The sequence below is a fragment of the Janthinobacterium leeuwenhoeki genome (genome assembly GCF_051380795.1).
In the GTDB taxonomy this organism is placed as follows: Bacteria; Pseudomonadota; Gammaproteobacteria; order Burkholderiales; family Burkholderiaceae_D; genus Janthinobacterium.
Map to the genome: position 1 here is coordinate 224,904 of NZ_JBNYXT010000003.1, position 57,671 is coordinate 282,574.

47 protein-coding genes and 1 tRNA gene (2 of these 48 cut by a window edge) are annotated in these 57,671 nt (G+C 59.5%); 40 read left to right on the forward strand and 8 right to left on the reverse strand.

Annotation, left to right across the window (positions count from 1 at the left end):
• Window positions 1-881, reverse strand: the 5' portion of a protein-coding gene (locus ACQ4WS_RS04415; protein WP_436473993.1) for a hypothetical protein. The gene continues 244 nt to the left of window position 1, outside the view; 881 of the gene's 1,125 nt are visible here — the first part of the coding sequence; its start codon is at window positions 879-881; the stop codon falls past the left edge of the window.
• On the opposite strand from ACQ4WS_RS04415, the gene ACQ4WS_RS04420 reads away from it, so the two are divergent.
• The 18 genes from ACQ4WS_RS04420 to ACQ4WS_RS04505 all read left to right on the forward strand — a co-directional run bounded on the left by ACQ4WS_RS04420 (window position 863) and on the right by ACQ4WS_RS04505 (window position 21,158).
• Window positions 863-1,264, forward strand: a complete 402-nt coding sequence (locus ACQ4WS_RS04420; RefSeq protein WP_436473995.1) for a hypothetical protein — start codon at window positions 863-865, stop codon at window positions 1,262-1,264. The genes ACQ4WS_RS04415 and ACQ4WS_RS04420 overlap by 19 nt on opposite strands.
• A 444-nt stretch (window positions 1,265-1,708) precedes the next feature.
• A complete protein-coding gene (locus tag ACQ4WS_RS04425; protein WP_436473997.1) occupies window positions 1,709-3,181 on the forward strand; it encodes an MBOAT family O-acyltransferase in 1,473 nt (490 codons plus the stop codon).
• A gap of 35 nt (window positions 3,182-3,216) precedes the next feature.
• Window positions 3,217-4,227 (forward strand): hypothetical protein, encoded by a 1,011-nt coding sequence (locus tag ACQ4WS_RS04430; protein ID WP_436473998.1) that lies wholly within the window; start codon window positions 3,217-3,219, stop codon window positions 4,225-4,227.
• Between the two features lie 77 nt (window positions 4,228-4,304).
• Window positions 4,305-4,379, forward strand: a tRNA-Arg gene (locus ACQ4WS_RS04435).
• A gap of 172 nt (window positions 4,380-4,551) precedes the next feature.
• Window positions 4,552-6,444 carry an ATP-binding cassette domain-containing protein gene (locus tag ACQ4WS_RS04440; protein WP_101484347.1) on the forward strand — a complete coding sequence of 631 codons (1,893 nt, stop codon included), beginning with the start codon at window positions 4,552-4,554 and terminating at the stop codon, window positions 6,442-6,444.
• A 176-nt stretch (window positions 6,445-6,620) separates the two neighbouring features.
• On the forward strand, window positions 6,621-7,283 hold the full coding sequence (locus ACQ4WS_RS04445) for a CAAX prenyl protease-related protein (protein WP_436474000.1): 663 nt from the start codon (window positions 6,621-6,623) through the stop codon (window positions 7,281-7,283).
• Window positions 7,284-7,324: 41 nt separating this feature from the next.
• Window positions 7,325-8,593, forward strand: a complete 1,269-nt coding sequence (gene epsL / locus ACQ4WS_RS04450) for an XrtB/PEP-CTERM-associated polysaccharide biosynthesis outer membrane protein EpsL (RefSeq protein ID WP_436474002.1) — start codon at window positions 7,325-7,327, stop codon at window positions 8,591-8,593.
• Window positions 8,594-8,601: 8 nt separating this feature from the next.
• The gene (locus ACQ4WS_RS04455; protein ID WP_436474004.1) at window positions 8,602-9,984 is read left to right on the forward strand and encodes an undecaprenyl-phosphate glucose phosphotransferase; all 1,383 of its coding nucleotides are present in this window, start codon (window positions 8,602-8,604) and stop codon (window positions 9,982-9,984) included.
• A 555-nt stretch (window positions 9,985-10,539) separates the two neighbouring features.
• Window positions 10,540-11,553 carry an EpsD family peptidyl-prolyl cis-trans isomerase gene (locus ACQ4WS_RS04460; RefSeq protein ID WP_436474005.1) on the forward strand — a complete coding sequence of 338 codons (1,014 nt, stop codon included), beginning with the start codon at window positions 10,540-10,542 and terminating at the stop codon, window positions 11,551-11,553.
• A 44-nt stretch (window positions 11,554-11,597) separates the two neighbouring features.
• Window positions 11,598-12,386 (forward strand): polysaccharide export protein EpsE, encoded by a 789-nt coding sequence (gene epsE / locus ACQ4WS_RS04465; protein ID WP_436474007.1) that lies wholly within the window; start codon window positions 11,598-11,600, stop codon window positions 12,384-12,386.
• Between the two features lie 61 nt (window positions 12,387-12,447).
• Window positions 12,448-13,857, forward strand: coding sequence for a chain length determinant protein EpsF (gene epsF, locus ACQ4WS_RS04470; RefSeq protein WP_436474009.1), 1,410 nt, complete (start codon window positions 12,448-12,450; stop codon window positions 13,855-13,857).
• Between the two features lies 1 nt (window position 13,858).
• Window positions 13,859-14,746 carry a chain length determinant protein tyrosine kinase EpsG gene (epsG, locus tag ACQ4WS_RS04475; RefSeq protein WP_436474011.1) on the forward strand — a complete coding sequence of 296 codons (888 nt, stop codon included), beginning with the start codon at window positions 13,859-13,861 and terminating at the stop codon, window positions 14,744-14,746.
• Window positions 14,746-15,648: an exosortase B gene (gene xrtB / locus ACQ4WS_RS04480; RefSeq protein WP_436474013.1), complete on the forward strand. Its 903-nt coding sequence runs from the start codon at window positions 14,746-14,748 to the stop codon at window positions 15,646-15,648. The genes epsG and xrtB overlap by 1 nt, the downstream gene beginning before the upstream one ends.
• A 10-nt stretch (window positions 15,649-15,658) precedes the next feature.
• Entirely contained in the window at window positions 15,659-16,345 is a 687-nt protein-coding gene (gene epsI / locus ACQ4WS_RS04485) for an exosortase-associated protein EpsI, B-type (RefSeq protein ID WP_436474015.1), read from the forward strand.
• A gap of 102 nt (window positions 16,346-16,447) precedes the next feature.
• Window positions 16,448-18,004, forward strand: coding sequence for a hypothetical protein (locus ACQ4WS_RS04490; protein WP_436474016.1), 1,557 nt, complete (start codon window positions 16,448-16,450; stop codon window positions 18,002-18,004).
• A gap of 64 nt (window positions 18,005-18,068) precedes the next feature.
• On the forward strand, window positions 18,069-19,352 hold the full coding sequence (locus ACQ4WS_RS04495) for a lipopolysaccharide biosynthesis protein (protein ID WP_436474018.1): 1,284 nt from the start codon (window positions 18,069-18,071) through the stop codon (window positions 19,350-19,352).
• Complete coding sequence (locus tag ACQ4WS_RS04500; protein ID WP_436474020.1) at window positions 19,349-20,044, forward strand: glycosyltransferase family 32 protein; 696 nt, start codon at window positions 19,349-19,351, stop codon at window positions 20,042-20,044. Before ACQ4WS_RS04495 ends, ACQ4WS_RS04500 begins: the two co-directional genes overlap by 4 nt.
• On the forward strand, window positions 20,034-21,158 hold the full coding sequence (locus tag ACQ4WS_RS04505) for a glycosyltransferase (RefSeq protein WP_436474022.1): 1,125 nt from the start codon (window positions 20,034-20,036) through the stop codon (window positions 21,156-21,158). The genes ACQ4WS_RS04500 and ACQ4WS_RS04505 overlap by 11 nt, the downstream gene beginning before the upstream one ends.
• A 23-nt stretch (window positions 21,159-21,181) precedes the next feature.
• Here ACQ4WS_RS04505 and ACQ4WS_RS04510 read toward each other — a convergent pair whose 3' ends face one another.
• The 3 genes from ACQ4WS_RS04510 to ACQ4WS_RS04520 form a co-directional block, all read right to left on the reverse strand.
• Window positions 21,182-21,670 carry a serine O-acetyltransferase gene (locus ACQ4WS_RS04510; RefSeq protein WP_436474023.1) on the reverse strand — a complete coding sequence of 163 codons (489 nt, stop codon included), beginning with the start codon at window positions 21,668-21,670 and terminating at the stop codon, window positions 21,182-21,184.
• 48 nt (window positions 21,671-21,718) lie between these two features.
• Window positions 21,719-22,915 carry a glycosyltransferase gene (locus ACQ4WS_RS04515; RefSeq protein ID WP_436474025.1) on the reverse strand — a complete coding sequence of 399 codons (1,197 nt, stop codon included), beginning with the start codon at window positions 22,913-22,915 and terminating at the stop codon, window positions 21,719-21,721.
• A 143-nt stretch (window positions 22,916-23,058) separates the two neighbouring features.
• Window positions 23,059-25,293: a heparinase II/III domain-containing protein gene (locus ACQ4WS_RS04520; protein WP_436474027.1), complete on the reverse strand. Its 2,235-nt coding sequence runs from the start codon at window positions 25,291-25,293 to the stop codon at window positions 23,059-23,061.
• 500 nt (window positions 25,294-25,793) lie between these two features.
• On the opposite strand from ACQ4WS_RS04520, the gene ACQ4WS_RS04525 reads away from it, so the two are divergent.
• The 10 genes from ACQ4WS_RS04525 (at window position 25,794) to ACQ4WS_RS04570 (ending at window position 38,533) form a co-directional block, all read left to right on the forward strand.
• Window positions 25,794-26,816 (forward strand): glycosyltransferase, encoded by a 1,023-nt coding sequence (locus ACQ4WS_RS04525; protein ID WP_436474029.1) that lies wholly within the window; start codon window positions 25,794-25,796, stop codon window positions 26,814-26,816.
• 20 nt (window positions 26,817-26,836) lie between these two features.
• The gene (gene asnB, locus ACQ4WS_RS04530; protein ID WP_436474031.1) at window positions 26,837-28,705 is read left to right on the forward strand and encodes an asparagine synthase (glutamine-hydrolyzing); all 1,869 of its coding nucleotides are present in this window, start codon (window positions 26,837-26,839) and stop codon (window positions 28,703-28,705) included.
• A 7-nt stretch (window positions 28,706-28,712) separates the two neighbouring features.
• A complete protein-coding gene (locus ACQ4WS_RS04535) occupies window positions 28,713-30,728 on the forward strand; it encodes a heparinase II/III family protein (RefSeq protein ID WP_436474033.1) in 2,016 nt (671 codons plus the stop codon).
• Window positions 30,725-32,035 (forward strand): nucleotide sugar dehydrogenase, encoded by a 1,311-nt coding sequence (locus ACQ4WS_RS04540; protein WP_436474034.1) that lies wholly within the window; start codon window positions 30,725-30,727, stop codon window positions 32,033-32,035. Before ACQ4WS_RS04535 ends, ACQ4WS_RS04540 begins: the two co-directional genes overlap by 4 nt.
• Window positions 32,016-33,278, forward strand: a complete 1,263-nt coding sequence (locus tag ACQ4WS_RS04545; RefSeq protein ID WP_436474035.1) for a glycosyltransferase family 4 protein — start codon at window positions 32,016-32,018, stop codon at window positions 33,276-33,278. Before ACQ4WS_RS04540 ends, ACQ4WS_RS04545 begins: the two co-directional genes overlap by 20 nt.
• A 50-nt stretch (window positions 33,279-33,328) precedes the next feature.
• Window positions 33,329-34,483, forward strand: coding sequence for a nucleotidyltransferase family protein (locus ACQ4WS_RS04550; RefSeq protein ID WP_436474037.1), 1,155 nt, complete (start codon window positions 33,329-33,331; stop codon window positions 34,481-34,483).
• Between the two features lie 20 nt (window positions 34,484-34,503).
• Entirely contained in the window at window positions 34,504-35,958 is a 1,455-nt protein-coding gene (locus tag ACQ4WS_RS04555) for a mannose-1-phosphate guanylyltransferase/mannose-6-phosphate isomerase (protein ID WP_436474039.1), read from the forward strand.
• 183 nt (window positions 35,959-36,141) lie between these two features.
• Window positions 36,142-36,699: an FxDxF family PEP-CTERM protein gene (locus ACQ4WS_RS04560; RefSeq protein ID WP_436474041.1), complete on the forward strand. Its 558-nt coding sequence runs from the start codon at window positions 36,142-36,144 to the stop codon at window positions 36,697-36,699.
• A gap of 84 nt (window positions 36,700-36,783) precedes the next feature.
• Complete coding sequence (locus ACQ4WS_RS04565) at window positions 36,784-37,362, forward strand: FxDxF family PEP-CTERM protein (protein ID WP_436474043.1); 579 nt, start codon at window positions 36,784-36,786, stop codon at window positions 37,360-37,362.
• A 148-nt stretch (window positions 37,363-37,510) separates the two neighbouring features.
• The gene (locus ACQ4WS_RS04570) at window positions 37,511-38,533 is read left to right on the forward strand and encodes a TIGR03790 family protein (protein WP_436474045.1); all 1,023 of its coding nucleotides are present in this window, start codon (window positions 37,511-37,513) and stop codon (window positions 38,531-38,533) included.
• An 88-nt stretch (window positions 38,534-38,621) separates the two neighbouring features.
• Here ACQ4WS_RS04570 and ACQ4WS_RS04575 read toward each other — a convergent pair whose 3' ends face one another.
• Window positions 38,622-39,371: a PEP-CTERM sorting domain-containing protein gene (locus tag ACQ4WS_RS04575; protein WP_436474046.1), complete on the reverse strand. Its 750-nt coding sequence runs from the start codon at window positions 39,369-39,371 to the stop codon at window positions 38,622-38,624.
• Between the two features lie 480 nt (window positions 39,372-39,851).
• On the opposite strand from ACQ4WS_RS04575, the gene ACQ4WS_RS04580 reads away from it, so the two are divergent.
• The 4 genes from ACQ4WS_RS04580 to ACQ4WS_RS04595 all read left to right on the forward strand — a co-directional run bounded on the left by ACQ4WS_RS04580 (window position 39,852) and on the right by ACQ4WS_RS04595 (window position 45,065).
• Window positions 39,852-42,845, forward strand: a complete 2,994-nt coding sequence (locus ACQ4WS_RS04580) for an ExeM/NucH family extracellular endonuclease (protein ID WP_436474048.1) — start codon at window positions 39,852-39,854, stop codon at window positions 42,843-42,845.
• Window positions 42,846-42,855: 10 nt separating this feature from the next.
• On the forward strand, window positions 42,856-43,494 hold the full coding sequence (locus tag ACQ4WS_RS04585; protein WP_436474050.1) for an NF038129 family PEP-CTERM protein: 639 nt from the start codon (window positions 42,856-42,858) through the stop codon (window positions 43,492-43,494).
• 183 nt (window positions 43,495-43,677) lie between these two features.
• Window positions 43,678-44,397 (forward strand): winged helix-turn-helix domain-containing protein, encoded by a 720-nt coding sequence (locus ACQ4WS_RS04590; protein ID WP_436474052.1) that lies wholly within the window; start codon window positions 43,678-43,680, stop codon window positions 44,395-44,397.
• Window positions 44,394-45,065 (forward strand): LuxR C-terminal-related transcriptional regulator, encoded by a 672-nt coding sequence (locus ACQ4WS_RS04595; RefSeq protein ID WP_436474053.1) that lies wholly within the window; start codon window positions 44,394-44,396, stop codon window positions 45,063-45,065. Before ACQ4WS_RS04590 ends, ACQ4WS_RS04595 begins: the two co-directional genes overlap by 4 nt.
• On the opposite strand, the gene ACQ4WS_RS04600 is transcribed toward ACQ4WS_RS04595, so the two are convergent.
• The 3 genes from ACQ4WS_RS04600 to ACQ4WS_RS04610 all read right to left on the reverse strand — a co-directional run bounded on the left by ACQ4WS_RS04600 (window position 45,062) and on the right by ACQ4WS_RS04610 (window position 49,528).
• Window positions 45,062-45,469 (reverse strand): protease inhibitor I9 family protein, encoded by a 408-nt coding sequence (locus ACQ4WS_RS04600; protein ID WP_436474054.1) that lies wholly within the window; start codon window positions 45,467-45,469, stop codon window positions 45,062-45,064. The two genes, ACQ4WS_RS04595 and ACQ4WS_RS04600, sit on opposite strands and share 4 nt — an antisense overlap.
• A gap of 104 nt (window positions 45,470-45,573) precedes the next feature.
• Entirely contained in the window at window positions 45,574-48,726 is a 3,153-nt protein-coding gene (locus ACQ4WS_RS04605; RefSeq protein ID WP_436474056.1) for a S8 family peptidase, read from the reverse strand.
• Window positions 48,727-48,769: 43 nt separating this feature from the next.
• Complete coding sequence (locus ACQ4WS_RS04610) at window positions 48,770-49,528, reverse strand: NF038120 family PEP-CTERM protein (RefSeq protein WP_436474058.1); 759 nt, start codon at window positions 49,526-49,528, stop codon at window positions 48,770-48,772.
• Window positions 49,529-49,991: 463 nt separating this feature from the next.
• Between ACQ4WS_RS04610 and gspG the strand changes: the two genes are divergently transcribed.
• The 8 genes in view from gspG to ACQ4WS_RS04650 are tightly spaced (at most 36 nt apart) and all read left to right on the forward strand, a layout consistent with a single transcriptional unit that may run on beyond the window.
• On the forward strand, window positions 49,992-50,435 hold the full coding sequence (gene gspG / locus ACQ4WS_RS04615) for a type II secretion system major pseudopilin GspG (protein ID WP_436474059.1): 444 nt from the start codon (window positions 49,992-49,994) through the stop codon (window positions 50,433-50,435).
• Between the two features lie 36 nt (window positions 50,436-50,471).
• Entirely contained in the window at window positions 50,472-51,677 is a 1,206-nt protein-coding gene (locus ACQ4WS_RS04620) for a type II secretion system F family protein (protein WP_436474061.1), read from the forward strand.
• Complete coding sequence (locus tag ACQ4WS_RS04625) at window positions 51,674-53,380, forward strand: GspE/PulE family protein (RefSeq protein WP_436474063.1); 1,707 nt, start codon at window positions 51,674-51,676, stop codon at window positions 53,378-53,380. The genes ACQ4WS_RS04620 and ACQ4WS_RS04625 overlap by 4 nt, the downstream gene beginning before the upstream one ends.
• Complete coding sequence (locus ACQ4WS_RS04630; protein WP_436474065.1) at window positions 53,373-54,191, forward strand: hypothetical protein; 819 nt, start codon at window positions 53,373-53,375, stop codon at window positions 54,189-54,191. The genes ACQ4WS_RS04625 and ACQ4WS_RS04630 overlap by 8 nt, the downstream gene beginning before the upstream one ends.
• On the forward strand, window positions 54,188-54,736 hold the full coding sequence (locus ACQ4WS_RS04635) for a hypothetical protein (protein ID WP_436474066.1): 549 nt from the start codon (window positions 54,188-54,190) through the stop codon (window positions 54,734-54,736). Before ACQ4WS_RS04630 ends, ACQ4WS_RS04635 begins: the two co-directional genes overlap by 4 nt.
• Window positions 54,733-55,305 (forward strand): hypothetical protein, encoded by a 573-nt coding sequence (locus ACQ4WS_RS04640; protein WP_436474068.1) that lies wholly within the window; start codon window positions 54,733-54,735, stop codon window positions 55,303-55,305. Before ACQ4WS_RS04635 ends, ACQ4WS_RS04640 begins: the two co-directional genes overlap by 4 nt.
• Window positions 55,302-55,823, forward strand: coding sequence for a hypothetical protein (locus ACQ4WS_RS04645; protein WP_436474069.1), 522 nt, complete (start codon window positions 55,302-55,304; stop codon window positions 55,821-55,823). Before ACQ4WS_RS04640 ends, ACQ4WS_RS04645 begins: the two co-directional genes overlap by 4 nt.
• Window positions 55,823-57,671, forward strand: partial view of a secretin GspD/PilQ domain-containing protein gene (locus ACQ4WS_RS04650; RefSeq protein WP_436474097.1) — the 5' portion only. It continues 188 nt past the right edge of the window; the window shows 1,849 of its 2,037 coding nt (coding positions 1-1,849); it begins with the start codon at window positions 55,823-55,825; its stop codon lies beyond the right edge, outside the window. The genes ACQ4WS_RS04645 and ACQ4WS_RS04650 overlap by 1 nt, the downstream gene beginning before the upstream one ends.

Consider the following 57,671-nt stretch of genomic DNA (forward strand, 5'->3'; position numbering starts at 1 on the left):
CTATTCAGGTCGAACATTGCGGTGCCGTCCCATAATACCGCATGCTCGCCGCCAATCTCATTCCAGGCCTTGCCTACCACCAGGCCGCTGGCATTGATGCCGGTGGCCATTGAATTGTTCCATGCGCCCGTAAATAATTCCGAAGCAACATTGCCATTCCAGATGGTGGCGCGCGACGCCAGCTCTCCGGTGGTACTGGAATAACCTACGGTTTGCCCAGCATTATTGATGGCATATGCCCAGCTGAAATTGCCGCCCAATGTCCCCAGGTCCACGGCTTGATTGCCATCCCAGCGCGTGGCGTGCATGTCTTCCATAGCCGTGCCTGCAGCACCGACTATCGTGCCACCATCATTTATCGCATGGGCATAGCTGGAGAAGCCTCCTAGGGTTCCCAGGTCGGTGACCGTTGTGCCGTTCCAGCGCGTTGCGTGCTCAGCCCCACCAACGATGCCTGCGGCGCCTACCCGGATGCCACCGTTGTTGACTCCCATGGCGTAACTTGCCTTGCCACCTAGTCCGGGTAATGCCGTTGCCTGATTCCCACTCCAGCTGGCTGCCCGAAGCTGATCGCCACCGCCCACCGCCGATGAGCCGACGACCTCATTCTGGCTATTGATGGCATTGGCCCGGCTATATATGCCGCCCGTCGTGCCCAGGTCCACGATACCGTTCGCACTCCACAGGGTTGCGCGGTCGATGCCAGCCACATTTGCTGAAGTGCCGACAATTTGCCCGGCAGCGTTGATGGCTGCGGCGCTACTTAGTCCGCCACCCAGCGTGCCCAGATTCCGATAAGAGTAGGAAGGTGCTGCAGACACAGTACCCGCCAATAAGCAGCCTATGGCGAACACGTAGATTCGTGGCATTGCAAAGCACATTTTTATTTCCTCATAACGAAAAACACATATCGCACCAACAAAGTCGCACAAGCAATGCCGGTGACGCGGTGGAGCCTGCCACGGCTATTCACCAGTCCGATGAAGCTCTGCAAAAAGCTGGGCTGGCCACGATGCCTGATAAACCATGTGGCGACAGCCAGCACTGCAGTCAGGGCGCTGTCAGGGTGCACCACCCTGACAGTCGCCAGATTGTGCGCCTGCAGCAGGCATGTAGTGATTGTAAATTACTGGTTGTAAAATTCTATTGTATTTTACACCTCTTTTTTTGTTTTTTTGATATTTTCGAGACGGCAGTCAAAAAACAACAACTCTGGCGCCATCAAGTTGCCCGTATCGCAATAATGCGCACGCTATCCGCGTGACGAAGTCCTTCCCTTCCTGGTTAGTGGCGCGGAAATCAGAAGTGTGGCGATGAATGGAGCATAGTTTGCTCAGCCTCTGCCGTGCGGTCGATCGCACCGTCAAGGGATTGAGAATATCGCATGGCTGTTAAGTACATGACATGTAGGATAGGGGCGCATGCAAATAAGGCATGCAAAAATATTATCCATTATGTTATATTTGGCAATTGGAAATTATGTCGGTTTGCAAATGTCGATTGTAACTGTACCGGATGCTATGCCAGTGCCCTGTTCACGGATGTAGGCAATGACATGGCTACCTGGCGGTTTTACTGGGCTTTATTTTGGCAGGGTCCGGGCCTTGCGCACGCAGCATATCGCCGGTAGGAGCGCTGGTCCGCCGAGTGCTAGCGCAAGCCGATAGTCATCTCCCGTAAATCACTCCACCACTTGTAGGACGACGCGGTGCTATTCAATTCATTTGCTTTCTTTTTGATCTTTTTGCCATTGGCGCTACTTGGCTATTTTGTCCTGTCAAAGTATTCTCTGCGTGTTTCGATCATCTTCTTACTGCTGGCTTCGCTCGCATTTTATTGCTATTGGGATATTCGGTTTTTACCGTTGCTGGCCTTGTCAATCTGCGTCAACTTTGCAGTGGGACGCGGGATTTCGCTGCGTTATGAGCGGGGACACCGGCGCTCGGCAAAGGCATGGCTGGTCGCTGGACTTGTTTTCAATCTTTCCTTGCTGATCTTCTTCAAGTATTTTGATTTCCTGATAGAAAATATAGCAGCCCTGACCGGGGCGCCGCTGGTGCCGATCGGCATTGTTTTGCCAATCGGGATTTCGTTCTTCACGTTTACGCAGATCGCATATCTGGTCGATTGCTATGCGGGCAAGGTCAAGGACTATCAGCCGGAAAGCTATGGACTGTTCGTCACGTATTTCCCCCACCTGATCGCCGGTCCCATCCTGCATCACAAAGACATGATGCCGCAGTTTTCGCAGCCGGAGTCGCATGTGTTGCGGCGTGGGCGCATCGTCGTCGGTCTGACGTTTTTCACTATCGGCCTGTTCAAAAAGGTGATATTGGCTGACGGCGTGGCACGCTATGTCGCTCCCGTGTTCGACGCGCATCACCAGCATCTGAGCATGCTGGAGGCCTGGGCTGGAGCCCTGGCGTACACTTTCCAGTTGTACTTCGACTTTTCCGCCTATTCGGACATGGCATACGGTCTGTCCTATATGTTTGGGATTGTCCTGCCTATCAACTTCAATTCGCCTTACAAGGCCGCCTCCATTATTGATTTCTGGCGCCGCTGGCATATCACGCTATCAACCTTCCTGCGCGACTATCTGTACATCCCTCTTGGGGGGAATCGCCAGGGCGCATTCCAGCGCTACCGCAATCTGTTCGTGACCATGTTGCTGGGTGGCTTGTGGCATGGCGCCAACTGGACCTTTCTCGTATGGGGCATGCTGCATGGCCTGTATCTGATTATTAATCATGCGCTGCGCCATGTTCTTGGCGGACGCAGCAGTTTACCGATACGCGTTGCTGGCAGCGTCGCCACATTCCTGGCGGTCGTTCTGGCGTGGGTATTTTTTCGTGCCAGTTCGATCGACGTGGCGCTGGATGTGCTGCAAGCCATGGCAGGTGGCACCTTGACCCCATCGATGCAAGGAGCAATGCTTGGAAGCGACAGAATCATGGCGCTGCAAAGCTGCCTGTGGTGGTTGCTGGCGTGCGCGGCCATTGCCTTCTGCATGCCGAATGCCTATGACTTGCTGGGCAGGGGGCTGTTGCGGGTACGGGAGCAACGGCTGTCTGGCCAGGGCGGCAATATTGCCTTGGGTGCGTTATTCGTCCTCTGCATGCTGTTGCTGGCGATTAGCGAAACACGTGGCATTTCCGAATTTCTTTATTTTAATTTCTAAACTATATGCGTTCTTCATTTGCCATAGGCTTGGGCATGCTGGTCACGGTTCTGGTGCTCGAAGCCATCCTGCAATGCCTGCCGGTATCGTCCGGCTTGCGGCTGGAAAATAGCGATCCTCAAGTGCCGTTTCGCCGCTATCTGGCGCACGAGTCCTACGTGTATTCGCATGGATGGGCGCTGACCAATGCACGCAAGGGCATCATCAATGCCCAAGGCGCCTCGAATTCGCGCGACTTCAAGGATGGCGCCGCCGTGCTGGTGCTCGGTGACAGTTTTGTCGAAAGCCTGATGCTTGATTATCCCGATACCATGCAGGGGCAACTGGAGCAGGCGCTTGGTGGTGGGGTATATGCCGCAGGTAATTCCGGCAATGGCCTCGCAGATACGCTGGTCATGGCACGCTATTATGTGCCGCGCGTGCATCCACGTACCGTAGTGCTGTTTGTGGACGGCAGTAATCTTTCTACTCTGCTTGAGCCTGCCAAGCGCGGTCATAATCAGATTGAGCCCGGCCCAGATGGCCTGCACCTGGTGCACACGCCTTACGTGGAGCCCGGCATCAAGCGGCTGGTGTCCTATTCTGCATTGGTGCGGTATTGTTATTACAACCTGAAATTGCCCGATTGGCTGTCGTCTGCCTTGCGCCGCAAGGGGCCGCCGCCAGCAGCGGCGAAGGACATAGCGGCGCAAGGCGCGGTGCTCGATTACTATTTGACGCAATTGCGTGCCATCGAAGACGGTTCCGAGGTGCAATTTCTGTTTGTTGTCGATGGCGAGCGTGACTTGCTTTACAACGCGCGCAAGGGCGTGCCATCATGGGAGGGAGGCGACCGGGCGTTGTTCTTCGCGCGCTTGAAACAGCACGGTTTTGCTGCAATCGACATGCAGCCCGTGTTCGCGCAACATTGGGCGGCGCGGCGCGAGCAAATGGACTTCGCTCCCATGGACATGCACTGGAACAAGGTGTCGCATGCGCTGGCAGCCCAACAGATCGTATCGCGGCTCCAGGTGCGGTCCGCCGTCCCTGTGGCGCAGGCGAAATAGCATGCCTGCCAATGGCACGCTGTCCGTTTGTCAGGCTGTCAATGGCGGGCGCTTGCCTGTATAATGCCGCTGCGCGTGTCGCCATCGTACAATGGATAGTACAAGGTCCTCCTAAGACTTAAATGCAGGTTCGATTCCTGCTGGCGACACCACGTTTCCACGCAACGCGCGTCGGCAGCCTGTGATCATCCAGGCGGTAGTTACTGGTCGATGGCGATTGAAGTCCGAGTTATCGGTACAATGCGTGCTTCATTCATCTAATCGGCGGCTGTTTTGCACACCACGCGGTGTGCGCGAGACGGCGCCCGAGCACTCTTACTCATTATGGCTGTCATTTCTCTTTCATCGGCGCAACTTGCGTTCGGTCACGTCGCGCTGCTCGATCACGCGGAATTTTCACTGGAAACCACGGAGCGGGTCGGCTTGATCGGCCGCAACGGCACGGGTAAATCCTCGCTGTTGAAGGTTATTTCGGGCAAGTTCAAGCTCGATGACGGCTTGTTGGTGATGCAGCAAGGCATCAAGATCGCGTATGTGGAGCAGGAACCGCAATTCGACCCGGACATGTCCGTGTTCGACGCCGTCGCCTCCGGCATGGGTGAATCGCAGGCGTGGCTGAAGGAATACGATGCGTTGACGGGCCAGTTTGGCCAGGGCAATGACGACGAATTGATGGAACGCATGCACGACATCCAGGTCAAACTCGATGCGGCCGATGCGTGGAGCTTGCCCAACAAGGTGGAAACCGTGCTTGACCGTCTGAACCTGACGGGCGACATGCTGATGAAAACCCTGTCCGGCGGGATGCAAAAGCGCGTGGCGCTGGCGCGCGCGCTGGTGTCGGCGCCCGACGTGCTGTTGCTCGATGAGCCGACCAACCATCTGGACTTCAGCTCCATCCTGTGGCTGGAAGGTTTGCTGCGCGACTTCAAGGGTAGCGTACTGTTCATTACTCATGACCGCTCCTTCCTTGACAACGTCGCTACGCGCATCATCGAGCTCGACCGCGGTCGTTTGCTGTCGTATCCTGGCAACTTCACGGCTTACCAGACCCGCAAGGCGGAGCAGCTGGAAATCGAAGAAGTGGAAAACGCCAAGTTCGACAAATTCCTGGCGCAGGAAGAAGTGTGGATACGCAAGGGCGTCAAGGCGCGCCGGGTGCGCGACGAAGGCCGGGTGCGCCGCCTGGAAGCGCTGCGCCTGACGCGCAATGCGCGCCGCGACCAGCAGGGACAAGTCAAGCTGGACGTGTCGGCCGGCGAACGCTCGGGCAAGATCGTGGCGGACCTGGAGAACGTCTCGAAGATTTACGGCGACAAGGTCATCGTCAAGGATTTCAGCGCCACCATCTTGCGTGGCGACAAGGTCGGCCTTATCGGCGCCAACGGCGCCGGCAAGACCACCTTGCTGAAGATGATCCTGGGCCAGGAAGAGTCGGACACGGGCACCATCCGCCTGGGTACCAAGCTGCAAGTGGCGTATTTCGACCAGATGCGCACGCAGCTGAATGAAGAGGCGAACCTGATGGAAACCATCGCGCCAGGCAGCGACTGGGTCGAAATCAATGGTCAGCGCCGTCACGTGATGACCTACCTGAACGACTTCCTGTTCGCGCCGGAGCGCGCCCGTTCGCCTGTCAAGTCGCTGTCCGGTGGCGAGCGCAACCGTTTGCTGCTGGCGCGTCTGTTCGCCAAGCCGGCCAACGTGCTGGTGCTCGATGAGCCGACCAATGACCTGGATATCGATACCCTGGAATTGCTGGAAGAGTTGCTGGAAGAATACACCGGCACCGTCTTCCTCGTCAGCCATGACCGCACCTTCCTCGACAACGTTGTCACGCAAGTGATCGTCGCCGAAGGCGAGGGCAAGTGGCGCGAATTCGTCGGCGGCTACACGGACTGGGAGCGCGTGCGCACCTTGCCGATCGCCACGGCGCCAGCCAGCAAGCCGGCCGTCAAGGTCGAGGCCGCCGCACCGGCCGCCAAGCAGAAAAAGCTCAGCTACAAGGAACAGCGCGAGCTGGAAGAGTTGCCGAAACTGATCGCCAAGCTGGAAGACGAGCAATCGGTGCTGGCCGCCGAGCTGTCGCACCCGGACTTCTACAAAAAGACGCCAGCCGAAGGCAAGCGCCTGAATGCGCGCGTGGCCGAGATCGAAGGCGAACTGCTGGAAGCGCTGGAAAAGTGGGAGCAGATCGAGGCGCGCGCCAACGGTTGATTGTTTTCTGCCTCTTCTGTTGTAATTAAGTTAGGATTACTTGCCACGGCAACGGTTCAGCTTGATATAATTATATAATTATATTTATTACATCGGAGGATGCATGTTTGTCATGAAAAACACGCGCTCCGGACCACAGCGTCCGGCGCGTGGCTTCACCTCCGGTGGGCATCAGCATGTTTGATCGCGCCGCCTTGCCACGCGTAGCGCCATTCCTGGCCTACCTCTCCTTCATCTTCATCGCCGACATGCTGGGCCGGGCGGGCTTTGCCGCGCAGGACCTGCGCTGGCTGTACGCCGTCAAGATCGGCGTCGTGCTGGGCATGTTGCTGTACTGGCGCCGTAGCTATACGGAATTGGCCTGGGTGCCATTGGGCGCGCGCGCGCTTGCCGTGGCGCTGGTGACCGGTATTGTTGTTTTTCTGTTGTGGATCAACCTCGATGCAGGCTGGATGATGATCGGCAGTGCCGATGGCTTTGATCCGCGCAATGACGGCCAGATCGAGTGGAGCCTGGTGGTCTTGCGCATCGCCGGCGCCGCCCTCGTGGTGCCCGTGATGGAAGAACTGTTCTGGCGCTCTTTCCTGCTGCGCTGGATCGACACCCCGGACTTTCTGAAATTCAATCCGCGCCTGGCCAGTCTCAAGGCTTTCGGCATCAGCGTCGTGTTATTTGGTTTTGAACACAACTTGTGGCTGGCCGGCATCGTCGCCGGCGTCGCGTATAGTCTGCTGTATATGCGTAGCCAGAACCTGTGGTCGCCGATCCTCGCGCACGGCGTCACGAACGGCGTGCTGGGGCTCTGGATTATTTCCGGTGGACACTGGACTTACTGGTAATATTGCCAATCAATTGTTTGCTCTCTCAAAGACGATATCCCATGTTGAATTCATTGCGACAAACCTTCAGGTGGACAGGCGGTCTGGCCGAACAGCGCCGTCTGGTATCCGCGCTGGCCCGGATACTGCCTGTTTCGACTTTGCTTATCGGCGGAGCCAGTTGCAGCCTGCCTGCAGTCGCCGCGCTAAACGATACTATTTCTCCCTTCATAGCGACCAGTTATTCCTACGACGATAATTTTTTTCGTCTCGACGATGATGTGCGGGGGATCAATGGCCAGCGTTCCGACTCGTCACGCCAGGTACAAGCAGGTTTTATCGTCAATCGTCCAATAGGGCGGCAGATATTGACCGGCCAGGCAAAGTGGTCGCGCGTGTACTTCGATCATTTCGATCAGCTTGATTATAGTGGCAAGGATTTTTTGGCGGATCTGGAGTGGCATATTGCCAACCACCTTGAAGGCCATGCGGGCGTGAGCTATACGCAAACCCTGACGCCATTTAGTGACTTGCAAACCACGGATCGTAATTTGCGCACGGTGCGCCGCGAGTATCTCAACGGTGCATGGCGTTTCCATCCCAGTTGGCGCGTGCGTGCAGGTTTTTCACGCGAACGTTATGCTTATGACTTGATCACGCAGCGTATTTCCAATCGCCAGGAAGATAGTACCGAGTTGGGCCTCGACTATCTGCAGTCGGGGGGCAGCCGGATTGGCATGCAGTTGCGGCATTTGAAAGGCAGCTATCCGGACCGTGCCGGGCTGGCTGCCTTTGGCGTGGAGCAGGGCTACGAGCAGGATGAAGTCAAGGCCAATATTTACTGGTTTGCCAGTGGTATCACACAGGTCCAATTACTGGGAGGCTGGGTCAAGCGCAAGAACCAGGTGTTTACCGGACGCGACTCCAGTGGCGCCAACGGCCGCGTTACTGTGTATTGGGCGCCGCTGGGCAAGGTTCGCTTTACGGGGAGTGCGTGGCATGAGTTCGCGGCGGTGGAAAATTCACTGGTCAGCAGTAGTTTGAATAACGGCGCCAGCATTGCCGCCGCCTGGGATATTTCCGCAAAAGTGCGTATGGATGCGCAATTCAGGCGTCAAAAGCGTGATTTTTCCGCCGCTACCGGAACGGTGTTGCCTGGAGATATTGCCGACTCGACGCGGACCACCACCGTGGGCTTGACTTATGCTCCCCGACCCAATATTCAGTTGGGTGTTAATGCATTCCATGACGCACGCGTTGGCGCCCCCATTATCAATACAGGCAGTTACCGCGCCAAAGGTGTTTCCTTTAGCGCCAGTGGCCAGTTCTGAAGAGCATCATGACTGTTAATGATATACCCCTAATTTCGTTTTTCCAGCGTATTCTTGATCCCATTATCATCATGGGGACACTGTATCTGCTGGCTGCTCTGTCAGGTTCGCCATTTACCGGCTACTCATTGGTGCTGATGATATTGGCATTCTTCATATCGTCGTCCGTATTTCAGTATGTAGACCCTTATCGCACCTGGCGCAGTGGACGCATGCTGGCATACGCGCGTGATATCTTCGTCGGCTGGATCATTACGGTATTGATTCTGGTATTCCTTGGTTCTGCCACAGGGTTGAGCTTTCATTATGACTCCAGGCTGGTGATGGGATGGTTTTTGCTGACGCCATTCGTGCTGCTGGCCAGCCATCTGGCGGCGCGCCGTCTGGTAACCGATCCCGACCGTGACAGTGAGGTGCGCTCAGTGGTCGTCATTGGCGCCAATGATGCCAGCCTGAAGTTTGCGGCGACGGTGGAGCGCAATCCGAATCTCTTCATGCAGGTGCGCGGTTTTTTTGATGACCGCACCGACGACCGGTGGCCAGAGAAAATGCGCGAACCCATGCTTGGGAAAATGGCCGACATCGCTGCCTATGTACGGGAACACAATATCAAGATGATATTCATCAGCCAGCCCATTTCTGCCCAGCCACGCATTCGCAAAATGCTGGATGAACTGCAGGATACGACGGCGTCTGTCTATTTTTTACCGGATATTTACATCTTTGACCTGATGCAGGCGCGTTTTGACAATGTGGGCGGCATGCCGGTGATCGCGATCCGCGAATCGCCGTTTACAGGCTTTAACAGCATGGTCAAGCGCGGTAGCGATATTGTGCTGGGCCTGATCATCCAGATTTTGCTGTTGCCGGTGATGCTGCTCATTGCCATCGCGGTCAAGGTGACATCGAAAGGACCGGTGATCTTCCGCCAGCGCCGCTACGGCTTGTATGGCGAGGAAATCATAGTCTACAAATTCCGCTCCATGACGGTAAGTGAGGACGGTGACAAGGTTGTACAGGCGACAAAGAATGACCAGCGAGTGACGCGCATCGGTGGTTTTTTGCGACGCAGTTCGCTTGATGAGTTGCCGCAATTTATCAATGTTTTACAAGGCCGTATGAGCATTGTTGGGCCGCGGCCACACGCGGTGGCGCATAACGAGCAGTATCGCAAGCTGATCAAGGGGTACATGCTGCGCCATAAGGTCAAGCCTGGTATTACCGGCTGGGCTCAGGTCAACGGTTTGCGGGGCGAAACAGAAACGTTGGACAAGATGGAAGCACGAATTCATTTCGACCTGGATTACTTGCGAAATTGGTCTTTGTGGCTGGATATTTGGATCATCCTTTGTACGGTCAAGGTCGTGCTCAAGCGCGACAACGCCCATTGATTTCTATTGGTTGCGGACGGCTGCGAGACTTTTTCTATGACGGTATAAATTTCGTTTTTAGTGAAACAATACGCGCTAGAATATGTTTGGTATAAGCAAGATCCGCCACTTTCCCTGATCCGATGGCGTTGTCTGGCCCGTGCTGCGGTCGTTTGTGGATCGGCAAGATTGCCGTATTTTGCTGGTTCGGCATCCGGTATTGGCAGTTGGCGCGCAATGTCCTGCGGCTTCTGGTACTGGAGGCGTAACGGAGGAGAGTCGCATTCGACGTCGAGACATGTCAACACGGCGGGCATCGCATGCTCGCTGCGACGGTCAATGATCAGTTTCTTTTTGTCCACCTTAATGAGTTTTTAAGCAAATATTTTTATTAATGCTATGAATCCTGTTGGCGGGTATTTATAATATTGTTAATGATGTTGTCGACTTGAATAACTTTTACACTGGAAACTATGGCAGTGTTTGACATGGTTTTTGGCGGCGAAGATGACCCGGCTGCGACGGTTTATTCAGCAGTGCGTACAGCGTGACACACACTAGAGCGAAGGAGTAATTTTGAAGCACTTTGATATGACAGGTTTGGCATCGCTTAAGCGTACCTCAGGTCAACGAATCCTGTGGAGTGGCGTGTTCTTGCTGGCTGCTATCGGATTGTCCGCGTGTGGCGGCAAGAAGGATGACAAGCCAGGTCAAGCGCTTGCAAGTGTCAATGGCGAAGAAATCACTGTGTTGCAGCTCAATGAAGAGTTACAGCGTGCCGGGGTTCAGGCCGCGCAGCAGGAAGCTGCCAGCAAAGCCCTGCTGGAATCGTTAATTGACCGCCAGCTCTTGCAGAACGAGGCAGTCAAGGACAAGACTGACCGGGACCCGAAGGTGGTGCAATCGATTGAGCGCGCAAAAGCGTTGATCATCGCGCAGGCGTACATGCAGAAACGCATCGGCACCATTGCCAAGCCGACCCCTGCCGAAGTGGAAGAGTACTTTGCCAAGCAGCCAGGGTTCTTTACCCAGCGCAAGCAGTTTGATATGCGGGAACTGGTCATTGCCACTACCGACATGAACGATAAGCTGAAAGCCGCCATGGATTCGGCGAAGTCGCTGGAAGAAGTTGCGGTCTGGCTTGAGGCCAATAATGTCAAGTTTGCCCGTATGCAATTGTCGCGTACGAGCGCCGACCTGGCTCCGGAATTGAGTAGCAAACTGATGTCGATGCCGAAAGGCCAGCTTTTCATTATCCGGGAAGGGGACCGTACCTTGCTAATTGCGTTGGCGGACATCAAGGATAGCCCGGTGACACTGGCACAGGCGACGCCGCAAATCGAACAATTCTTGTTTAACAAGAAGACCAAGGAGGCGGCGGACGCTGAGTTGAAGCGTCTGCGCGCGCAAGCCAAGATCGAGTACCTGAACAAGAAGGAAGGTGCCGTACCCGCAGCCAGCGCGCCGGCGGCGAGTGCTCCTCCTGTGGGCGCGCCCGCTGCCGCGGTGAACGCTCCCGCGCCTGCGGCGACACCAGCTGGCCCGTTGCCGTCCGATGTCAATGACCGTGGTGTGGCAGGTTTGAAATAAGCTGGGCATATCGATATATAACTTTAAACAGAATTGAGTAAATCATGAAACGACTTGCACTCTGGATTCTAACGGCGCTCATGCTCTGCGGCGCAGGTATGGCGGGCGCAGCTGATGTGCTATTGGGCCCTGGCGATGTAGTGCGTATCTCGGTATATGGCAGCCCCGACCTGGCGCTGGAAACGCGCGTCAGCGAAGCTGGTGAAATTACTTTCCCCCTAGTTGGCGCCGTCGCGATTGGCGGTTTGCCGGTTTCCTCGGCAGAAAAGAAAATCGGCGGCCTGCTTGAAAGTGGCGGCTTCTTGCGTAAAGCGCAAGTTAATATCATTGTCACGACGCTGCAAAGCCAGCAGGTTTCCGTGCTGGGACAGGTTAATCGTCCTGGCCGCTATCCGCTGGAAGGCAAGCGTAGCCTGATGGATGTGCTGGCGATGGCTGGAGGGCTTGCGGCCGAAGGCGGCGATACCGTCAACCTGATCCGTAAGCGGGGCGGTACGACCACCAAGGAAGTTGTCGATATTGTCGACATGGTGCGTGAAGGCGACTTCAAGCGTGACCTGGATTTGACGGGGAATGATGTGGTGTATGTCGAGCGCGCGCCGCGTTTTTATATTTACGGCGAAGTTCAGCGCCCTGGGGCATTCCGTCTTGAACGCTCCATGACAGTCCTGCAGGCATTGTCCGTTGGCGGTGGCCTGACGCCACGCGGCACCGAGCGCGGTATCCGCATCAAGCGTCGAGATGCCGAAGGCAAACTGCAGATTCTCGATGCCAAGCATGATGATCTGGTGCAGGTGGACGACGTGGTTTATGTCAAAGAAAGTCTGTTCTGATGCAACGATCTTTTAGCCTTATAACGTTTCCGTTCTTTAAATTAGTCATGAGAGTTCTGTCATGAGATTTTCCCAGCTGTTACTTATCTTGCGTGCTCGCCGCTGGATTCTGATCGCGACCGTGTTATTTACGGTCAGCATCACCCTGGTGGTCAGCCTTCTGTTGCCCAAGACTTATAAGGCAACGAGTTCGCTCTTAATGAATTACAAGGGTGTTGATCCCGTCACCGGGCTGACGATGCCTGGTCAGCTGTTGCCAGGGTATATGGCCACGCAGATTGATATCATCACCAGCAAGAATGTTGCGCTGCGTGTCGTGGATAAATTGGGCCTGGCAAACAGTCCCGCCGTGCAAGCTCAATTCCAAGAGGCAACTCAAGGACGTGGCACCTTGCGCGACTGGCTTGCCGACCTCTTGTTGAACAAGCTGGAAATTGTCCCTTCGCGCGAGAGCAGCGTGGTTGATGTTAGTTTCAAGGGAAGTGACCCGCAATTCGTGGCGGCGATCGCCAACGCCTTCGCTGACGAATATCAAAAAGTCAGTATCCAGTTGAAAGTTGAACCTTTGAAAAAAGCGTCTGCATACTTCAATGAGCAGACGAAGTTGCTACGCGACAACGTTGAGCTGGCACAAAGCCGCTTGTCCAAGTACCAGCAGGAAAATGGCATTGTCAGCGTAGACAATCGACTTGATGTGGAATCGAATCGCCTGAACGACCTGTCGGCGCAGCTGGTTGCCGCACAAGGCATGGCGATGGAGGCACGCTCGCGCCAGGGAATGGCGCAGGGAGGTATGGGTGCAGAATCTCCCGATGTCGCCTCGAATCCCTTGATTCAGAATCTGAAGATTGGTTTGGGCAGTGCTGAATCGAAGCTGGCGGAAATCGATCAGCGTCTCGGCCGGAATCATCCGCAATACCAAAGCGCGAAAGCTGAAGTGGATCGTCTGCGTGCCGACTTTAATACGCAGATGAAGATCGCATCCAGCAGCGTAGGTAACAATGCGCAAATCATGTCGCAACGTGAAGGCGCCGTACGTGCTGCGCTGCAGGCGCAAAAAGACAAAGTGCTGCAGCTGAACCGGACGCGTGACGAGATGAATGTACTGAACAAGGACGTAGAGAGCGCGCAGCGCGCCTTTGAGGCAGCTTCGCAGCGTTTCGCCCAGACCAATATCGAGGGACAATCCGAACAATCCGATATTTCCGTACTGAATCCTGCAGTGCCGCCGATTTCTCCTGCCGGACCTAAAGTGTTGCTTAATACGATAGTGTCGGCGTTTCTGGGCTTCATGCTGGGCCTGGCTTTCAGTCTGCTGGCCGAAATGCTGAACCGTCGTGTGCGCTCTGAAACGGATCTAGTCACCGAATTGCAGGTGCCGGTACTGGGCGTCCTGAGTTGGGATACCGCCAAATCGAAGCGATCATCGTTCAAGAAATCTCCTTTTATTCGTCGCCTTGGTGTTAACTGATATGGACAACAATATTACTTCCCCCGCTCCGCGCGCGACTCCCCGGCCGGCCTCGGCGCATGGTGATTCAAGTATCGGCGCCTTGTTGCTAGAGTCGGGAAAAATTACGCCAGAGAGTGCCGAGCGCGTGTTGCGCATGCAAAAAGAGTTGGGAATACGCTTTGGCGAGGCTGCCGTACGTCTCGGCCTGGTGACCCAGGGCGATATTGAACAGGTGATTGCCCGTCAATTTGACTATCCTTATCTGCAAAGTGGTCGCGGCACGTTTTCCGACAAGCTGATTGCTGCTTATCAACCGTTCAGTCCGCAAGTCGAAGTGTTGCGGGCCGTCCGCAGCCAGCTGATGTTGCGTTGGTTCGCGCGTGGCAAGAAATCTCTGGTGATCGTTGGACTCGACTCCGGCGATGGCGCCAGCTTGTTCGCCGCCAATCTTGCCGTGGTGTTTTCACAGTTGGGCGAACACACCCTATTGGTCGATGCCAATTTGCGTGAACCTAGCCAGCATGAGATTTTCGATATCAAGGGACGCCAGGGCCTGTCCGATATCCTTGCCGGCCGCGCCAAATACGACGCCATCGGCAAGATCGATTCCTTCGTTGACCTGTCCGTACTGCCTGCGGGCACGGTGCCGCCGAATCCACAGGAATTGCTAGCACGGCCGCTATTCGGCGAATTGCATGATGCGCTCAGTACCCGCTACGACGTGGTGCTGTATGACGCACCGGCATTTGCCCTCGGTTCCGATTCGCTGGCGGTTGCCATGCGTACCGGTGGCGTGCTGCTGGTGGCGCGCAAGCACCACACGCGCCTGAGCGATATCCAGGCGATGAGTGATCAGGTGATTAATTGTGGTGCCGAGCTGGTCGGTTCGGTCCTGGTAGAATTCTGATGAGCAGCGTGCTGGATTCGGGTAAGGGGCGCATGTCTATGCTCAGCCGTCAGGCGATCATCGAATGGTTGCCCGTCGTTATCGGTTTTGTCGGACTGTACCTGAGCTCCTTCCATATTTTTTTTACGCAGGTATGGAATCGAGATGATACCGCGCACGGACCGATGATTCTGGTCCTGTCGTTATGGCTGATGTATCGCAAGCGCAGCGAAATGCTCGCTGTTGCACGTGATAACACCTCCTCGCTGGCTGGCTGGACCCTCCTGGTATTCGGCCTGCTGCTGTTTATTGTCGGTAGATCCCAGCAAATCCTCGCGCTCGAATTCTCTTCATTGATTACTGTGATGGCGGCGATCCTGCTGCTTAAATTCGGCGCCGCTTCCCTGCGGGTGTATTGGTTTCCATTTTTCTTCCTGTTGTTCATGATCCCGCTTCCTAGCGCGCTGGTGGCGATGCTGACCATGCCCATGAAAATGGCGGTGTCGTATGTATCCGAGCATGTGCTGTTCTGGGCAGGTTATCCGATCGCCCGTAGCGGCGTGATTTTGCAGATTGGCCAGTATCAGCTGCTGGTGGCCGATGCGTGTGCAGGCCTGCAGACTTTATTGGCGCTTGAATCGTTGGGCTTGTTGTATTTGAATGTCGTGCGCCATACTTCGACAATCCGCAATATCGGTCTGGCCCTCCTGATTATCCCCATTTCTTTCACCGCAAATGTGCTGCGCGTGGTGGCTTTGACGCTGATTACCTATTATTGGGGGGACGCCGCAGGCCAGGGTTTCTTGCATGGATTCGCGGGGATGGTGCTGTTTATCAGCGCGTTGATCCTTATTATTTCGGTTGATTCGCTGTTGCAGTGGATTGTCAGTTGGCGCGAGCGCTCCAAAAACGCGAAGAAATGAGGTAAATATCATGAAAAAAAAGATCTTCATAGCTGGTGTCGTGATGGGGAGCCTGATGTTATTTTCCGGCGCGGTAGCCAAGCTGATTTCGCCGACAGTAAAAATCGCCGATACGCGCCCTGCAATTGACCTGAATACGGCCATTCCCCTGCAGTTTGGCGACTGGGAAGAGGATAAGACGCAGGTGTCGAGCGTGATCAATCCCACTACGGAGGCGGCGCTGAAGGAAATTTACGCGCAAACTTTGTCGCGTACCTATGTCAACAAGAGCGGCGACCGGGTCATGTTATCAATCGCATATGGTACGGATCAGTCGGATAACCTGTCAGTGCACTTTCCTGAGGGATGTTATGTCGGCCAGGGTTTTGGCGTGACGCCAACCGCATTTGAGAAGGTCTCAACGGCATTTGGCGAGATTCCTGCGGCCAGGCTGGTTGCCACCATGTATACACGGATCGAGCCAGTGACCTACTGGATTGTGGTGGGTGACAAGGTAGTGACAACATCATGGGACATGAAGAAGGTCAAGCTGGCTTATTCATTGAAAGGCATGATACCGGATGCCACATTGATGCGAGTGTCTGCCATTAATCCTGATCAAGCTGCTGGTTACCGCTTGCAGCAACAATTTGTTGATCAGATGCTGACGGCACTAACTCCTGCACAACGCTCGCATTTTGCCGGCTTGACCCATTAATTCCGCTGACCTCGTGCGCCCGTTGGCGTACCACCTCATACAGTCCAGCAGTCAGCGGCCGCATCGTCGGGCGCCGGGGCTGGCATATCAATCGGATTACTCATGAAATTTCTCCGACGGAAATTTACGACATCTGCATCGCCGTACCCTGCGGGCGTGCGACGCCATGCTGCGCCGCGCGAGACGGCATCGCTGTTGTTAACCATCCTTGCGATCGCCAGTTTGCTGTTGCTGACTGCCTTTGCCAGCGCGGTGATCGCGCTGGGATCCTACCAGTTGACGATCGTGGTGATCGGTATCCTGGTCATGGTGCCGGTCATCTGGCTGGTCCGGGTAAAGGATCTGCTGCCAATAATGTTTGTGTATATTTTCGTGATCCAGGGGATCGCCGAAGAATTCTTTAAACTACGCTTTGCTGTCTGGATGGGGAGCGCCTTGGCGGTCTTTTTCCTGGCGCGAGCCATGCTAGAGGTCACTGTATTTCAGCGCAGTAATCGCGATGCCCCAGCCGTCACAACGCCTGGCTCCATAGCCATTTTTACGTTCGCGGGCGTCTACCTTGCCTGTTTCTTTTTTGGCTTGGCCATGGGGAGTGGCACGGTCAAGCAGAATATCTCGGCCTTGCGCTTCGGATTACCCATGTTTGGCATCCTGCTGGCCATGTATTACATTGAAATTCCGCGGGCACGCATGAAATTTTTATGGGCCATGATCGTTGTCATCGCGGTCATGCAATTGCCGCTGGTCATTTATCAACATTTCTTTGGCATGGGGCTGATAGGCTGGGATGCCGTGGTCGGTACTTTTGGTCATGGCATGAGTCCGGTTTTGGTATTGTTTTCCCTCGTTGCCATGCTGTATTGCGTCGCGTGCTGGATCCGCGGCATCATGCCACCATGGCTGGTTTTGCTGGTATTTGTCATCGGTATGGCCAACATCTTGCTGGGTGAGGTCAAGGCCGTGGCGCTGTGGCTGCCACTGGGACTACTACTCATCATGCGTAAGCGCGTATTGAAAAATATCCTTGCATTCATTACATATTCTTGTTTTATCGCCATTTTCATGAGCGCCACATTCGTTGCCTATAAGTCGATGTATTGGGGCGATGGCGCTAAGATGGGAAGTACGGTCAAGCAAAACCTGGACAAGGCCGGTGGTTATTTCTTCGATCCCTATGAAATTAAATATGGCACGGGTGAAGTCAGCCGGATTGCCTCGCTCTATCTGTGGTACCGCGATCCATTGCCATCCGCTGTCAATCGCCTGATTGGCTACGGACCTGGCGCCAGCCAGATCGGCGAGGGTACTGGTTATGGTGTGGTGGCGATGCGTTATCGGCCGCTGCAGATCAATGCCACGGCCTTGTCCATGCTGCTGTGGGACGTCGGCATTCTGGGCGCCATCAGTTTTGTGCTCATGCTGGTGTGTGGAATTGGCGTGGGCTGGCGTTACATCGCGAGCGGACATGGCACGCCCCGGGAGCAGGCGATGGTTGATACCAGCATGGTCATGCTGGTACTGCTTATCACCTCGCTCGTGTATAACCGTACGCTGCTCGACACCAGCACCGTCCAGCTACTGTGCTTCTTTTGCCTCGGCTGTATCGTGCAATACAGTCGCTTTGGCTGGCAGCCTGCGACGCTAGCCAAGCCCGCTTGAAGCGCTACTTGCCTGCAGGACGCACCGGGGATTGAAAGGATGGCGGAATGCCATTGAATTTGTCGTGAAAAGTGAGAAAGTTGTGACCGCGAAGCGTGCTAAAAATAGCTTATTAAAAAATAGTGTCTTTTCCTTCTTGCTGAATGTCTCGGCCACCGCCATCAGTTTTTTTGCCATTCCGATTACCTTGCGGATCATGGGACTGCAGAATTACGGCAGTTTTGTCTTTGTACAGGCGGCCGCGGCAATTGTCTTTACCCTGACTACTCTGCAATATTGGCAGGGCTTGCTCGTCGAATTTCCGGGGAAGGCCAGTTCTGCGCAATTGCTCAAGCAACATGTGCTGCGCAGCCTGTCGTTTGAAGTCGTGGGGATTGTGGCGGCTTTTGCCGTCATCCTGGTCCTGTCCCAGTTGTCATTTGGCCAGATCAGCGTTTTCAAGTGGACTGACCTGCTATTGATCATTGTGTCCACCTTGCTGCCAACCCTGGGCTCGCTGGTAGCTTTTTATCGGCTGACTGACCGTTATCAGACGTTGATGGTAGTTGGCCTCGCCTGCAATATCCTGCGCCTGGTCTTCCTCAATATCGCGTGGCATGTCCACCCTACCGTCTCGGCGGTGATATTGTCGTATGCCGCGCCCGAGATCTTGCGTTCAGGCTACCTGGGGTGTTCCCTGTTTTTCAGGAAGTCCACTGAGCCTGTTGCTGAGGACGGCCCGGAGCTGCAGCAAGGCAAGATTTATTCGGCGGGAAAGTGGAGTACTGCTCAGGCTGTTGCCGATTTGCCTGTAGCGCACGTCGACAAGATCCTGGTCGGGTTGGCGTTGAGTCCGGAAGCGCTGGGCATCTACAATATCCTCAAGCGCCTGTACAGCATCATTAATATGGCTACCGCACCTGTGTATATGAATTCCATCCCGGAATTTGCGCGCAAGGTCAACCGGGATGATGTGGCAGGTGCCTACAAGTTGTGGCGCAAGACCATTCTTATGTTAATGCCGGTCTCTGCCTTGATCGGTGTGGTTTTCTTCGCGACGCGCGATATATGGACGGGATTTGTCTATCATGGGCTGGTCAACTACAGCAGCGAATTGTTCGTGGTGATCCTGACCGCGGTCATTGCCGGCAGTTTTATTACTTCGCATGCGTTTTACTGGGCACTCGGGAAGAAGCGGCAGACGACTGTCATCACAGTCACGTCGAACATCATATACCTCGGGCTGCTTTTGCTGCTCAGTGCGAAGTTCCAGCTGATAGGCGCCCTCATCGCCTTCCTGATTCATGTCGTTGCTGTCGTATTGGTAAAAGTGTTTTTCCTGCTAAAAGAAAAAGGTGCTTACGTATGATCCCCAAGAAGATACATTACTGCTGGTTTGGCGATAATCCCATGTCTGTCTTGAATCAGCGCTGCATTGCATCGTGGCGTCGGCTGTGCCCGGATTATGAGCTGATCATGTGGAATGAAAACAATGCCGACATCGATAATGAGTATTGCCGGCAGGCGATCAAGCAGAAAAAATGGGCATTCGTTGCCGACTGGGTGCGGTTTGATGTGCTGCATAAGCATGGTGGTATTTATCTGGATACGGATGTTGAGTTGGTCCAGGGGCTCGATTCCTTGCTGGCAAGCGATGCATTGCAGGCGGCACGTGAAAGCGACGACATTATTGGCACTGCCTTTATTGCCGTGCCAGCTGGGCATCCCGCCATGGAGGCGAGCCGTCAGCTGGTACTGGGGCGCCTGACTTCCTTGCGCAAATTCGCCACCTCGCCGCGGATCTTGAAGCAGGGTATGGAGCAGGTGCAAATGCGCGACTGCCATGTGTTACCCAGTGTGGTCTTTTTCCCCTTTAACCCCTTCGATGAAGATAATCCGCGCAATGCCGGGCAGCTGATGTTTGAAGATATCCGCAGCGAAACGCTGGGGATACACCATTATGCGATGTCATGGAGTTTTGACAAGGAAACCAGTTTGCTGGAGCGTATTCGCAATAAATTGAGAAGGCGGCCGGATTGGAGGCTTACCGTTGCGTTCTGAACTGAAAAAGAAATGCCTGCTGGTTGTCTATCTGCCAGAGGCGCAACTACCGCGTTTTCCTGATCAAATGGCGCGTTTTGATTTTCTTCGGAAAAATTATCAGATCACCGCGCTCATTTCCTCCGGCGACATTGGTATCGAGTTGCCGCAGATTGTGCGGATATCCTCGCGCAATCCGCTGCTGTTTGCCGTGAAAGCGGCACTGGCGATGCGCAAAATGGCCGACGATTATGACTTTATCTATGTGATCGGTGTGCCGGCCGTGATGTTGTTTTACTTTGTTTCTCCGCGCCAGCCGGTGATCGCTTACGCCCCCACCCATTATCTGCAGCATTTTGGTGATCCGGCAACGATGGGGCTGAAGAAAAAGCTCGTCGCCGCACTCAAGCGCCAGGTTTTTTTTCGCGGTATGCACAAGGTGAGTTCGCTGACCAGTATCTCACGCCAGCTGGAAGAACTGTACCGGCCGCTGGTCCGGCGCGTATTGACCATACCGATGGGCGTCGACGTGCGTTTGTACCAGCCGCGCATTCCAGTCGACGTGGCTCCCGTGCCCCTGCGCATCGTCTACGCGGGCTCTGGCGGGCAGGGACGTGGCATGGAACTGATCGCTGCTTGCGCCCGGCGTTTGCTGGAGGAAAAATGCCGCGTTGAATTTCACCTGATTGGCTGCCGCGATGCCATGCTTGAGCAATTATTGAAGGATGAGCCGGCGCTGTGTGGCGTGATCCATTTGCTGCCGGGCATGCCCTATGCCGACGTCATCCAGACATATGCCCGCATGGATGTGGGACTTTCCTTATTGGAATCGAACATCTTTTACTGCGCTTCGCCACCGCAGAAAATCTTCGAGTATATGGCCGCCGGCTTGCCCATGATTTGCAACAGGATCGTCACCCACACTGACTATATCCGGGCCAGTGCGGTATTGGTGGAGTATGCGGCGGATTCGCTATTTGATGGCATCATGGAAATGCTTGGACGGTATCCAAGTTACCAGTCCGCCGCCGTTGCCATCGCCACGGATATGGACGCTTACTCATACGACGGCGTGGAACAGCAGTTTCATGCCGAGATTGCCCTGCTATTGGAAACGGCGGCGCTCAAGGCATGAGCGGTTTACCCTGGCATGGCGCGTCAGGCAAGATAGTCCGCATGGCCGTCTACATCGGCCTGGTTAGCCAGGATGTCGTAATTGAGTTGGTCCACCCGGCCTATGATACGTGCTGGAATGCCGCCGACGATGGCACCGGCCGGCACGCTTTTGGTGACGACCGCGTTGGGGGCGATGACGGCATTGTCGCCGATGATGACGGGACCGGCGATCACTGAACCTGCCCCCATGAAGACGTGGTTGCCGATTTGTGGCACATTTTTATATGGCCCCTTGCCAATGATCCGCACGCCGATGCCAATCCGGCATCCCGTGCCGATGCGGGCGCCATCGATGACGACCGTAGCGATGCCTTTGCAGATCAGATATGTGCCTTTGCCAATATCGGCGGTCGGCGGCACCTTCGAGTTGTAGAGCAGGAAAATAAGCAGCTGAAAGAGACTGGGGAGGACGGGAATCCGCTTCAGGTATAACCAGCGAGCAATGCGATAAAAAACAATGGCGTTTGGCATGGTGATGAATTTCTGTCAGGAATAAAGTAAGGGCAGAGGGCGTTGCCCTTATGGGGTGAGCGATTGGTAGCGTGCTGCTAGCTGGGCACTCAAGACGCGGTAGCTGCGGTGCTCGTCAATGAAGGCCGGGCCGCCTGCTGCGCGTTGGCGCGCCGCTTCCGGCGATTGCAAAATGTCGAGTATTGCCTCGGCCATGGCTGGCGCGGTACTTTTCGTTAACCAGCCGGCATTGCTTTTGTGCAGTACATACTCCTGGTCTGGTATGTCGTTGCCGACCGATGCGATACCCAATGCAAGGTATTCGAGTAACTTGGTAGGCGAACTGACATCAAATAACGTATTCCTTGGAACGTAAGAAATCGCCACGTCCGCGCTTGCCAGCAAGGCCCACGCCTCGGCTGAAGGGAGCCAGCCGGTGATCTTGACCGCCGTATCCAGACCTAGCGAGGCCGCATAGGCCAGCAAGGCATCGGCGCCGCCGGCCGTACTGGCTTCGCCGATCAGCAGCAGGCGGGCATTGGGAATCGTTTGCCGTACTTGCAACAACGCATCCATGACGTGTTCCAGCTTACGTGCCTGGTTGAGCGTTCCCAGATAGGCCAGCATCGGTACGCCTTCCCAGCCATCGAGACGCCTGCCTTGCACAGGCGTGGCATTGAACAGCTCCATGTCCACCCCCATCGGTACCGCTGTCATTTTTTCCGCAGCAATGCCGTGCCCGGCAATGTATTGCAGCATCGCATCGCTCTGTACAAAAGTATGCCTGGCCCGTGGCAGCAGGAAGCGATACAGGATGCTGCGCTCAACAATACCCTTTACCAGCTTGAGCCGATTGCGCAGGCTGGCACGTCGGGCGAGATGGACTTTCGCATGCTCGATGCGGCCTTCGCACATGAGGAAGGAGACCCAATAGGCAAAGGGAATACCTTTCATGCGAGCAATCAACAGGGCGACCAGTCCTATAGGCACCATGTCACGCACCTGTATCAAGTCACAGTTGCTCTTGTTCGCTTTCAGCAAAGTCCGCAGGCATAGCCAGAAAAAGGCCAGCTCCCGCAATGCATTGCTTTTGAAATAAGGGCCGCGTAATACCTCGGTGAATCCTTGCGGCGTGGCAGCTGCGTTTTCCGACTTGCCGACGATGGTTGAGTGAATATTGTGGCGCGGTAGATATTTTCCGAACAGAACTGCTACATCTGCCCTGTACGTCGGCAGGGCTTCGGGGACAAATTGCAGAATTTTCAAGACCATGGCGGGATAGCAATGCGTTGCACGAATAATGTTGTAAAAAATACAAATGGCATCTACGATGTTATCATAGATGCCATTTCTTTGTCCTGAAATTATTTACTACGGGATTCTGATGCATCCCGCGGCACCGCTATTCCTTACTTGGGAAGTGTCAGGGTTTGTTGTCCCACTTTCAAGGTGCGGCCGGTCGCCGTCGGTGTCAGCGTGATGGCGGGGCGCTTGCAGTCGACATCGAGTACGATCAGGAATTCTCCCGCGGTGCTGGCGCTGGATTTGACGAAGGCGCCATGATCTTCGGTCTTGGACGTGGGATTGGCCGGCGCGGTGATCCTTATGTATTGCTCGGCAACAGACGGCAGGGAGGAAACGCACAGACTGCTATTGAGGTTGGTAATTTTCACGGCACGGGCGCTCTCCACGGCAATCGTGGTGGGTGCGTGTAAATTCCATTCAAATTTGCGCGCCGTTGGCGATACCAGCTTGTCGAGCACGACAATGGCGTTGCTACCGCGTAAATACCAAACTTTGCGGATCGCCGACGTCAGTTGTCCTGCATAGGCAGGCGTCGCGTCGCCTTCGGCGTAGTCGAGGGCCGTGGTGGTGGAGAAGGCCGTGATGCTGCCATTGCGCGTGATATTGTCGCGGCCTTCCGCTACCTGGCCAACACCGCCGTCAAAGGTAATGCCATTATGGGCCTTGGTTTGGCGGTACCAGGCAACACTGAGCGGCGAATAGTAGTAGTCCTGGTAGCCGGCTTCTGTCAACAAGCGGCGCCCGCCGCTGTCGACCACGATGGTGTTTTGATCACCGTGGCTATGATTGTAGGCACCATAAGGACTGGACTTGAAATACACCGATGTGCGCAGCGGATTGGTCAAATCTGAATGCATCGCGACCCAGCCTATGCTGGGGTACAGCGCGGCATTCGGCGGCGGCGCCGGCTTGGCAACCTTGCTGATGGGCAGTGGATACTCCGCTACCAGTTGAATCAGCGGATCTTCGCCGCCGCTCAGGAGATTCGAATACCATGCCGCTTCGGGCGTCTGCACACGCGAGGTAAACGATTTCAGTACTGAAAAATCGATTTTCGATTCGTGCTGGTCGCCAAAGACGAAGCCTGGGGCGCCTGGTGGCAAGAAATGTGCAAACATGCGTGCAAAACCGATCGCCCATGGCTTCTCATACAAGCTCACGCCCGTTGCTTCCTTGAGAGGTCCCCAGATTTGCAGCGATGCCGCAGCCTCGTATAAACCGTAAGGCGTGCCTGCCGCATAGCCACCTTCAGGACCGCTCCAGACAAACACGGCGTTGAAGTAGGCGCGTACGGAAAAGTCAAACCAATCGTTGGCTTCCGGTACGTCGTTGTCCAGGGCCAAACTCGAAATCAGCGCCAGATAACCGAGTGCCACTGCGCCGTGCGAGTCATATGGATACTCATCCATGCGCCCATCGTAGCTGGATAAATCGGTATAAATCGTCTTGGCGCGTTTGACTACCATCGTTTGCCAGCGTTTGCGTTGCGTCGCGTCCATCGAATTCCACAGGTAATCCATGGCTTTGGACAGGCTCAGTGTAATTGCGCGGTGGGCGGAATCGCTGTTCTGATAGCCGGTATTGCCATCGGGATTGAGCGCGACGAGCTCGTCTCCGCGTTTCTTGGCTTCCGCCAGATAGCGGGGGTCTGCCGTCAAGCGATACAGCAACGCGGCCGCTTCGAGCTGGTGCGTGGTTGCGTACACGTTCACCTTGACGTTATAAATCGTGCTGCTCAGTGCCGTTCCCTGCAGCGTGGCCATGGCAGGCCACATGCCGTCGTTGACAGTGGCGAGCGACATGCCCGCGATGACGTCGGCGGTCAGTGCTTTGTACGCCGCGCCACGCGCACTTTTCATCGCCTCTGTCCAGTTCGCATAGGGCGTGAAGTTCTTTGGCAACAGGCGTGAGCGGCCATGGTTCTGAACTGCCAGTTTCAAGTCGGTGCCTTCAGGGACTTCGAATTTGGCCGAACGCGAGGAGATGGTGAAACTGCGCGGCGCGGACCAGTCGTTATTATTGTTTGGTCGAACGCGCCATGTGTAGGTGCCATCGGCCATGGCCTTGCTTGGCAGGTAAAAGTTGCGTGGCGTGTTATAGCGTGAAACGACTCCCGTTGACGAAGTCACTTCAAGAACGTAGCCAGCTGGCTTGGGATACACGGGATAGCGTGCCCAACTAAATGAGGGGGGATTTTGGGGCTGCTCTGCCAGTCGCGAAGGGGCGGGACGGATGACCAGAGGTTCCTTTGAATCAGCCCAGTCCGCATAGCTTGGGCCGCAACTGGAGCCCAGCATTACCGCGAGGGCGCAGGCAAAAAAGCGCATCTCTGTTTTCATCTTAACTCCTTCATAATTTATATCGAGCGCTAAAGTGGGTGATCAAACATGCTGCGCCCGGCAGGCATGCACATTAATAAGGCAGGGCGGCGCCAGAAGCGAATGACGACGTTACCAATAAGTGAGTGTTGATGGGGAAAAAAAGCGGATTTCCTGGCAATGTATGGTTCAGGAAAAGTAGATGCAGTTTACCATGAGGCCCAGCTACTGCCGGTTGCAAAGGGGCAACGATTTTGACGGTATTTTAGCTAAATATTCATTAGCAATGGCAAGCTTTTCTATTCTGAAATATTAGACTAGGCAACTATTTGCCTCAATTTGGTTCTGTCTGGAAACTACTTGTGGTCGTTGCTAATTTTATTGAAGCAGTAATAAAGAAATTTCGAAAATATCGTGTTTTTGCCAACCTTGTTGCCAAGTAATAAACTATACTGGTGGATATGATTACAATAATGTTGCTTGGCCCATCCTTGGGCGCGGTCAGTGGTGTGAGCACCCATTTGAACCAATTGCTGCAGTCGGCGTTGCCGCGTGAGTTTCGCTTCGTCCATTTCCAAGTGGGGAGTGAGGGTAGGGCAGAGTCGCCTTTGGGCAAGGTCTGGCGTATGTTGTCGAGTCCTGTGCTGTTTCTTGCAGCTTTGTTGCGCGAGCGCCCTGTGATCGTGCATTTGAATACGTCACTGGAGCCGAAGAGCTATTGGCGCGACATTGTTTATTTTTTTCTTGCGAAGCTCATGGGGAAAAAGGTGATTTATCAAGTGCATGGCGGGGCGCTACCACAGCAGTTTTTTGAGGGAAAGCCTATGCGCACGGCCTTGTTGCGGCGGGTATTGCTTGGTGCCGATAGTATACTTTTGCTGGCCCAGGAGGAATTGCGCGCGTATCGCAGTTTTGCACCAGACTTGAAGCTCGACGTCGTCCCGAATGCGATAGAAATCGGGCCCGATGTGCCGCTGGACGGCAGTGCGGATACCGCTCCGCTGTCGCTGGTGTATGTCGGTCGTCTTGCTGAAAATAAAGGTATTTTTGATATCGTGGAAGCCGTTGCAGTGGCGGCGGATGCGGGTACGGCTTTGCGAGTGGTGATTGCAGGCGGAGGCCCCGATGAGGCCTCGCTGAAGTCATTGGTCAAGGAGCGAGGTCTGGAGGGGGTCATTACTTTTGCCGGCGCGGTGTTTGGGGGGCAAAAGTCGAAGGTGTGGCGCGATGCCGATGTTTTTGCGTTCCCGACTTATCATAGAGAAGGCTTGCCGTATTCTTTGCTTGAAAGTATGGCAGCGCGTACCGTGCCAGTTATTTGCGCCGTGGGCGCTATTCCAGATGTCATGCAGGATGGCGTCCATGGCATATTTGTCGCGCCGCATGCCAGCCACAGCCTTGCCGAAGCCATCATGCGCCTCGACCGTGACAGGGATTTGCTGCGCAAGATGGCTGCAGCTTGTCGCGAGCGTGCCGTTGAATATTATTCCGTCGAGCGCTTGGCGGCCGATTTCCGCCGGACGTATCTCGGTTTGCTACGCTAATTTTGTAGGAGTTGCCAAGCATGTGCGGTATTGCAGGATTTGTACTAACTGATACGCTCGGGGAGCAACGTCCTTTGCTCGATTTGATGGCGCAAGCGATTGCTCACCGTGGCCCGGATGATACCGGCTATCTGGCGACGACCAGTGTTGATGGCCTCCACCGCGTCGGTCTCGTGCACCGGCGCCTGTCGATCATCGATCTGGCCACCGGCCACCAGCCGCTGGGCAATGCCGATGGCTCGGTGCAAGTGATTTTTAACGGCGAAATCTATAATTTTCAGCCCCTGCGCGAGCAACTGATTGCACTGGGGCATACGTTCAAAACCGCATCCGATACGGAAACCATCGTGCACGCGTATGTGCAGTGGGGCGAGGCGTGCGTGCGGCATTTCCGCGGAATGTTTGCCTTCGCCATCTGGGATGCACGCCACGACCGCCTGTTTATCGCGCGCGATCCGTTTGGCAAGAAACCACTGTTCCTGTACGAGCACGCTGGCGGCTTGCTGTTTGCCTCGGAAATCAAGGCCTTGCTGGCCGTTCCTGGTGTCGCCGTGGAGGCTGACGAGGCGGCCATCTGGGATTATTTTGCCTACCGCTATGTACCGGGTCCGGCGACCCTGTTCCAGGGAATTCGAAAACTGGCACCTGGCTCTACCCTGACATGGGAAAACGGTGTACTGCGCGAACAGGTGTATTTCACGCCCGCCGACAGCCGGCCGCGCGTGACGGCCCCGTTGCCTGCCGACCCCGTCGCCACCTTCCTCGACAAGCTCGATGAATCTGTGCGCATCCGCATGATTTCCGACGTGCCTTTCGGCGCTTTCCTGTCCGGCGGCATCGACTCGTCGGCCGTGGTGGCGCTGATGTCGCGCCATACGGAATTACCTGTCAAGACCTTCTCCGTTGGCTTCAAGGAGGGCGGCTTCAGCGAACTGGCGTATGCGGCCGATATCGCCCGTCAATTTTCCACCGAACACCATGAGTTGGAAGTGTCTGTCGACCAGGTCATCGCGCTGCTGCCTGACCTCGTGCGTTTCCGCGATGCCCCCGTGGCCGAGCCATCCGACATTCCCATCTACCTGCTGGCGAAAGAATCGCGCAAGACGGTCAAGATGGTCTTGACGGGCGAAGGATCCGATGAAATCCTCGGTGGCTACCCCAAGCACGTGTACGAGCGCTATGCAGGCAATTATCAGATGCTGCCGGGCCTGCTGCGCCGCGGCCTGATCGAGCCGGCCATTGGTGCCTTGCCGTATCGTTTCCGCCGCGCCAAGACCGCCATCGTGAACCTGGGCCTGGAAGCGTTCGACGAGCGCATGCCGCGCTGGTTCGGCATGATGTCCGACCAGGAACGCGCGCGCCTGGTGGCTATGCCGGCGCCGGCGCGCCAGCGTGATCCTTCGCTAGGCTGCGGCAGCGCGGGCAACAGCGCCTTGCGCCGCATCCTGTGCTTCGATCAGCTGAGCTGGCTGCCCGACAACCTGCTGGAACGGGGCGACCGCATGACCATGGCCGCCTCGTTGGAAGCGCGCATGCCCTTCATGGACCACGAACTGGCTGCGTATGTGTCGAGCCTGCCGGACGAGTACCGCGTGCGCGGCCGCACCACCAAGTGGATATTGCGCGAAGCCATGAAGCAGCTGTTGCCGCAAGCTATTCTGGAGCGGCCGAAAGTGGGCTTCCGCGTGCCCGTCAACGAATGGTTCCGCGGCCCCATGAAAGATTATCTGTACGAACACTTGACGGGCGCCGATTCGCGCACGCGCCACTACTACCATGCGCAAGCCTTGCAGCAGGTGCTGGCCGAGCACGTGGCCGGGCGGCAAAACCACGAGAAGCTGCTGTGGAGCTTGCTCACCCTGGAAATCTGGCACCGCCAGTATCTGTGACATGCCCATGCTGAGCAATCTGTCCTGGAAACTGAACCGCTTGCGCGTCATGGGCGCGCCCGAGGTGGCGCACCGTGTGCGCGATGCCGTGCAGCAACGGCTGCAGGCGCGCGGCTATGGCCTGGCGCTGGTGCCGCCGCCCGCCGCGCGCCAACGCTTCGGCGCGCCATGGTTGGGCCTGCCCATTGACGCCGGGCCGCACCTGGCGGCGGCCGAACGCATCCTGGCGGGCCGTTTCGACGTCTTTGCCCTGCGCGATGCGGACCTGGGTTTCCCGCCGCAATGGAACCGCGATCCGAAGACGGGCACCGTGGTGCCGCTGGGCTTCGGCAAGACGCTCAATTACCGCGATGAAGCCGTGGTGGGCGACATCAAATGTCTGTGGGAACCGAACCGCCACCTGGCCGTGGCCGACCTGGCGATGGCGTACCGCCTGGGTGGCGACCTGCGCCATGCGCACGGGGCGCAAGCCTTGCTGGAATCGTGGTGGCAGCAGTGCCCGTATCCGCTGGGGCCGAACTGGAGCAGCGCGCTGGAACTGGCCTTGCGCCTGGTCAGCTGGTCGCATGCGTGGCACTTGCTCGGTGGCATCCACAGCCCCTTGTTCCAGGGCGCGCAAGGGCAAGCCTTCTTGCAGCGTTGGCTCGACAGCATCTACCAGCATTGCCATTTCATCGCAGGCCATTTTTCGCGCCACTCGTCGGCCAACAACCACCTGTTTGGCGAGTTGACGGGCTTGCATATCGCCGCGCTCACATGGCCTTGCTGGCCGGAAAGTGCCGGCTGGCTGACGCAGACGGAACGCGAGCTGGAAGCGCAGGCGCTCAAGCAAAACGGCGCGGATGGCGTGAACCGCGAGCAAGCTATTTATTACCAGCACACGGTGGCCGACGAAATGCTGCTGTGCGTGCTGGCGGGCCGCGCGAATGGCCGGCCCCGCTCTGCCGCTTTCCTGCAACGCCTGGAAGCCATGCTGGAATTTATCGCCGCCATGACGAACGTGGCGGGCGAGGTGCCGATGATAGGCGACGCCGACGACGCGCTGCTGGCGCACTGGGACAAGGCGCCGGACGCCAATCCCTACACGTCCTTGCTGGCCAGCGCTGCGGCCCTGTTCGCCCGCGCCGATTTCAAGGCCAAGGCGCGCACCTTTGACGAGAAAAGCGCCTGGCTGCTGGGCGCGGCGGGGAGCCAGGCGTTTGACGCCTTGCCGGACGCTGCGCCGGATACCTTGCCGCGCGCCTTCCCAGAGGGCGGCTATTACGTGATGGGCGCCGGCTTTGGCACGGCCGCTGAAGTGCGCTTGACCGCCGACGCCGGTCCGCTGGGCTACCTGGGTATCGCCGCGCACGGTCATGCCGATGCGCTGGCGCTGACCTTGTCCGTGGCGGGCCAGATGGTGCTGGTCGACCCGGGCACTTATGCGTATCACACGCAAAAGCAGTGGCGCGACTATTTCCGCGGCACCAGCGCGCACAACACCGTGCGCATTGATGGCCGCGACCAGTCCGAGTCGGGCGGCAACTTCCTGTGGCTGCGCAAGGCCAAGGCAGAGTGCCTGGCGTGGCGCGATGATGCGGATGGGCAATTCTGGAGCGCCAGCCATGACGGCTACCTGGGATTGAAAGATGCCGTGCGGCACCGGCGCGATGTGCGCGTGGCGCCCGGCGCCGCGCTGATCGTGGTCGACGACGTGCTCGAATGCCAGGGCGCGCATGAGGTGGAGCTGTTCTGGCACGTCGATCCCCGCTGCCGCGTGCAGCTGGACGGCCAGGTGCTGCGTGTGGCGGGCGACACCTTCTTGCTGGACATGCATTTGCCGCTGTTGCCGGATGCTTCCGTGCAATTGGTATGCGGCAGCGACAATCCGCCGCTGGGATGGATGTCGCATCGGTTTGATGAAAAGCAAGCCGCGCCGACTCTGGTCTGGCGCGCGCAGGTGCAAGGCACGACCGCCTTGCGCACCGAGTTACGCTTGAGTTTGGCTAATCCTGATCTGTCAGAAAATACGAGGAAAACATGAAAATTAGCATATTTGGTTTGGGTTATGTGGGAGCCGTGTCGGCAGGTTGCCTGGCAACGGATGGGCATGAAGTGATCGGCGTCGATCCTAACAAGACCAAGGTCGACCTGATCAACCAGGGCACCACGCCCATCATTGAAAAAGACATCGGCGAGATGATCGCCGCCACCGTGAAAAGCGGCCACTTGCGCGCCACGGCGGATGTGCGCGACGCCGTCTTCGGCTCGGACATGTCGCTTATCTGCGTAGGCACGCCTTCGCAGCTGAATGGCAACCTGGACCTGAGCCACGTGCGCAAGGTGTGCCAGGAAATCGGCGCCGCCATCCGTGAAAAGGATAGCTTCCACGTCGTCGTGGCGCGCTCGACCATGCTGCCCGGCTCCATGCGCTCGCTCGTCATTCCGACCCTGGAAGCGGCCTCGGGCAAGGTGGCCGGCGTCGACTTTGGCGTGTGCAACAATCCGGAATTCCTGCGCGAAGGCACGGCCGTCTACGATTACTACAATCCGCCGAAGACGGTCATCGGCGAATCCGATGAAAAGGCGGGCGCGCTGCTGGTGCAGCTGTATGAAAAGATGGATGCGCCGCTGGTGCGCACGGACGTGGAAACGGCCGAGATGGTCAAGTATACGGACAATACCTGGCACGCCGTGAAAGTGGCGTTCGCCAATGAAATCGGCAACATCTGCAAGGCGGTCGGCATCGATGGCCACACGGTGATGGAAATCTTCTGCCAGGATACCAAACTGAACCTGTCGCCGTACTACATGAAGCCGGGCTTTGCCTTCGGCGGCTCGTGCCTGCCGAAAGACGTGCGCGCGCTGACCTACAAGGCGCGCAGCCTGGACCTCGATTTGCCCTTGCTCAACTCTATCCTGCCGTCGAACCAGCGGCAAGTGGAAAAGGGCATCAAGATGATCGTCGACAAGGGCGCGCGCAAGGTGGGCATCCTGGGCTTCTCGTTCAAGGCCGGCACGGACGACTTGCGCGAGTCGCCGCTGGTCGATGTCATCGAGTATCTGCTGGGCAAGGGCTACGAGCTGAAGCTGTACGACAAGAACGTCAACCTGGCCGCCTTGACGGGCGCCAACCAGGATTACATCCTGAACATGATCCCGCATATTTCCAAGCTGATGGTAGACAACATGCAGGACGTGCTCGATTTTGCCGACACCATCGTCATCGGCAATGGCGCGGCCGAATTCAAGAGCGTGCCAGGCAGCCTGAAGCCGCACCAGCACATCGTTGACCTGGTGCGCATCAGCAAAGAACAAAGTGGAGAACAGTATGACGGCATCTGCTGGTAACAAGGTGGCAGGTGCGCCACGCCGCGTGCTGATCCTGGTGGAAAACCTGCCGTCGCCGTTCGACCGGCGCGTGTGGCAGGAAGCGACCACCCTGCATGCGAATGGCTACGAAGTGTCGATCATCTGTCCCACGGGCAAAGGTTATGAATCGCGCTACGAAGCCATCGACGGCATCCATATCTACCGCTACCACCTGCCGCTGGAAGCGGAAGGGGCCAAGGGCTACCTGGTGGAATATTCGCTGGCGCTGTTCCACACCTTCCGCCTGGCGTGGAAAGTGCATTTCGCGCGCGGTTTCGACGTGATCCACGCCTGCAATCCGCCCGATCTGCTGTTCCTCATCGGCGGCTTCTTCAAGTTGACGATGGGCAAGCGTTTCCTGTTCGACCACCATGACATCAATCCGGAGCTGTACGAAGCCAAGTTCGGCCGCCGCGATTTCTTTTACAAGCTGATGGTGCTGTTCGAGCGCTGGTCGTTCCAGAGCGCCGACGTGTCGATCGCCACCAACGAGTCGTACAAGAAGATCGCCATCGAGCGGGGCGGCATGAAGCCCGAGGATGTCTACGTGGTGCGCAGCGGACCCAAGCTGGACCGCTTGCGCGTGCTGCCGCCCGTACCGGAACTCAAGAAGGGCCGCGCCTACCTGGTCGGCTACGTGGGCGTGATGGGCGCGCAGGAAGGCATCGATCTGCTGCTGCAGGCGGCGCAATACATCGTGCAAACCCTGAAGCGCGAGGATGTGCATTTCGGTCTGGTCGGTGGCGGCACCTCGCTCGAACAGATGAAGCAGATGGCGCAGGACATGGGCATCGCTGGCTACGTGACGTTTACGGGACGCGTGCCGGACCAGCAATTGCTGGAAATGCTCAACACCTCGGACGTGTGCGTGAATCCGGACGTGGCCAACGACATGAACGACAAGTCGACCATGAACAAGATCATGGAATACATGGCCCTGGGCAAGCCGATCGTGCAGTTCGACCTGGTCGAGGGCAAGGTTTCCGCACAGCAGGCATCGCTGTATGCCTTGAAGAACGACCCCATCGACATGGCGCGCAAGATCGTCGAATTGCTGGACGACCCGGCCCGCCGCGAGCAGATGGGCGCGTTTGGCCGCCATCGCGTGATCAACGAGCTGGAGTGGGAATATGAAGCACCCAAGCTGCTGGCCGCGTATGCGCGCCTGTTTCCTGCTGCCGCGCCTGCCGCTCCTGTGACCTTGAGCAAGGATGGTCGCTGACATGCGCCGCCTGGCCAGCCATCCTCAACCCTGATGGAGCATACCCGACGATGAAAGCAATGATTTTAGCGGCAGGCAAGGGCACGCGCGTGCAGCCCCTGACCTATGACTTGCCCAAGCCGATGATCCCCATCCTTGGCAAGCCCGTGATGGCTTATCTGGTGGAACACCTGGCGCAGCATGGCGTGACGGACATCATGGTCAACGTCAGCTATCTGCATGAAAAGATCGAGGAATATTTCGGTGAGGGCCACCAGTTCGGCGTGCGCATCGGCTACTCCTTCGAAGGCTATACGAATGACGCTGGCGAGGTCGTGCCTCAACCGCTCGGTTCGGCCGGCGGCATGAAGAAGATACAGGAGTTTGGCGGCTTTTTCGACGACACCACGATCGTGCTGTGCGGCGACGCCTTGATCGACCTGGACCTGGAAGCGGCCCTGCGCGAGCATCGCCGTGTTGGCGCGCTGGCGTCCGTCATTACCCTGGAAGTGCCATGGGACAAGGTATCGAGCTATGGCGTGGTGGTCAGCGACGATGACGGGCGCATCCGCGCCTTCCAGGAAAAGCCAGCGCAGGCCGATGCGCTGTCCAATTGCGTCAGCACCGGCATCTACATTTTCGAGCCGGAAGTGCTGGACTTGATTCCCTGCGACCGTCCCTTCGATATCGGATCGGAACTGTTTCCCTTGCTGGTGGAAAAGGGTTTGCCGTTCTATGCGCAGAAGCGCCAGTACAACTGGATCGACATCGGCAGCGTCAAGGATTACTGGGAAGTGCTGCAAAGCGTGCTGATGGGTGAAGTGGCACATTTGCATGTGCCTGGCACCCAGATCGCCGAAGGCGTGTGGGCCGGCCTGAACACGAGCATCGACTGGAGCGGCGGCACGCGCATCGAGGGCCCCGTCTACATCGGCTCGGGCTGCCACATCGAAGCGGGAGCGACCATCATCGGGCCCACATGGATCGGCCACGGCAGCCATGTTTGCAGCGGGGCCGAGGTGGTGCGCAGCGTGCTGTTCGAATACACGCGCGTGCTGCCTGGCGTGGTGCTTGAGGAAATGATCGTCTTCAAGGATTATAGTGTCGACCGTGCCGGGCAGATGCGCCATGTTTCCGAGTATGAGACGGATGCCTGGGGCAATGCGCGCGATCGGCGCAGCTTGCGCCGCGCGGAAACGCCGCCGGCCCTGTACGCTGCCCAATAAACTGTTTTTGAAATGAAACCATGAAAATTTATCCAGTCATCCTGTCCGGTGGTTCGGGCACCCGTTTATGGCCGCTGTCGCGCGCCGTATTGCCCAAGCAACTGTTGCCGCTGGTAACGGACAAGACCATGCTGCAGGAAACGGCGCTGCGCGTGACCAGCCTGCCCAACCGCCGTACCGGCGATAGCGGACTGGCCGGTTTCGACGTCATGCCGCCGCTGGTGGTGTGCGGCAATGAGCACCGTTTCATGGTTGCCGAGCAGCTGCGCGAGATCGGCTTGCCGCCGCTGGGCATTTTGCTTGAGCCGGTGGGGCGTAATACGGCGCCGGCCGTGGCCGTGGCTGCGCAATATCTGCTGGCCATCGACCCGCAGGCGCTGATGCTGGTCTTGCCGGCCGACCATGTCATTACCGACGTGGTCGCGTTTCACCAGGCCATCGCCCAGGCGGCGCTGCTGGCGGCCGATGGCGCGCTAGCCACCTTCGGCATCGTGCCCACGGCGCCGGAAACGGGCTATGGCTACATCCGCAGCGGCGCGCCTGTGCGTGCGGGCGCCATCGGCTGCAAGGTCGAGCGTTTCGTGGAAAAGCCGGACCTGGCCACGGCGCAGTCGTTCCTGGCCGCCGGCAACTATTTCTGGAACAGCGGCATGTTCATGTTCCGCGCCGAACGCTATCTGGGCGAGCTGGGGCAATTCCAGCCCGCCATGCTGGCCGCCTGCGAAACGGCCGTGCGCGACGGTTACCGCGACCTCGATTTCTGCCGCCTGGAAGAGAAGGCCTTCGCCGCCTGCGCATCCGATTCGATCGACTATGCCGTCATGGAGCATACGGCGCATGCGGTGGTGCTGCCGGCCGCCATTGGCTGGAGCGATGTCGGTTCCTGGTCGGCCCTGTGGGACGTGCAGCCAGGCGATGCCAACGGCAACGTGGTGCGCGGCGACGTGTATCTCGATGGCGTCAGCAATTGCCTGGTGCGCGCCGAGCGCCGCATGGTGGCCGTGCTGGGCGTGCAGGACTTGATCGTCGTGGAAACGGACGATGCGGTGCTGATCGCGCACAAGGACCAGGTGCAGCGCGTGAAACAGGTGGTCGATCACTTGAAGCAGGCGGGACGCAGCGAACATGTGCAGCACCGCAAGGTGTACCGCCCGTGGGGCAGTTATGAAGGCATCGATATCGGCGAACGCTTTCAGGTCAAGCGCATCACGGTCAATCCGGGCGGCAAGTTGTCCCTGCAGATGCACCATCACCGGGCCGAACACTGGGTGGTGGTCAGCGGCACGGCGCAAGTGACGTGCGGCGAGAAAGTGACCTTGCTGACGGAAAACGAATCGACGTATATTCCCATCGGCATGACGCACCGTCTGGAAAACCCGGGCAAGCTGCCGCTGCATTTGATCGAGGTGCAGTCGGGGAGCTACCTGGGCGAAGACGATATTGTGCGCCTGGAAGATGTCTATCAGCGCGCCTGATGTGCGGGTTTTTGCGATATCCGCACTGTGAAACTATTGGCTTTAAGAATGATGCTATAAAGTAACTTTTAATTGGGAAATAGTTAACATAAAAAATTGCTTTATGCTATGATTCTGCCTGGTTTGATCAAATAACTCATGCGGACGCGCTGGCGCGTCCGCATTTACGCTCAGTGGAATCGCATGAAGAAAAATACGTATTCGGTGCTGGCCGCGCTGGCCTTTGCCGGTTCAGCTTTGTTCGCGCAGGCAGCCTTTGCCGCGCCCGTCGACATCAGCTCCACGCCTGGCGCCGTCAATCTGGCAGCGGGCGGTTCGCTGACCTTCGGCGACAAGTTCAAAAACAATCAAAAGAGCAATTTTTTCAATGATCTGTTCACGTTCAATGTGGCACAGGCCAGCGACCTGAGCGTGGTACTGAACTCGCGTAGCAGCAGCGCGACGAATGGCCTGAACCTGACGGGTTTCGGCTTGTACAGCAGTGTTGGCAATACCTTGCTGCTGGGCGGCGATCAGTTGTTGACCGGTATTAATGGCAAGTGGACCCTGTCGTATGCCAATCTGGCTGCCGGTTCCTATTACTTGAAAGTCAGCGGTAACGTGGTCTCGAACACGGGCGCCGCTTTCAGTGCGAATGGCAGCCTGGTCTCGGCCGTGCCTGAGCCAGGTACCTATGCAATGTTGCTGGCAGGCCTGGGCCTGCTGGGCTTCATGGCACGCCGCCGCCAGAAGGCGGCTTGAGCCTGCACTGGCTGATTGGCATCCCCGTTTGCGTTTCCATCCTGCAACTGGCCTGAGCCAGTTGCAGTCATCTTGGTGAAAAGTATGAAAAAATTCCTGAAATCCCTGTTTGTGGCCGCCATGTTTGCCGGCAGCAGCCTGGCCGCCCATGCGGCGCCGGTTGACATCAGCCACGCGACGGTGGATCTGACGCAAGACTTGCTCGATTACTCCAGCAGTGAACTGCTGGGCTCGTTTTCGCTGGCATCAGGCCAGCTGGCCGGCGCGGGCAATAACTTTTTCAGCGACAAATTCACGTTCAGCGTGACCGGTTTTAATGATCTGAGCGCACTGGCGACGTCGCTCAAGCCGAGCGCCAACTCGGGCCTGACGCTGACCGGTTTCAGCCTGGGTAATGCCAGCGGTATTCTGTTTCATGGCGCGCTAGACCTGATCAATTTTACGGCGCAAGACCAGGCATGGTCGCTGCAGTCCGGTTCCACGCCTTTGGCTGCGGGTAGTTACTTCCTGCAAATTGACGGTTATGTGGCCTCGCCAACTGGCGGCAGCTATAGCGGCATCCTGGCCGTCACGCCGGTGCCGGAACCGGAAACCTATGGCATGTTGCTTGCAGGCTTGGGTTTGGTCGGCTTCATGGCACGCCGCCGCAAGCTGCAAGCCTAAAGCATAAAATTCTGTATGTGAAAAAACGGAGGCTGCGGCCTCCGTTTTTTTGTCTATTCTGTTGCACGTATGGCGCTATAATTGTTCGCAACCGTTGGTAGCTGATGCATGGCTGCTTTGATACTCTCCTCCGTGAACAAATCGACCATTGCGTACCTCTCTCTGCTTCTCACTAGCGTTTGCCTTCGGCATCGCGCATGCCGACACCACGCCGATGGTGGTAGGCCTGCAACCTTCGCAATTGGCGATCGTTATCAATGATGCTGAACCGAATAGCGTGGAAGTGGGAGAGTATTACCGCCATGCGCATGCGATCCCTGCCGCAAATATTGTCCATGTCTCCATTCCTAATCGTCCTGCCAAGCTCAGTGCGGATCAGTTCTCGCAACTCAAGGGGCGCATCAATGAGCAGCTAAAGCCGGGTATCCAAGCTGTGCTGATGGTGTGGAGCGCGCCGTATGCTGTCGAGTGTAATTCGATCACCTCTGCATTTACGCTGGGTTTTGATGCCGCACAATGCGTCAAGACCTGTGATCCTGGTAAACCCAGCGCTTATTTCAACTCGACCGTAAATCAGCCGTTTACGCAATTGGGCTTGCGGCTGTCGATGTTGTTGCCGGTGGATTTTGTCGAGGAAGCTAAGGCCGTGGTGGACCGCGGCAAGGTCAGCGGCTTTGCCGTCCCCAGGGCCACTGCCTATTATTTGCGCACCACGGAAGCCTCACGCAATAGCCGTGCTGGTTTTTTTCCGCCGGATGGCGTGATAAGCCAGCGCAAAATGACCATCAAGAACATCAAAGCCAACAGCCTCGAGGGGGCGCAAGACGTGATGGTCTATCAGACTGGCATGTCAAAGGTGGATAAGCTCGATACCTTGCGCTTCTTGCCGGGCGCGCTGGCGGACCATTTGACCTCATTTGGGGGGGACTTGCGCGGTAATGGACAGATGAGCAGCCAGCGCTGGCTGGAGGCTGGCGCGACGGCAAGCTACGGCACCGTGACGGAGCCATGCAATTATTGGCAGAAATTTCCCAATCCCACCGTCTTGCTGCGCCACTATCTGTCTGGCGTGACAGCTCTTGAAGCGTACTGGCGCAGTGTTGCCTGGCCGGCACAAGGATTGTTTATCGGCGATCCGTTGGCGGCGCCATATGCCACTTACCGGCGCTGACTATTGACGTTCCTGCGCAGCAGGGATGAACATCGGAAAAGTGCCACAGCCTTTTCTCGACGGTCGTTGCGGGCCTTTACCGTCGTTGTCATGCGGTAACTTTGACCGCATGGCGGTATTTTCGGCGTGTGGCAACGGCAATCAGGCCGAGACCGACAAACATCATCAAATAGGTTTGTGGCTCGGGAATCGGGGAAATTGGCGGCGTGACAGTCGCGATCGGCGTACTCCGGCCGCCGTCGATGCCGCCAGTGGAGCCGCCACCGCCTACGCCGCCAGCGCTTGGCGGCAGGTTGCCGCCGATGTCGCCGCTTGCCAGCAAACGCGTGTCGTCGGCCGGGAAGTCCGAACGGACCATACCAGGCTGGTGTGCTGGTTCCCAGTCGTTGAATTTTTCATTTTGTGCAAACTGATATGTTCCCGTATCGCTGGTATTCATGCCGCCCAGCTTCCCGCCTCGCGAGTTTCCAGCGCCGCTGCCTTCTTCTTCGCCCAGCATGCCAAGCGAATGGGCGCGGCCAGTCATGTACGGCTTGCGCAAATCAGGCATGGCTTCATCTGCGCCATACGTCGGCGTTTCGCCCGTGCCGTCGTTCGTGCGTGCGCCGAAACCGACATAGCCATCGAGCAGCCGGCAAGAACTGTACGTGCTTTCCATGTCGGCGTCACCGGCCTTGCCCTGTTGCGCTTGCGCGCCGCCATCGGCAGCTTCGCAGCGTTTGCTATTGTCCGCCTGACTGCGTTGCGTACTGCCTTGTGCCGATGCGGCCATCGGGGACATGCTCAGTGCGGCGGCAAGCAGCAGGGGTGTGGTAAAGCGCGTAATTGGTTTTAACATGGCTGATCTCTTTGGAAGCGTGCAACGCGTTAAGTGAGTTTTCGCTCTCAGCAGGCAATTATCGCAACAGCGCTGAAGCGCTGCTTGGCAAACTGGAGCCGCATCTCAAGGTCAGGCGTGGACGAGGCCTGTGTTATCTGACTGTGTTGCATGTGAATGAAAGCATAATTCTATTGCAAGGAATTAAACTTGTTTGTTGGAAATATATCATATTTTCCCCTTCCGCGTCTGCTAATACTACCGAGTATTTTATTGCTGTTGCTGATTAGATACCTTATTGCTTATTGCTTATTGCTTATTGGATGGCAATGCTGACACTTTGTACACAGGTCAATACTCCATTCAGCTTAATCAAATGTCATCAAGTCGTCATCCCGGGCCTTTAATATGCAAATAACAAGTCTGAAATACTTTTGTTAATTGTGGCGCGCCGGCCGATCATGTGGGGCCGGCGTCATTTTTTTACCGACCGGGATCCTCATGCACACCTCGTTTTCCCCCTTGCGCACGCCGCTGCGCCTGACCGTCATGGCCACCCTGCTGGCCAGTCTGTCCGTGCCAGCCCTGGCTGCCTCCGATATCGTCATCAGCCAGGTGTATGGCGGTGGCGGCAACAACGGCGCGCTGTACCGCAACGATTTCATCGAACTGTTCAACCGCGGCGCCAGCCCCGTCAACCTGGGCAACTGGAGCGTGCAATACGCTTCCGCCGCCGGTTCGAACTGGGCCGTGACGGCCTTGCCGGCTATCGATTTGCAACCGGGCCAGTATCTGCTGGTCCAGCAAGCCAAGGGCACGGGCGGCACGCAGGACTTGCCCGCGCCGGACGCCACGGGCAGCCTGGCCATGTCCGGCACGGCGGGCAAGGTGTTGCTCAGTAATAGCAAGACGGCCCAGACGGGCACCAGCCCTACGGGCGCCGCCGTCGTCGACCTGGTCGGCTTCGGCACGGCCAGTGGTTTTGAGGGCGCCGTGGCGCCCGCGCCATCGAATACCTTGTCGATTGCGCGCGCGCATGGCGGCTGCAGCGATACGGACGACAACAGCGTGGATTTTGCCACCGGCAGCGTGACGCCGCGCAATACGGCGTCACCGTTGACTGTGTGTGGCGGCCCTGTCGTGCACCAGATCATTAGCAGTTGCCCCGCCATCCTGGCCTTGGCCGTGGGCAATGGCGGCAACGCCGTGCTGCGCGCGTCCGACGTGGATGGCGTCGTGAACGCCGCCACCTTGAGCTCGCCGGCCGTGGCCGGCATCAGCCTGGCCAATTTCAGCGCCGCCGGCGTGGCGGGCGAGAGCGCCAGCGTCAGCCTGCAGGTGGCCGCCGGCGTGCCGGTGGGTAATTATCCTGTCATCGTCAGCTTCAGCAATGACCAGCAGCAAAGCGCCAGCTGCAAGATCGATGTCGCCGTGCAAGGCCTGGCTGCCATCAGCCACACGATTCCGCAGATCCAGGGTAGTGGCGCGGCCAGCCCCTACGCCAATTCCGTGCAAACGACAGAAGGCGTGGTGACCCTGAAAGTGGGCACCGGCTTCTTTATCCAGGATGCGGCCGGGGATGGCGATCCGTCGACGTCGGACGGCATTTTTGTCTACACGGGCAGTACGGCCACCACGGTGCAACCGGGCGAACTGGTGCGCGTGACGGGCACGGTGTTCGAGTACACGCCGTCGGGTGCAAAGAATTCCTACACGGAATTGAAGGACGTGACGGCCATCCTCACGCAAAGCGCCGGCCACAGCGTCGTGCCGGCGAATGTGACCCTGCCGAACGAAAACCTGGCCGCCGTGGAAGGCATGCTGGTGCGCTTCACGCAACCGTTGACCGTCTCACAAAACGCCTACCTGGGCGCGCGCGGCGAGCTGAGCCTGTCAGCGGGACGGCGCGAAGTGCCGACCAACCGCTATCCTGCTGGCTCTGCCGAGGCGCTAGCCTTGATCGCGGCCAATGCGAGCAACCTGATCGTGCTCGATGATGGCATTTTCGTCACGCCGCCCACCATTCCTTACATCGGCCAGGATAGTACCGTGCGCAGCGGCGACACGCTGGCTGACCTGACGGGCGTGCTGGATTTCGGCGCCATCGGCGGTGGCGGCGCCGCCTACAAATTGCAGCCGACGCAGACGCCGCAGTTTTCGCGCGACAACCCGCGCGGCGGCGCGCCAGAATTGGCGCCAGGCAATGTGAAAGTGGCCAGCGCCAACGTGCTCAATTTCTTTACGACCTTCACCAATGGCAATAACGTCTTTGGCCAGACGGGGCAGGGCTGCACCTTGGGCAGCGGCAACAGCAAGAGCAATTGCCGCGGCGCCGACAATCTGGCCGAATTCGTGCGCCAGCGCGACAAGATTGTGGCCGAACTGAAAGCCATCGATGCGGACGTGGTGGGCTTGATGGAAATCCAGAACAATGGCGAAATAGCCGTCACTTACCTGGTCGAGCAGTTGAACGCCGCCATCGGCGGCGTCACGTATGCCGTGGTGCCGAAGCCGGCCGCCACGGGCACGGACGCCATCCGCGTGGCGATGATCTACAAGCCTGCCAAGCTGGGACTGGTGGGTGGCGCCTTGTCGGATGCCAACGCCATCAACAACCGTCCGCCCATGGCGCAAACCTTCCGCGCCGCCAATGGCGAGAAGTTCTCGCTGGTCGTCAACCACTTGAAGTCGAAGGGCAGCTGCCCTTCGAGCGGGCTGGACGCGGACCAGAATGACAGCCAGAGCTGCTGGAACGCCACCCGCGTGCAGCAGGCCCAGCGCCTGGTGGGCAGTTTCGTGCCGCAGGTGGCGGCCGCTGCGGGCGACGCGGACGTGCTGGTCATCGGCGACCTCAATTCCTATGGCGCGGAAGACCCGATCCAGGTCCTCACGGGCGCCGGCTTCGTCAATGAGCTCGAGCGTTTCGTGCGGCCGTCCGGCATGCCGTATTCCTACGTGTTCGGCGGACAGAGCGGCTACCTCGACCATGCGCTGGCCAGTGCCTCGCTGAGCCCGCAAGTGGCCGGCGTGGCCGAATGGCATGTGAATGCGGACGAGCCGGAAGTGATTGACTACAACATCGACTCGGCCAAGCCGCAAGACTTGTACAACGCCTTGCCCTACCGCGCCTCGGACCACGACCCCGTCGTCGTCAGCCTGGACTTGCAGCCCGCCTACCGCGACATCACGGCCGGCGTGGCGCAAGCCAGCTCGGGCCTGACGGTCAACCGCGTGACGCAAAAATACGCGGGTACGTTCTCGTTCACCAACACGGGCACGAGCACCCTGGCTGGGCCGTTCCAGGTGGTGTTTGGCGGCTTGCCGGCTGGAGTCAGCCTGGCGAATGCCACGGGCAGCCATGCGGGCGCGGCTTTTGTCACCGTCAACGCGGCCAGCCTGGCGCCGGGCGCGACGGCCTCGTTTGCCGTCAGTTTCACCAATCCGTCGAAAGTGACGATCAATTATTCCGCCAGCATCTTTGCCGGCAACTTCTAAGGACACCATCATGTTGACAACGACACTTAATCTCACCCTGCGCCGTGCCATCCTGGCCGCCTTGCTTGCTGGCAGTTCCAGCCTGGCGCTGGCCGATCCGCTCGGCTACCGCGTGGAAATCGACACGAGCCAGTTTTCGGGCGCCGGTTTCCTCGATTTCGCCTTTATTGCCGGTAACAGCCCGGCGCCGGGCGCCAGCGCCGTGCTCAGTAATTTCTCGGGCGCGTTTGGCGCGCTGGCGTCGCAGGAAGGCAATGTCAGCGGCAGCTTGCCCGGCACCTTGACCTTCGGCAATAGCGGCGCCTACAACGACTGGTTTCACAACGTGACCCTGGGCGGCAAGTTCGGTTTCAATATCGTCTTTGGCGGCGACTTCCTGAACACGGCCGGCAATGCGGGCACGACCTTCGGCGTGGGCTTGCTCGACGCCACGGCCACGTCCTACCTGGGCAATGTGAATGGCAACCTGCTGCAATTCGAACTGACCCCGCTCAACGGCGGCTTGCCGGCGACCATCGCCGGCAGCACGTATGCCAGCATCGCGTCGATCTCGGCCGTGCCGGAAGCGTCGGAATGGATGATGCTGACGGGCGGCCTGGCGCTGATCGGTTTTGCCCTGCGCCGCCGCCAGCCTGTCACACGCACATAGTCTTGCCAAGCAGAGCACAGCGCGCCTGCGGGCCGCTGTGCTTCGTCTATTTATTTGAAATAGCTATAAATCAGGAAACTAAATTGTATTGGTCAGCGTTTTACGCTTGATGCATAGTAAAAAACTTGTCGGGCAGTCTAGTTTTTTCATGACTGCTGCCAACTTTTTTCGGGAGATGCATCGATGCCTGACCATATCCTGGTGCTGGACCCTGCGCCCGCCATGCAAGCGCTGCTGGCGCATAATCTCGCGGGCGCCGGCTACCGGGTCAGCTGCGCCCTGGATGCGCGCGGCGCGCTGGCGCTGCTGGCGGCCGACCCGCCCGACATGCTGCTGCTGGAATGGGAGCTGCCGGATGCGTCCGGCATCGCGCTGCTGCGCCAGCTGCGCCAGGATGGCGTGCTGTGCGACTTGCCCATCATCATGCTCAGCGCGCGCGACAGCGAACAGGACAAGGTACTGGCGTTGGAAAGCGGCGCCGACGACTATCTGTGTAAACCTGTCGGCCCGCGCGAAATGTTGGCCCGCGTGCACGCGCTGCTGCGCCGGCGCGCGCCAGCGGCCTTGCGCGCCGGCACAGGCTCAAGCGCGGCCGGCGCGACCGCCTTGCACCTCGACCCGCACACCCGGCGCGTGACGGCCGGCAGCGTGCCCCTCAACCTGGGCCGCTTGGAATTCAAGCTGTTGCATTTCCTCATGGAGCATCCGGGCAGGGTGCATAGCCGCGCGCAACTGCTGGACCAGGTGTGGGGCCATGCCGTGTATCTCGACGAACGCACGGTTGACGCCCAGGTGGGACGCTTGCGGCAAGCTTTGCTGCCGGGCGGCGGCGGCCACCGCATCGAAACCGTGCGCGGCAGCGGCTACCGCTACCTGGCCGCCGATGCCGCCGTGTGCGCATGATGCTGCTGACGGAGCGGGAACAGGAATACCTGCTGCACGCCATCCTCGGCGCGCATGGCATCGCCGTGCCAGGCGACTTCTTCCTGTGGAGCCAGGGGCCGCTGCAAACGCTGTTGCCGCACGACATTTTAATGTGCGCGCAGCTAGGCGCCGACGGGGCCGTGCTGCGCAGCGAAGCGTGGCACAGTAGCGTGCCCGATCACGCGCAGCTGCGCGAGCGCCAGGGCCAGCTGGGGCGCCTGGCGCTGGCCTGGCGCGCGGGCGGACGGCAGGCGGGCGTCATCGATGGCGTGCTGGTGCATGGCAGCGTGGGGCAGGCTGGCGGCAGCTTTTTTGCCCTGTTCGCCATGGGGAGCGTGGACGCGGCGCGCCAGGCCTACGCGCTGGAATTGCTGCTGCCGTATCTGCACGTGCACTGGCTGGCGCTGCAAGGCAGCCCGCGTGCGACCCTGGCCGGTCCGGGCGCCAGGCGCGCAGCCAGTGCGCGTGAACTGGAAGTGCTGCATTGGGTGCGCGAGGGGAAGAGCAATGACGAGGTGGGGCAAATCCTCGGCATCAGCGGCGCCACCGTGAAAAGCCATTTGCAGCGCATCTACAAATTACTCGGCGTGAGCAACCGCACGCAGGCCGTGTCGCGCGCCATCGCGCTGCGCCTGCTCAGCCACTAGCGCTGGTCCTGCATCCTGCCGTTGCCGCCCCCATCTTGCGTGTGTTCGACGCTGCCGGGCGATACCCTTGCCACGTCGGGGCTCGCTTGCAGGCGCGCCACTTCGGCTGGTGTCAGCATGGCGGCAAAGCCGTTGAAGGTCATTGTGTAGCGGTATTGCACGGGGGCATCGGGCACCAGCGCCAGCACGGCGCGCTGCTGCGCTTCCAGCCGGGCCGTGTAGCGCCGCGCGGCGTCGCTGTTCGTATCGAGCCCGTGCACGCCGTCCGCCTGCGAGGCCAGCGGCGGGGCGCGCAATTGCACCAGATAGGATAGTCGCGTCGCAGCGGCTTGCGCCGCGAGAGGCAGCACATGGAGGCTGGCCATGCCGGCCAGGATGGCAATGCTGAGGCGAAATGCGGACATGCAAGCTCCTTTGGCGCGTGGCGCCCATGCGCCGATTGTACGCGCGTCGCGCATAAAAAACGCGCCCCGCAGGGCGCGCCGTGTTACCGCCTGGAGCGCTGCCGTTACAGCTTGGCGTCCGCTCTCACGTTGCGCTGGCTGGGGACGGCCAGCGGCAACGGGCTGTTGGTTTCCACCGACAGCACGGTGGTGGACGCCGCAGCGTTGTTGCCATCAAGGAAGACTACGCCGCCCAGGTAGCGCTTGCCCGTTTCCAGACCCGACCAGCTGACGCCGGCCGTGGCGCTGCCGCCCACATACACCTTGCCTGGCAGCGTGGCTTTCAGGTTGCCGCCCTTGTCGGCTGTCGTGACGACGGCCGTCGACAGGCCGAAGCCGGTCGACGCGCCATTCGCCAGTTCGTAGCCGATCACGCACACCTTGTAGCTGCCTGCCGCCGGGGTGGTCACGCTGATAGCCTCGTTCGAGCCGGCCGTGGCCGAAGTGGCGACAGTCGCGCCGGCGCTGTTGAGCAGCAGCAAGTCGAGGTCATTGCCGGCGCCTTCGCTGGTGTCGCGGTCAAAGGTTTCGAAGCGCGCCACGACCGTGCTGGCCGGAATGCTGACATTGACCACGCGCACGCCGCTGCCGCCGGCCTTGCAGGCGGCAGCCATTTGCTCCAGCGTGTCGACGCTGCCCGGCGCTGCCTGGCTGATGGTGTGCTCGCCGCGCGCCACTTCCTTCAGGCCGCCCGTCGCGGCGCCTACCTTGCCGGCAAAACCGGTGGACAGGGTCAGCGAACGCAGGCCGCTGACCTTGTCGGCCCGCAGCAGTGCCGGCGACTGCACCGCGCGGCCCGAGCGGGCCGTGACGGGGCTGCGTACCGTATGCACGCCGTCGCTCCACACGAGGGCGCCATACTGCCAGGCGTTGTCCGGCGCCGTGGTGCGCGTCAGCGTCACGGTAAAGGACTTGGTTTCGCCGGGCGCCAGCGCCAGGGTGGCAGGCGCCACCGCCACGCTGTAGCCGCTGACCGAGGCGCTGGCCGTGTAGGTGGCGCTGCTGCTGCCCACGTTGGTGACGCGGCGCGTCACCGTTTGCGTGCCCAGCACGTTGCCGATGGTGATAGACGGCATGTTCAGGTTGTAGCCGGCCAGGGTGCCGCCCGCGCATTCGGCCGTCATGCCGACGCCGCACATGTATTTCTTGTAGTCAGCCAGTCTGGCGTCATACACGAGGCCGGGATCGGTCGCCTTGTTCGGCGTCACGTGGCCGGCACCTTGGCCCCATGGCAGGATGCCGCGCGCGTCGCCGGCCTGAACGTCGGGCAGGGTGGCGCTGCCGGTGGTCATCAGGGCCGACTTGATGGCGGCAGGGCTCCAGTCAGGATGCTGCTGGCGCAGCAGGGCGGCCAGGCCGGCCACGTGCGGGCTGGCCATCGAAGTGCCTTGCAAGAAGATGTAGGCTTGCGCCGGCACCAGGCTGCCATCCTGCACGGCGTCGCGCTGGGCGCGCGACAGGGCAGGCGTGCCGCCGGCCAGGATATCCACGCCAGGCGCCGTGACGTCCGGCTTGAGCAGGTTGGCGTCGTACAGGTTCGGGCCGCGCGACGAGAAGTCGGCCACCACGGGCGCGGCAGGGCCGTTGCCATTGGTGACGAAGCGCGAGATGGCGGCCGTGGCCGCGCCCGTTTGCGCCTGGGCATTGATCAGCGCGCCATCGGCGGCGCTCACGTGCACGGCCGGCAGCACGTGCGGGTCGGACACCAGGCCCACGCCCGTGTCGACCAGCACCATGCCGGCGCCGCCTGCTTCCAGCACGGCGGCGCCCTTGTCGGTGCGCGCCGTGGTGCCGCGCAGGCAGCTGACGACCTTGCCGGCCACCTTGGCCGGGTCCAGCAGAGCCACGCCGCCATTGTCGCCGGCGCGGTAGCACAGGGCCAGTTTTTGCGCATCGGCGCCGGGCAGGCCTGCATCCTGTGCGCGGATCAGGGTTGTGGCCGGCAGCGGATGGTAGTTGAGCGAGGCGCCCGTGTACTTGGCGCCGTTGCCCAAGGTCACCGTGGCCTGGTTGGCGCGGTTGTGCGTCGAGGCGGCCACCGTGGTGATCCACGGGCTGACGTGGGCCACCGTGTTCGCCGGTCCCGCATTGCCGGCCGAGGCGGCAACGAAGACACCGGCATTCGAGGCATGCAGGAAGGCTTGCTCGACGGGATCGTTGACGCTGGCGCCGCCGCTGATCGAATAGTTGATCACGTGTACGCCATCCTGCACAGCTTTTTCGATCGCCGCCACGCTGTCGCCGCCGTAGCAGCCATTTTTTGCGCCCGTGGGCTGGGTCGCCAGGTTGTAAGACCAGCACACCTTGTAGACGGACAGGCGGGCGCGCGGCGCCACGCCGGAAATGGCGCCCAGCGGCGAGCCGCTTACCGTGACGGGCACGCCCGCGTTGCCACCCGCAGTGGACGATGTGTGCGTGCCGTGGCCGCCTTCACCGCTGGGATCGCCAACGGAATCGCGCGGCGAGGTGAATTCGCTCCAGTGCTGGATCTTGTCCGTCTCGGTCAGGCGCACGGCGTTGAAGTATTGCGCGCCCAGCAGCTTGTTATTGCAGTGGTCTTGCGTAAAGCCTTCACCTGTCTGGCAACTACCCTTCCAGGCGGCCGGTGCGGCGCCGTATGCCAGGGTGGCGTTCGGGTCGAAGGTCGGGACGCCGTTGGCGTCGACCTTGTCCGCGTATGACAGGTTTTCCGGCCACACGCCGCCATCGACGATGCCGATGATGATGTCTTCGCCCGCATGCTGCTTGCCGCCCAGCTGGCTCCACAGGCCGCCCGGCTGGTCCAGGCCCAGGAAGCTTGGCGTGTAGTTCGTTTGCAGGGCGCGCGGCTCGTCGGGGGCGATGCTGGCCACTTCGCCGCTCGCTTGCAACTGGCGCACTTCGGCGTCGGTCAGCAGGGCGGAAAAACCGTTGAGGACGATCTTGTACTGGTATTGCACCGGTGCGGCGGCGACGAGTGCTTGTACCCGGGCTTGTTTCTGCTCGAGGTAGTCGCCGTACAGCTGCACTTGCGTGCTGGCCAGGTCGAGGCGGCCGCCGGCGGCAGGCTGGGTGGCGCCCAGGCCATCCACCGAGCCGGTGTAGGAAGCGATCGGTTTATCGGTCAGCTGCACGATGTAGGGGCGGCGCAGGTCGTCGGCGTGGGCCTGGAAGCTGAGGCTGGCGAACAGGCTCAGCACGGCGAGCGAAATGGGACGCAAGGCGGGACGGAATGTCATGTCGGGTTTCCTGGTAACGGTAGCGGGAATCGAAAGGGGGAGATCAGGCTTGCTGGCGGCGGCGCGCCGCGAAACCGACCCCTGCCAGGCCCAGCAGCATCATCGCGTAGGTCGATGGCTCCGGTACCGAGGCGACGATATTGTCGAGCGCAAACTGGCCCTTGTTGGTGCTGAAGGCGTTGCAGCTGCCGGCCGTGTTGCAAGTGAAACCGAAGAAGGCCAGCGAGGCGAATTGCTGGCTGCCGAAGCTGGCGCTGGTGTTGTAGCGTTGGAACTGGAAGTTGCCGCCGATGGGGCCGCCTAGCTGGTATGTTTCATACAGGGAAGAGCCGTCAGCGTAAAAGCCTTGCACGCGCAGCAGGCCCGCCACCGCCGGATAGGTGACGCCCTGGGCGTAGCCGATGAAGCTGGCGTCGAAGCCTTGCAGGCTGACGCTGCCGCCCGGGTTCAGTGGATCGAGGTAGACGATGCCGTCGTTGAGCGATGCATAGTAATTGCTCGTATTGTTGGTCGGGCACGCCATGCCGCAGGCGGCCGGGTCCGTGCCGTCGAACACGGCGCCGACCAGGTCGCCATAGCTGGCGCCGGGCACATTCGAAGCGCCCGTCAGCAGGAATTTGCCGACTTCCAGAGCGTCGCCATGGCCGACGAACTGGCTATCCAGATGGTCAAAGTTGATCACATCCGCCATGGCGGCGGGGGCGCAGGCGGCGGACAGGGCCAGGATGGCGGCGCCGGTCCACTGCTTGGCCGAGAAGAGACTTGCTGCGGAAGCTGCCTTCGAATGCACAATATGAGTCATGAATTTTCCCTTGGTAATTATGTAGGATGCAATATGTTTTGCGTCTGGGATGCTCTTTCCTGCGTGGACGAATAAGACCAATACGTAGAAAATTGACTTTTACTATAGCAAAAGAGGCAATTTCATTGTTTAATATTCTTGCAAATTTAATTTGAAAGTTACAAATAATGAATGAATAAAATTCATTACTCACTATGAATTAGTAACCATTAGTAGTTAGTTTCCGCATTGAAAATAGTTGAGTGATTGACCAGCCAGTCAAGCGCGTATCGCCGTGGCGGTTTCGCGCACACTGGATGGTTTCCGCCGGAATTTGTTGTTCACAGTGCAAAGAAAAGATTGTATTAACCATAACCGGCATGGTAGGCTGGTAAGCATCAGGCAAGCGCGTGTCGCCCGTGCGTGGCCATCCGCCGCGCGCAGCGACACAATGTATTGAAGGTGGGCAATAAGGAGTTACCGGATGCATGCAGCACACAGGCAGAACCTTGCGGCAACGCGCCATGCGCGCGGCTTTACCTTGCTCGAACTGTTGGTCGTGATTGTCATCATCGGCTTGCTGGCGGCGTATGTCGGCCCCAAATATTTCGCCCAGTTGGGCAAATCCGAAGTGACGGTGGCCAAGGCGCAGATCGAGGCGTTTGAAAAATCGCTCGATACCTACCGCCTCGATGTGGGGCGCTACCCCACTACGGAAGAGGGTTTGGCCGCGCTGCTGGCCGCGCCGCCCGCCGCCGGCACGCGCTGGAATGGCCCCTACCTGAAAAAGGCCGTGCCGCTCGACCCCTGGGGCCATGCCTATCAATACCGCGCGCCCGGCAGCAAGGGCGAGTACGACATCGTCTCGACGGGCAAGGATGGCCAGCCGGGCGGCAGCGGCGAGAACGCCGACATCAGCTCGCAATAACGCCAGCGCCCTTCTTTTTCCTACGGATAAGCCATCATGCAGTTCGAAGTACGCGCGCTTTCCACGGACCAGGCCGTCGCTACCTTGCATACGTGCGTGATCGACGGCCGCGACGAAGCCGACGCACGCCGCCAGGCTGAAGCGCGTGGCTTGTTTGTCAGCGCCATCCGCCCCCTGCGGGCCACGCCGTTCAGCGCGGCCGGGCGCCAGCGCGCGCGGGCCTTGCCACTGCTGCTGTTCAGCCAGGAATTGCTGGCGCTATTGCAAGCGGGCCTGGGCATCGTCGAAGCGCTGGAAGCCTTGCTGGAAAAGGAAGCGTCGCCAGCCACGCGCAGCGTGCTCACGCGCTTGCTGGAAGGCTTGCGTGAAGGCAAGCGCTTTTCCGCCGTGCTGGCAGAGCAGGCGGAACTGTTTCCCCCCCTGTATATCGGCATCGTCAAGGCGGCCGAGGGCACCAGCGACTTGCCGCGCGCGCTGTCGCGCTACATCGACTACCAGCAGCGCATCGATACGGTGCGTGGCAAAATCGTCAGCGCCGCCATCTATCCCACCATCCTGCTGGCCGTGGGCGGCGGCGTCAGCGCCTTCCTGATCAGCTATGTGGTGCCCCGTTTCGCCGAAGTCTACCAGGGAGCCGGACGCAATCTGCCGTGGATGTCGCAAGTGATGCTCAGCTGGGGCCAGTTCGTCACACAGCATGGCGTGCTGCTGTTGCTCGGCTTGCTTATCACCGGCAGCGTGGTGTTCACGGCCGTGCGGCGCGTGCTGCGCCATGGCGGCGTGGCGCGCCTGCTGGCGAAACTGCCCGGCATCGGCGAGCGCGTGCGCATCTATGAACTGTCGCGCCTGTACCTGACCCTGGGCATGCTGGCCGAAGGCGGTATCACCATCGTGCAGGCGATTTCCACCGTGCAGGCGATGGTGTCGCCGGGCATGCAGGCGTCGTTGCAGCAGGCGCGCGGCGCCATCGAGGCGGGCCAGCCCCTGTCATCTGCCTTTGAGCAGCATCAACTGACGACGCCCATTTCCCTGCGCATGCTGCGCGTGGGCGAGCGCACGGGCGACATGGGCCCGATGCTGACGCAGTCGGCGGCCTTTTATGATGGCGAAATCAGCCGCTGGATCGACCGTTTTACGCGCACTTTCGAACCCTTGCTGATGGCTGCCATCGGCCTGGTCGTGGGCGCCATCGTGATCCTGCTGTACATGCCCATCTTTGACCTGGCCGGCGACATTTCATGATGCAAACCGCTGCCGAATCCACTGTGCCCAGCGTGGCCATCGATCCTGCGCTGCTGCAGCGCGCGCGCATCCTGAGCCGGCAATCGAAGCGCAGCCTGGTCGAGGAATTGCAGCAACTGAGCGGCATCGAGGCGCGTGCCGTGGTGCGCGAACTGGCGCGCCCGTTCGGCCTGGAGGTGCTGGAAACGGCCGACATGCTGGCGTTTTCTCCCGCCTTCGATGTGCTGCCCCTGTCGCAGGCGCTGGCGCGCCACAGCGTGCTGCTGCGCGCCGCCGACGGCCAGCTGGTGGGCGTGATCGCCGACCCCTTCGATCTCGACCTGCAAACCTGGTTGAGTGCGCGCGCGGGGCAGGGCGTCTTGAACGTGCGCCTGGCGCTGCAGGCCGATATCGGCGCCTACCTGTCGAAGCAGGAAGAATCGGCGCGCGCCGTCGACAGCCTGCTGCCCGGCGCTGCCACTGACGCGCGGCGCGACGGCAAGACGGCCGCCGTGCTGTCGTTCGCCAGCGTCTCGGAAGCGGCCAGCCCCGCCGTCAAGCTGGTCAACTCGACCTTGTATGATGCGCTGAAGGCCGGTGCTTCCGACATCCACCTGGAAAGCACGGCCGGCGGCCTGGCCGTCAAATACCGCGTCGACGGCGTGCTCGATCACGCCACGGCCGTCAACGGCATCGAAGTGGCCGAACACATCATCTCGCGCCTGAAGGTGCTGGCCGAACTCGATATCGCCGAGCGCCGCGTGCCGCAGGACGGCAGCTTCCGCGTCGAATCGGGCGGCCGCGAAATCGATTTGCGCGTCTCCATCATGCCCAGCATCCATGGCGAAGATGCCGTCATCCGCATCCTCGACAAGCGTGCCATGATCGAGGCGTATGGCGCCCTGACCCTGGAAGCGCTGGGCTTTGACGCCCCATCGCTGGAAGCCTTGCGCGCGCTGGCGCAGGAAGCCTACGGCATGCTGCTCGTCACCGGCCCCACGGGTTCGGGCAAGACGACGACCCTGTATGCGGCGCTGACGGAAATCCATAACGGGCGCGAAAAGATCATCACCATCGAAGACCCCGTCGAATACCAGCTGCCCGGCATTTTGCAAATTCCCGTGAATGAAAAGAAGGGGCTGACTTTCGCCAAAGGCTTGCGCTCGATCCTGCGCCATGACCCCGACAAGATCATGGTGGGCGAGATCCGCGACCGCGAAACGGCGGAAATCGCCGTGCAGTCGGCCCTCACGGGCCATTTGGTGCTCACCACCGTGCATGCGAATAATGTCTTCGACGTGTTCGGCCGCTTTACCCACATGGGCATCGATCCGTATGCGTTCGTGTCGGCCCTGAACGGCATCTGGGCGCAACGGCTGATCCGCACCAATTGCCCCCATTGCGCTACCGACTACACGCCCGACGACAGCGAACTGGCCAGCGTGGGGCTGGCGCGCGCCGACGTGGCGCAGTATCAATTCAAGCAGGGCAAGGGGTGCGGCGACTGCCGCGGCACGGGCTACAAGGGGCGCCGCTCGATCGCCGAAATCCTCGTGCTGACCGATGAAATCCGCGAACTGATCGTCGACAAGAAGCCGATCCGCCAGATCAAGGCGGCAGCGTATGCAAACGGCACGCGCAGCCTGCGCCTGGCGGCGCTGGAACTGGTCAAGCGGGGCGCCACCACCATCACGGAAATCAAGAGGGTCACCCTGCATGCGTAGAGCTTATGGACAAGGTTTGCGCCTGGGCGTGGCGACGGGCAAGGTGAGCCTGTGGCGCAGCAGCCGCTGGCGCGCGCCCGCATGGACCTTGCTGGGTGAAGCCGCGTATGCGCCGGACGACGCGCTGCATGGCGACTTTGCCGCCCTGGGCCAGGCGTTGGAACAGCTGCTGCCGGTGGATGAATACGCGGGCTGGCCCCTGTCCGTGGTGCTCGATGATGGCCTGGCACGCCTGTGGCAAGTGGACATGCCGCAAGGCGCTGCGCGCCTGGCCGACATCGAGGCGGCCGCCGCGCTGCGCTTCCAGTCGCTGTATGGCGATGCGCCTGGCCTGTGGCATAGCAGCAGCGCCTGGGATGCGCGCGCGCCGTTCTTTTGCGCCGTACCCCGCGCGCTGCTGGCGCAGTTGACGCGCGGGGCCGCCGCACGCAAGCTGGCCCTGATTTTTATTACGCCGCAATTCGCGCGCCACTGGAACCGCTGGCACGGCGCGTTGAAGCCGGGTGCCTGGTTTGGCCAGTTGCAGGAGAACGCCCTGACCCTGGGCGTGCGGCACGATGGGTATTTGCGCGCCGTGCGCGCGCTGCCCGTGCCGCAGGGCGCAGGCCAGGATTGGCTGCTGCAGACGCTGGCGCGCGAGGCGCTGCTGCAAGGCGTGCCTGCGCCGGCGCTGCTGCAACTGTGTGGCGCGCCGCCAGCGGGCTGGCTGGCGCCGGCGCAAGCGTTTCACTGCCAGATTTTTGCCGCGCCGGACGGGGACGGCGCCTTGTCTGCGGCCGCCCGGCTGGCCCGCAGTGGAGGCGTGGCATGACGCGCCTCGATATCGATTTCGCGCCACCCAACTGGCGCCGCAGCCTGCACCGCGTGCCCGCGTGGGCGTGGTGCATCGGCGCGCTGGGCGTGGCGCTGACCGTCACGGCGGCGTACAGCGGTAGCGCCGCGCTGCAGCGCCAGCAGGCAAGCGAGGCACATTGGCGGCTGGCGCAGCAGCGCGTGACGGCGGCCATGCAGGGGCCGGCGACTGTACCGCAGGCGCCCATCGCGCCGGCGCAGGCGGCGGCCGTGAATGCGGCCATCCTGCAATTGAACCTGCCGTGGCGCGATCTGCAGGATGCGCTGGCCAGCGCCACGCCGCCCGCCATCGCGCTGCTGGCGCTGGAGCCGGATGCGCGCAAGCGCGTGCTGAAGATCACGGCCGAGACCACCGGCAGCGACGCCATGGTGGCCTACATCGCGCAATTGAAGCAGCAGGAGCTGTTCGGCACCCGGGTGCAGCTGCTGCGCCATGAAATCAACGCGCTCGATCCGAACAAACCCTTGCGTTTTCAGATCGAAGCGCGCTGGGGCGCGCCATGATGGCCATCGATCTCGCCATCGTGCGCCTGCGCGCGCAACTGCTGCTGCGCCGCCTGGGCGCGCCCGCCTGCCTGGCCCTGGCCTTGCTCGTGCTGGGCATGGCCGCCTGGGTCTGGGCCTGGCAGCAGCGCGCCGTGGCGGCGCAGCTGGAAGCGCGGCCCTTGCCACAGCCATCGCTGGCCGTAGCCATTGCGGCGCCGCCGGCGACGGCCAGCGAGAACCTGGCGCGCTTTTATGCCGCCCTGGGACAGCAGCGCCACGCGGAGCAGCAAGTCAAGCAGCTGTTTGACCTGGCCGCGAAAAATGGCTTGCTGCTGGCGCAGGGCGAATACAAGAGCGGCTACGACAAGGCCAGCAGGGTTGCCACCTGGCAGGTGACCTTGCCGCTGAAGGGCAGTTATGCGGCCGTGTGGCAGTTCGCGCTGCAAGCGCTGCGCGCCGCGCCCTTCGCTTCGCTCGATGAACTGAGTTTTCGCCGCGAGCAGATCGCCGATACGCAACTCGAAGCGCGCTTGCGCCTGACCTTCTATCTGACCGATACGCCTGGCGATGCGGGAGAGGTGCCATGACCCCGCGCCATAGTCTCATGCTGGCCGGCGTACTGGGCGCGGGCGCCTTGCTGTTGTTCGGCGAGCGCCAGCCCGTGGCCGAGGTGGCCGAAGCGGTCGAGCGGGCCGTCGCGCCCGCGCGCCATGCGGCCGCCAAAGCGCCAGCCGCGCAGCCGGCCATCCTGGTCCTGCTGCCGCGCAGCGAAGTGGCGGGCGAGGATGGCGAGACCTTTGGCGGCGCCGGCGGTGTCTTCCAGAGCCAGAACTGGAATCCGCCGCCGCCGAACATGGTAGCTGTCGCGCCACCGCCGCCGCCACCGCCGATGGCGCCGCCGCTGCCCTTCGTCTATCTGGGCAAGGCGGCTGCCGACGGCGCCTGGGAAGTGTTTTTGTCGCGCGCCGAGAAGACGTATATCGTGCGCGCCAATACCGTCATCGATGGCGCCTACAAGGTCGTGACGATTGCGCCGCCCGTCATGACGCTCACTTATCTGCCGTTGAACCAGGTTCAGCAGCTCAACATTGGAGTTTCCGAGTGATGTCTCGTTCCTTTTCATCGGCGCTGCTGCTCTTGCTGCTGTCCGGCTGCGCCGGGCAGCAAGCTTACCGCGACGGGCGCGAGCTGATTGCGCAAGATCAGATCCCGGCCGGCCTGCAAAAACTGCAGGAAGCGCTGCAGCAGGATCCCGGCAACGCACAGTACCGTAGCGCCTATCTGCAGGCGCGCGAACGGGCGACTGGCAGCCGCTTGCAGCAGGCCGAGCGCCAGGCGCAGGCGGGGCAGGGCGAGCAGGCGCGCGCCTCTTTCATGAGCGTGCTGGAAATCGATGCGCAGAACGAACGGGCCAACAGCGGCTTGCGCGCGCTCGAGCGCGAGCAGCGCCAGGGCAAGCTGCTGGCCGAAGCGCAGAAAGATATCGAGGCCAAGCGCTACGATCCGGCGCGCCAGCGCCTGAACGCCATCCTCACGGAACAGCCGAATCACGCCGGCGCGCGCGCGCTGCTGCGCGAAGTCGATGAAAAGACGGCGCCGCCCGTGGTCGAATCTGGCCTGGCCAAATCGTACAAGCAGCCCATTACCATCGAGTTTCGCGACGCGCCGTTAAAACAGGTGTTCGAGCTGATCGCGCGCCGTTCCGGCCTCAATTTCGTCTTTGATAAGGACGTCAAGGCGGATGCGAAAACCTCGATCTTCCTGAAAAACAGCACGGTGGAATCGGCCGTCTACTTCCTGCTGGTGACGAACCAGTTGGAGCAGCAGGTGATGGATGCGAACACGATTTTGATCTACCCGAACGTGGCGGCAAAATTGAAGGAGTACCAGGAAGTGCTGGTGAAAACCTTCTTCCTGGCGAACGCGGACGCCAAGCAGGTCGCCAACACGCTCAAGACCATTTTGAAGACGCGCGACGTGGTGGCCGATGAAAAGCTCAACCTCGTCATCGTGCGCGACACGCCGGAGGCGATCCGCCTGGCCGAGCGCCTGATCGCGCTGCAGGACGTGCCCGAGGCGGAAGTGGTGCTGGAACTGGAAATCCTCGAAGTCAAGCGCAGCCGCCTGCTGGAGCTGGGCGTGGCCTGGCCATCGAGCCTGACCCTGACGCCGCTTTCCACCTCGGGCGGTGCGGGGCTGACCATCAGTGACCTGAATAATCTGAACCAGCGCAGCATCGGCGTGAGCGACCTGTCCGTGACGGCGAACGCCAAGAAGACGGACGGCGATGCGAACATCCTGGCCAATCCGCGCATCCGCGTGCGCAACCGGGAAAAGGCGAAGTTCGTCATCGGCGACAGGGTGCCCGTGGTGACCACCACCATTTCGCCGGGCACGGGCGGCTTCGCTTCCGAGTCCATCAGCTACCTGGATGTGGGCTTGACGGTGAATGCCGAGCCGACCATTTATTTGAACAATGAGGTGGGCATCCGCATCTCGCTCGAAGTGAGCAACCTGGGCGCGGCCACCACCACCCGCAGCGGCTCGACCCTGTACCAGATCGGCACGCGCCAGGCGTCGACCATGCTGCAACTGAAAGATGGCGAAAACCAGGTGCTGGCGGGCCTGATCAACAATGAAGAGCGCAGCTCGGGCAACAAGGTGCCGGGTCTGGGCGACATACCCGTGCTGGGACGCTTGTTCGGCAGCAGCAAGGACGACAGCCAGAAGACGGAAATCGTGCTGTCGATCACGCCGCACCTGGTGCGCACGGTGCAGCGTCCGGAAGCGAAGGAATCGGAATTCTCGGCCGGCACCGAGGGCAGCTTCCGCCGCAGGCCCGACATGGCGGCCAGGGCGCCCACGCAGATGCCGGGCACGGTGATCGTGCGTTCCGGCCCGTCGGCCGTCGGCATGCAGCCGGCGCCGGCGCAGCCGCTGATGGCGCCCGGCC

What these genes read in the sequence shown, in the direction of transcription:
- ACQ4WS_RS04545 (WP_436474035.1), top strand. Translation starts at nt 32,016, where the DNA reads ATGACGGCATCTGCTGGTAACAAGGTGGCAGGTGCGCCACGCCGCGTG.
- epsF (WP_436474009.1), top strand. Translation starts at nt 12,448, where the DNA reads ATGAGATTTTCCCAGCTGTTACTTATCTTGCGTGCTCGCCGCTGGATT.
- ACQ4WS_RS04500 (WP_436474020.1), top strand. Translation starts at nt 19,349, where the DNA reads ATGATCCCCAAGAAGATACATTACTGCTGGTTTGGCGATAATCCCATG.
- ACQ4WS_RS04445 (WP_436474000.1), top strand. Translation starts at nt 6,621, where the DNA reads ATGTTTGATCGCGCCGCCTTGCCACGCGTAGCGCCATTCCTGGCCTAC.
- epsG (WP_436474011.1), top strand. Translation starts at nt 13,859, where the DNA reads ATGGACAACAATATTACTTCCCCCGCTCCGCGCGCGACTCCCCGGCCG.
- epsI (WP_436474015.1), top strand. Translation starts at nt 15,659, where the DNA reads ATGAAAAAAAAGATCTTCATAGCTGGTGTCGTGATGGGGAGCCTGATG.
- ACQ4WS_RS04645 (WP_436474069.1), top strand. Translation starts at nt 55,302, where the DNA reads ATGACCCCGCGCCATAGTCTCATGCTGGCCGGCGTACTGGGCGCGGGC.
- ACQ4WS_RS04555 (WP_436474039.1), top strand. Translation starts at nt 34,504, where the DNA reads ATGAAAATTTATCCAGTCATCCTGTCCGGTGGTTCGGGCACCCGTTTA.
- ACQ4WS_RS04535 (WP_436474033.1), top strand. Translation starts at nt 28,713, where the DNA reads ATGCTGAGCAATCTGTCCTGGAAACTGAACCGCTTGCGCGTCATGGGC.
- ACQ4WS_RS04635 (WP_436474066.1), top strand. Translation starts at nt 54,188, where the DNA reads ATGACGCGCCTCGATATCGATTTCGCGCCACCCAACTGGCGCCGCAGC.
- asnB (WP_436474031.1), top strand. Translation starts at nt 26,837, where the DNA reads ATGTGCGGTATTGCAGGATTTGTACTAACTGATACGCTCGGGGAGCAA.
- ACQ4WS_RS04510 (WP_436474023.1), bottom strand. Translation starts at nt 21,670, where the DNA reads ATGCCAAACGCCATTGTTTTTTATCGCATTGCTCGCTGGTTATACCTG.
- ACQ4WS_RS04595 (WP_436474053.1), top strand. Translation starts at nt 44,394, where the DNA reads ATGATGCTGCTGACGGAGCGGGAACAGGAATACCTGCTGCACGCCATC.
- ACQ4WS_RS04610 (WP_436474058.1), bottom strand. Translation starts at nt 49,528, where the DNA reads ATGACTCATATTGTGCATTCGAAGGCAGCTTCCGCAGCAAGTCTCTTC.
- ACQ4WS_RS04600 (WP_436474054.1), bottom strand. Translation starts at nt 45,469, where the DNA reads ATGTCCGCATTTCGCCTCAGCATTGCCATCCTGGCCGGCATGGCCAGC.
- ACQ4WS_RS04630 (WP_436474065.1), top strand. Translation starts at nt 53,373, where the DNA reads ATGCGTAGAGCTTATGGACAAGGTTTGCGCCTGGGCGTGGCGACGGGC.
- epsE (WP_436474007.1), top strand. Translation starts at nt 11,598, where the DNA reads ATGAAACGACTTGCACTCTGGATTCTAACGGCGCTCATGCTCTGCGGC.
- ACQ4WS_RS04540 (WP_436474034.1), top strand. Translation starts at nt 30,725, where the DNA reads ATGAAAATTAGCATATTTGGTTTGGGTTATGTGGGAGCCGTGTCGGCA.
- ACQ4WS_RS04490 (WP_436474016.1), top strand. Translation starts at nt 16,448, where the DNA reads ATGAAATTTCTCCGACGGAAATTTACGACATCTGCATCGCCGTACCCT.
- ACQ4WS_RS04455 (WP_436474004.1), top strand. Translation starts at nt 8,602, where the DNA reads ATGACTGTTAATGATATACCCCTAATTTCGTTTTTCCAGCGTATTCTT.
- epsL (WP_436474002.1), top strand. Translation starts at nt 7,325, where the DNA reads ATGTTGAATTCATTGCGACAAACCTTCAGGTGGACAGGCGGTCTGGCC.
- ACQ4WS_RS04585 (WP_436474050.1), top strand. Translation starts at nt 42,856, where the DNA reads ATGTTGACAACGACACTTAATCTCACCCTGCGCCGTGCCATCCTGGCC.
- ACQ4WS_RS04430 (WP_436473998.1), top strand. Translation starts at nt 3,217, where the DNA reads ATGCTGGTCACGGTTCTGGTGCTCGAAGCCATCCTGCAATGCCTGCCG.
- ACQ4WS_RS04440 (WP_101484347.1), top strand. Translation starts at nt 4,552, where the DNA reads ATGGCTGTCATTTCTCTTTCATCGGCGCAACTTGCGTTCGGTCACGTC.
- gspG (WP_436474059.1), top strand. Translation starts at nt 49,992, where the DNA reads ATGCATGCAGCACACAGGCAGAACCTTGCGGCAACGCGCCATGCGCGC.
- ACQ4WS_RS04620 (WP_436474061.1), top strand. Translation starts at nt 50,472, where the DNA reads ATGCAGTTCGAAGTACGCGCGCTTTCCACGGACCAGGCCGTCGCTACC.
- ACQ4WS_RS04640 (WP_436474068.1), top strand. Translation starts at nt 54,733, where the DNA reads ATGATGGCCATCGATCTCGCCATCGTGCGCCTGCGCGCGCAACTGCTG.
- ACQ4WS_RS04605 (WP_436474056.1), bottom strand. Translation starts at nt 48,726, where the DNA reads ATGACATTCCGTCCCGCCTTGCGTCCCATTTCGCTCGCCGTGCTGAGC.
- ACQ4WS_RS04520 (WP_436474027.1), bottom strand. Translation starts at nt 25,293, where the DNA reads ATGAAAACAGAGATGCGCTTTTTTGCCTGCGCCCTCGCGGTAATGCTG.
- ACQ4WS_RS04565 (WP_436474043.1), top strand. Translation starts at nt 36,784, where the DNA reads ATGAAAAAATTCCTGAAATCCCTGTTTGTGGCCGCCATGTTTGCCGGC.
- ACQ4WS_RS04560 (WP_436474041.1), top strand. Translation starts at nt 36,142, where the DNA reads ATGAAGAAAAATACGTATTCGGTGCTGGCCGCGCTGGCCTTTGCCGGT.
- xrtB (WP_436474013.1), top strand. Translation starts at nt 14,746, where the DNA reads ATGAGCAGCGTGCTGGATTCGGGTAAGGGGCGCATGTCTATGCTCAGC.
- ACQ4WS_RS04590 (WP_436474052.1), top strand. Translation starts at nt 43,678, where the DNA reads ATGCCTGACCATATCCTGGTGCTGGACCCTGCGCCCGCCATGCAAGCG.
- ACQ4WS_RS04550 (WP_436474037.1), top strand. Translation starts at nt 33,329, where the DNA reads ATGAAAGCAATGATTTTAGCGGCAGGCAAGGGCACGCGCGTGCAGCCC.
- ACQ4WS_RS04575 (WP_436474046.1), bottom strand. Translation starts at nt 39,371, where the DNA reads ATGTTAAAACCAATTACGCGCTTTACCACACCCCTGCTGCTTGCCGCC.
- ACQ4WS_RS04580 (WP_436474048.1), top strand. Translation starts at nt 39,852, where the DNA reads ATGCACACCTCGTTTTCCCCCTTGCGCACGCCGCTGCGCCTGACCGTC.
- ACQ4WS_RS04625 (WP_436474063.1), top strand. Translation starts at nt 51,674, where the DNA reads ATGATGCAAACCGCTGCCGAATCCACTGTGCCCAGCGTGGCCATCGAT.